The following is a 57671-nucleotide window of genomic DNA, read 5'->3' on the forward strand; positions in this document are numbered from 1 at the left end:
TTCCCGCCGAGCCCTCACGGAGGCGGTCACGGCCCGGCGCGCCAGTCCCGCTCGGAATCGCCTGCGTCGAATACGCTGCGGAAACGTCCGCCCCGGCCTCATCGGTGCCGGGCAGTCACGGGCGAAACGCCGCCCGGCGGCGGCATCGGACGAGGCCCGGACGACGGAGCCGCCGGAAGCGGGAAGGGGTGCGGCATGCGGTCCCCAGGTGTGCATCTGCGGGAGATCACCGACGACAACCGGGAAGCCGTTCGCGCCCTCCGCGTACGGCGTGACCAGAAACAGTTCGTCGCCTCGGTGTCCAAATCGCTCAAGGAGGCGGCGAAGACGCCCTCGGCCAATCCCTGGTACCGCGCCGTGTACCGGGACGACGAGCCGGTGGGCTTCGTGATGCTGGCGTGGAGACCGCCCTCCGGTCCTTTCAAGGGGCGGCACTTCCTCTGGCGCCTCCTCGTCGACAAGCGGTACCAGAAGCGGGGCATCGGCCGGGAGGCCCTGGCGCAGATCGCCGAACTGGTCCGTGCGGACGGCGGCACCGAGCTGCTGACCAGCTACGAGCCCGGCGAGGGCGAACCGTGGCCCTTCTACCGGAAGTTCGGCTTCGAGCCCACCGGGGCGATCGACGACGGCGAGATCGTCCTGCGGCTCGCCTTCCCCGCTCGGTGAGCCCGCACGGCGCGGCCGCCGACGACACCTCGGACGCCGCAGAGAGCCGACGGGGCCCCTCCGGACCCGCACGGCTGCCGCTTGCGCCGCGGGCCGGTCGTCTCCCCGTCCCGGCCCCGTGATGCTCCGTCGACAGGGCGGTCCGGCTGACAGTGCGAGGGCCGGCGGGAGGGAGCAGACGGGACGCGGCGTGCCCGCGCCGCCCGCGCGGAGGCACCGGGCACGTGCGGGGCGGTCCGTCCCGGTGTCCGGCCGGACGGGCCGCCCTGCCCCGTGGGGTCCGTCGTCGCGATTCGGCCGGACGCATTCATTCCGGAAAAAGGAAGTGCGCGGCACCCGGCGGGCAACACGGGGACGCACTGCCAGGTGAACTCACGGAAAGCGCTCGCCCCGTTCGCGGTGCGCCCCGACCCCGGGCGGTCACAATCGGCCATTGTTGATTTCCGAACCGCCGGAAAATCCCGACGATCACGTTGACACCGCATGAGCGACGCGTCAGTATGGCGGGCCGCGCCGCCGGAATCCCCCCCACCTCTTCCCCCTGCGCCTTCCGCTCCTTCCTCTTCTTGAATTTCCGTGGCGCCCTTGGGTCGCCGGCCTTCCGGCCTGTCGCCCCATTTCGCCATGCCCGCATTTCCCACCCCTTCTCACGACTGCGGTGACGGGCCGGTCAGCACCATTGACCGATGGTTGACCCTTGAGTAACTTGCCACTATCTTCAAGCCGCTGCGCGAATGACCCGAATTGATTTCCGCGGGCATTGCGAGACCCTGCACGCCCCGCGCCGCCGATCGACCGAAATTTAACCTCCGGGCAACACCAAAGCCTTTTCGGGGAATGATGAATTCGGTAGAGCACCACGTGGACCTGGTCATCGGAATCACCCCCTTCGGTGAACCGGACGCCCGTCTCGCCGCCGGGGTGAGCCGCGCCGGCGGACTCGGAGTGCTCGACCTGGGTTCGGGGGACCGGAGAGCGAGAGAGGCCCTGGCGGCTCTGCGCCGATGGCCCCCCGGGCGCTGGGGCGTACGGATCGGCCCGCGCTGCGGAGCGGACCCGCGTGACCTCGTTGGGGAGCACGGATCCCCCGGCGGGCCGGACACGGTGGTGCTCGCGCCCGACTCCGCCTGGGACCTGTCCGCGATCCCGCGGGACCCCCGGCTGCGGGTGCTCGTGGAGGTCACCGGGCCGGAGGCAGCGCGTCGGGCCGTGGAGTCGGGGGCCGGCGGGCTGATCGCCCGTGGCAGCGAGTGCGGAGGCCCCGTCGGGGAGCTCAGCACCTTCGTACTCCTCCAGCAGCTGCTCGCGGCGGAGTTGGGGGTTCCGGTGTGGGCCTGCGGGGGGATCGCGCCGCGGACCGCCGCCGCCGCCGTGGTGGGCGGCGCCGCCGGGGTGGTGCTCGACACCCAGCTCGCACTGCTGGCCGAGTCACAGCTGCCCGAGCCGGTCGCGGCCGTGCTGCGGACCTGCGACGGCACGGAGACCGTGGTGTCCGGCGGCCACCGCACGCTGCGCCGACGGGGGCCCGCGCCCCGGTCCTCCGCCGACGACGCTTCCCCCGCACACCGCCTGCCGGTCGGACAGGACGCCTTTCTGGCCTCTCGGTTCGCCGAGCGCTGGGGCGACACCGGCCGCGCGGTCCGGGCGGTGCTCGGTGCCGTACGGTGCGCCGTACGGGACGGCGAACGCGAGGCAACCGCAAGGGCGCTGGGTGCGCACTCGGCGATGAGCCGGGCCCTGGGAACCCGGCTGCCGGTCGCCCAGGGCCCGATGACCCGGGTGAGCGACGGGGCCGCGTTCGCCGCCGCCGTCGCCGACGACGGGGCCCTCCCCTTCATCGCCCTCGCGCTCGCCGGGGCCGAGCGGTCCCGGACGATGCTGGAGGAGGCACGGCAGGTCCTGGACGGCAGGCCGTGGGGGGTCGGGATCCTGGGCTTCGCCCCCGAGGAGACGAGGACCGCACAGCTGGCGGCGGTCCGGGCGGCCGGACCCACCCATGCGATCGTGGCCGGTGGCCGGCCCTCGCAGGCACGGGTGCTGGAGGAGGCCGGGATCAGGACGTTCCTCCACGTGCCCTCACCGGGCCTGCTGCGGCAGTTCCTGGACGCCGGGGCCCGCCGGTTCGTCTTCGAGGGCGCCGAGTGCGGCGGCCACGTCGGTCCCCGGAACAGCTTCCCGCTCTGGGAGGCCCAGACGGCGGTGCTGGAGGACTTCCTCGACGGTCTCGCCCGGCGGTCGGACGAGACCACGGCGCGGGCCACCGCCGAACGGATCGAGGTGTTCCTCGCGGGCGGCATCCACGACGAGCGCTCCGCCGCGATGGCCGCCGCACTCGCGGCGCCGCTGACGGCGCGCGGCTGCGCCGTGGGCACCCTGATGGGCACGGCGTACCTCTTCACCGAGGAGGCGGTCGCCCACGGTGCCGTCCGGCCGCTGTTCCAGCGCCGGGTGCTCGCGGCGGAGCGCACGGCGCTGCTGGAGACGGCGCCCGGTCACGCCACGCGCTGTGTGCCGAGCCCGTTCAGCGACGCCTTCGGCACGCTGGCCGCCGGCATGCGCGAGGAGGGACTGGCCGAACGGGAGGTCTGGGAACGGCTGGAGCGGCTGAACGTCGGAAGGCTGCGGATCGCCGCCAAGGGCGTGGAACGCACCGGCGGCGGGGCCCTCGGACCCGTCGACGAGGAACGCCAGCTGGCGGAGGGCATGTTCATGGCCGGCGAGGTGGCGGTGCTGCGAACGGCCACGACCACCGTCGCCCGGCTGCACTCCGCCGTGACCGAGGGCGCGGCGAGCTTGCTCACCGGGCGGGCCGCCGGGGCCCACCCCGGCACGCACGGCGGAGCGACGGGCGAACCGGAGCCGTCGCGGCCGCTGGACGTGGCGGTGATCGGCATGGCCTGCATGTTCCCCGGTGCTCCCGATCTGGCCTCCTTCTGGGCCAACGTCCTCGACGGGGTCGACTCGGTGGGGGAAGTCCCCCGTGACCGCTGGGATCCCGGTGTGCACGGCGTCGAGGCGGGCGGTGCGATCACCTCACGCTGGGGCGGGTTCCTGCCGCCGATTCCCTTCGACGCCCTGCGCTACGGCATCCCTCCCGCCTCGCTGGGCAGCATCGAGCCCGTGCAGCTCCTGGCCCTCGAAGCCGCACGGCGGGCGCTGGACGACGCGGGGCTCGGGGAGGGCGGCCGGGCCTTCGACCGGACGCGGACGGGTGTGGTGTTCGGTGCCGAACCGGGCAGCGACCTCTCGAACGCGACGACGCTGCGCGCGGTGCTCCCGTCGTACTTCGGCGAGGTGCCGAAGGGACTGCAGGAGCAGCTTCCGCCGCTGACCGAGGACTCCTTCCCCGGAATGCTCGCGAACGTGGTCTCCGGGCGGATCGCGAACCGGCTCGACCTGGGCGGTCCCAACTTCACCGTCGACGCGGCCTGTGCCTCCTCCCTCGCGGCGGTGGACGTCGCCTGCAAGGAACTGGTCGCCGGCACCAGCGACATCATGCTGTGCGGAGGTGCCGATCTGCACAACGGCGTCAATGACTACGTGCTGTTCTCCTCGGTGCACGCCCTCTCCCCCACCGGCCGCAGCCGGGCCTTCGACGGCTCGGCCGACGGGATCGCACTCGGCGAGGGCGTGGCGTGCGTGGTGCTGAAACGGCTGGCCGACGCCGAGCGGGACGGCGACCGCATCTACGGTGTCGTCAAGGGCATCGGCAGTTCCAGCGACGGCCGGTCCCTCGGGCTGACGGCACCGCGTCCGGAGGGCCAGCGCAGGGCATTGGAACGGGCGCACCGCAATGCCGGTACGTCGCCGGCGGACGTGGGGCTGGTGGAGGCGCACGGCACGGGCACGGTCGTCGGCGACAGGACCGAACTCGAGGTCCTCACCGAGGTGTTCGGGGCCGCCGGCGCGAGCCGGGGCGGCTGTGTCCTGGGATCGGTCAAGTCGCAGATCGGGCACACCAAGTGCGCCGCGGGCCTGGCCGGGCTGATCAAGACGGTGATGGCCCTGCACACCGGCGTCCGTCCGCCCACCCTGCATCTGGAACAGCCCAACGCGGCCTGGCACGAGGACCGCAGCCCGTTCGTCTTCCACCACCAGGCACTTCCGTGGGCCGCACCGGCCGAGCGGCGCGTGGCGGGCCTGAGCGCGTTCGGCTTCGGAGGCACCAACTTCCATGTGGTGCTGGGCGCGCACGCCGGGGGGCTGCCGCCCTCGCACGGGCGTGACGTGTGGCCCGCCGAACTGTTCCTGTTCCGCGGGGCGGACCCGGCGGCCGCGCGCCGGGCCGCGGAGGACCTGTTGGAGAAGGCGTCACCGGCCGCGGCGGGGACGAGTCCGTGGCGGCTGCGGGACCTCGCGCTCGCCGCCTCGCGGCGCGCCGCGACGGACCGGGGTCCGGTGCGGATCGCCGTCGTCGCGAAGGATCCCGACGAGCTGTGCCGGCGGCTGCGTCGAGCCCTCGACGGCGGGCACGATCCGGGTGCGGGGGTCCACCTCGCCGGCGACGAGGCTGCGGGCGCCACGGGTATCGGCGGGGGGCCCGGGGACGGGCCCCGGGGCGGGGGCGGAAAGGTCGCCTTCCTGTTCCCCGGGCAGGGGAGCCAGCGGACGGGCATGTTCGCCGGCCTCTTCGCGGCCTTCCCCGAACTGCAGCACCTCCTCGCGCTCGACCGCGGCACTGCCGCCGCGCTGCACCCCCCGGCCGCGTTCACGGACACCGCGCGCGGGCGCGCCGGCGCCGCGCTCACCGACACCCGGGCCGCCCAGCCCGCGCTCGGCATGGTGGACCTCGCCGCCCACGCGCTGCTGACACGGGCCGGGGTCGTGCCCGACATGGCGGCGGGCCACAGCTACGGCGAACTGGTCGCCCTCAGCGCCGCCGGCGCCCTCGATCCGGAGACGCTGCTGACGCTGAGCTCCGAGCGCGCCGCTGCGATCCTGGCGGCCGCCGGGGACGATCCCGGGGCCATGGCGGCGGTGAGCGCGTCCGCGGCGGACGTCGAGCGGGTCCTGGGCCCGACGAGGGGCGACGGCGGTCACCGCGACCGCGACCGCGGGAGCAACGGCGACCGCGCGGCGGGCGGGCTCCTGGGCGCCGGGCTCGTCGTGGCCAATCACAACACGCCGCGGCAGACGGTGGTCTCCGGTCCCACCGCCGCGGTGGAGGCCGCGCTGGGGCTGCTGCGCGACGCGGGTCTCGGAGCGAAGCGCCTGCCGGTGGCGTGCGCGTTCCACAGCCCACTGGTCGCGGGAGCCGGTGAGCGATTCGCGCGGGTGCTGGCCGAACACCCCGTACGACCGCCGGAGTTCCGGGTGTGGTCCAACCGCACCGCCCGGCCCTACGACGACCGCCCCGACGGAATCCGTGCGGAGCTGGCCGCGCAGATCGGCGCTCCGGTGCGTTTCGCCGAGCAGATCGAGGCGATGTACGAGGCGGGCGCGCGGGTCTTCGTCGAGTGCGGACCGGGCCGGGTGCTGACCGGGCTGGTGGCCGAGATCCTCGGTGATCGGCCGCACCGCACCGTCGCGTGCGCGCCACGGCCGGGAAGCGGACTGCCCGAACTCCTCGACGCCCTGGCCCGGCTCGCGGTGGCCGGGGTGCCGGTGACCACCGGCTGGATGTTCCGGGGACGTGACGCGGTGGACCCGGACCGGGCCGAGAACGGCCGCAAGCCCGGCTGGACGGTCGACGGGCATCTCGTCCGCACCGCGTCCGGCGAACTCCTGCCCGGTGCGCTGGCACCGGCCCGACGTGTCGTGGAGACGACTGTGACGGACCATCACGGGGGCTGGGCGGCCGAGGGCGCCGCGACCGGCCAGGACGCGCTGATAGCCGAATTCCTCCGAACGAGCCGGGAGATGGTGGCGGCCCAGCGCGACGTCCTGCTGACCTACTTCGGCGGGCGGGCACCCGGGGACCCCCTGCCCGCCCCGGCCGGCCTTCCGCTGGCTCCGGCACTGTCGGCGGGACGCCCGGAGACATGGGGGTCCGAGCCCACCGGCGCGGCCCCGGAGGCCGGAGCCGCTGCCCGACCCGGCCCCCACGAGGGCCAGGAGCGGACGGTCGCCCCCGGAAGCGGCGCGGATGCGGCCGGGCCGCCCTCCGGTGACGACGTCCTGCGCCTGATCGTGGACATCATCAGTGAGCGCACGGGCTATCCGGCCGACATGGTCGAGCCGGGCCTCGACCTGGAAGCGGATCTGAGCATCGACTCGATCAAGCGGACCGAGATCGTCGGCGAACTGGCCGGACGGCTGATCCGGGACGGCGCGGCGCCCGCCGGCGCAGGCGCGCTGGACGACGCCGCGATGGAGGAGCTCTCCCGGGCGAGAACCGCAGAGGCCCTGGCCGCGGGGATCTGCGCCCTCCTGCCCGGTGCCGGTGCCGAGCCGGACGGCGGTCCGGCGGCTCCCGTCGCCGTGCCGGGAACCCTGCCCGCCGCGGCGCCGGACGCTGCCCCGGAGCGGAACGGCAACGGCCCGTACGCCGTTGCGGCCGCGGGCACCGGCACGGGGTCGAGGTCGGCGAGGTCAACGGCGACGGTGCCGACGACGGCGCAGACGCCGCGGTTCCCTTCCGGGGACGGCGCCGGTGCCACGGCGCCCGGAGCGGACACCCTCCTCATCGCCGCGCCCAAACGCCTGGAACTGCGCAAGGTGCCCCTGATCGGCAGTCCGAGTACCGCGACGCCCGCGGCTCTGCGGGGGCGGAGGTTCGCAGTGCTCGGCGACGGGGACGGTGAGCTCGCGGGCACGGCACGGGCGCTCGCCGCGGCGCTGGAAAGGCACGGTGCCGCGTCCGTCGTCCTGGGCGCCGAACAGCCGCTGCCGCCGCAGAACGGCCACGGGCCGCTCGACGGTGTCGTCCTGCTCGACCCGCTGGCCGCCTCCGGGCCGCCGGTCCTGCCCTCGGCCTTCCCGGCCGTCAAGGCAGCGCTGGCCTGCCGCCCCGCACGGCTGCTCGCCGTACGGCTCACCGAGGAGGGCCGGGTGGCGGAGCGTTCGGCCGGGCTGCGCGGGCTCTTCCGCACCATCGCCCGGGAGTGCCCCGACACCGGTCCCACCGTGATCGACCTCGATCCGGGCGGGGCGCGCGGGCTGCATACGCCGGAGGGCGTCGCCGCCGCGGTGGTCGATGAGCTGTCCGCGGCCGGCGGAGCACCGGTCGTGGTGCGCGACGCGGACGGCCTTCACACCTGGGAGCCCGTCGAGGCGCCCTTCGGGACGACGGCCGCGACCGGTGCGGGACCCGCCGGGGACGGGGCGGCGGAGGCGGCGGCGCTCGGGCTCGACCAGGACTCGGTCGTCCTGCTCACCGGAGGGGCCCGGGGCATCACGGCGGCGTTCGCCGTCGCACTCGCCAGAGCTTCCCGCTGCCGCGTCGAACTGCTCGGCAGGACGCCCGCCCCCGCCGGGCCGGAGGATCCGGAGACGGCGGCGGCCGGCGACAGGGCGGCGCTGCGCCGCGTGCTCGCGGTGCGGGGCGGGTACGCCTCCCCCGCCGAGATCGACCGGGCGGCCGAGCTGCTCCTCGCCCAGCGGGAGATGGCCGCCACCCTGGCCGCGCTCGAAGCCGCCGGGAGCCGGGTCCGCTACCGCAGCGTCGACTGTCGCGACTCCGCCGCCGTGCTGCAGGCGGTGAAGGAGATCCACGCCGACCACGGGCGTCTCGACGGAGTCGTCCACGCCGCGGGGGTCATCGACGACAGGCTCATCGCGGAGAAGTCCCCGGAGTCCTTCGAGCGGGTGTACGGCACCAAGGTCGCGGGGGCGGGATCACTTCTCGCGGCACTCGGCGAACTGCCCGACGAGGGAGCGCGGTTCATCGTGCTGTTCGGCAGTGTCTCCGCGGTGTTCGGCAACCGGGGCCAGGCGGACTACGCGGCCGCCAACGACGCCCTGGAGACCTTGGGCGAGCAGTGGCGGGCCCGCACCGGTCAGCGGGTGCTGACGGTCCACTGGGGCCCCTGGGCTCCCGGCGGACTCCACACCGGAATGGTCGGCCCGGAGCTCGCCCGCGAGTACGCCCGGCGCGGAATCGCCCTGATCGACCCCGAAGAGGGGCCACTGGCGCTGCTGCGGGAACTCGCCTGGGGCGACCCGGCGGCCGGGGCGGTCGTCCACACCGCCTCGGAGTGGTGACATGACCGGTGCGGGGTCGAGCGCCGGACCGGACCGGACCGCCGGCGGCGAGCGGGGCGAGGGCGGCCGCGGCCGCCACGCCGTTCCCGTCGCCATCACGGGAATGGCCGTACTGCTGCCGGGGGCCCGGGACCTGGCGGCGTACTGGCGCAACCTCGTCGCCGGGCTCGACGCCGTCGGTGACGTGCCGGAGGGCCGCTGGGACGCCGCCTACTACCGGCCCTCGGCGGCGGACGGGCCGGCCGCCGCGGACCAGGTGTACTGCCGGCGCGGCGGCTTCGTGGACGCGCTGGCGGAGGTGGACGTGACCCGTTTCGGCATCATGCCGAGCTCGGTGCCGGGCGCGGAGCCCGACCAACTGATCGCGCTCCAGGTGGCGGCGTCCGCGATCGCGGACGCCGGCGGCGAGGACCGGCTTCCGGTCCGGGACCGGGTCGGCGTCGTGCTGGGCCGGGGCGGTTATCTGACGCCGGGGCTGGTCCGCCTCGACCAGCGGGTCCGTACCGCGGCCCAGCTGGTGCGCACGCTCGGGGAGTTGCTGCCGCACCTCGGCGCCGACCAGCTGGCCCGGGTGAGGGAGGCGTTCACCGAACGGCTCGGTCCCGATCGGCCGGAGAACGCCATCGGCCTCGTCCCCAATCTTGCGGCCTCCCGGCTGGCCAACCGGCTCGATCTGCGCGGTCCCGCCTACACCGTGGACGCCGCGTGCGCCTCCTCGCTCGTCGCCGTGGACCAGGCGGTGGGCGAGCTGGCGTCCGGCCGGTGCGACCTGATGCTCGCCGGAGGCGTGCACCACTGCCACGACATCACCCTGTGGAGCGTGTTCTCCCAGCTCCGCGCCCTGTCCCCGAGCCAGCGCATCCGCCCCTTCCACCGGGACGCGGACGGCATCCTCATCGGTGAGGGCACGGGCGTGGTCGTGCTGAAGCGGCTGGCGGACGCCGTACGGGACGGGGACCGGATCTACGCGGTGGTCCGGGGGACGGCGGTCGGCAGCGACGGGCGTACGGCCGGACTGGTCAGCCCCGATCCGGGCGGGCAGATCCGAGCCGTGCGACGTGCGTGGGAGGCGGCCGGGCTGGACCCCGCCCAGCCGGGGTCGATCGGACTGCTGGAGGCGCACGGTACGGCGACTCCCGCCGGGGACGCGGCCGAACTGCGCACGCTGACCGAGGTCTTCGGGCCGCCCGACGACCGCGCGGGCGTGCGGCCCGCGGTGATCGGGTCGGTGAAGTCGATGATCGGCCACGCGATGCCCGCCGCGGGGGTCGCGGGCCTGGTCAAGGCGGCTCTCGCCGTGCACCACGCGGTGCTGCTGCCGACCCTGCACTGCGACGATCCCCATCCCGCGCTCGCCGGCACCCGTTTCCGTCCCCTGGCCGGCGCGGCGCCCTGGGACGCCGGCCCCGGGGGGACGCCGCGCCGGGCGGCCGTGAACGCCTTCGGGTTCGGCGGGGTCAACGCCCATGTGGTCCTCGAACAGGCCCCGGACGTCGTGGCGTTCACCCCCGCGCGGAAGCCGCGGGCCACCGCGTCCCCGGCCGTCACCGACGCGGGGCGGGGCGGCTCCGGCCGGACGGCCGCGGCCACCACCGTGATCGAACGGGAGCGCGTGCTGCTGCTGACCGCCTACTCGCCGGAGGGCCTCGCGACCGGGCTGGACACCGACGACTCCACGCTGCTGGCCGCGGGGCTCGCCGACCCCGCGTGCCCGGGAGCGGGGCCGGCCCGTCTCGGCATCGTCGATCCGACACCGAAACGGCTGGCGCTCGCCCGCCGGGTCACCGCCAAGGGCCGGGCGTGGCACGGCCGCGGCGACGTGTGGTTCTCCCCCCGCCCGCTGCTCGGCGGCGACCGGCCGGGGAGGATCGCCTTCGTCTTCCCGGGACTTGAAAGCGAGTTCGAGCCGCGCGTCGACGACGTCGCCGCCCGGTTCGGGCCGGCGCGGCCGGGGCCGGCCGGCGGTGCGACGGCGGCCCGCGTCGGGGACATCGGCCGGCACGGGCTGGGCGTGGTGGCGGTGGGCAGGCTCCTGGACACCGCCCTGCGCCGGATGGGCGTGGTGCCGGAGGCAGTGGCCGGGCACAGCATCGGCGAGTGGACGGCGATGGCGGTCGCGGGTCTGTACTCCGAGCGCGCCGTGGACGACTTCATGGCCTCGCTCGACCCCGACTCGGTGACGGTGCCGGACCTCGCCTTCGCCGCCGTGGGGGCGTCCGCGGACCGCGTACGGGCGGAGCTGGGAGCCCTCGGTCTGCCGGTGACCCTGTCCCACGACAACGCGCCGAGCCAGTCGATGGTGTGCGGGCCGCCGGACGCGGTCGAGGAGTTCGTCCGCGTCCTCCGCGCGGAAGGCGTGCTGTGCAGGGTGCTGCCGTTCCGTTCGGGGTTCCACACACCCATGCTGGAGCCGTCCCTGGGCCCGTTCCGCGCCGCGGCCGAACGTTTCGCGCTGCACACGCCCACCGTGCCGGTCTGGTCCGGCACGACGGCGGCCCCGTTCCCCCGTGACGAGGCCGCCGTACGGGAACTGTTCGTCCGCCATCTGCTGGAGCCCGTGCGCTTCCGCCAGTTGACCGAGTCGATGTACGCGGCGGGGTTCCGGGCGTTCGTCCAGGTCGGTACGGGAGCACTCGGGTCGCTCATCGGCGACACGCTGTCGGGGCGGGAGCATCTCGTCGTCGCCGCCAACACACCGCACCGTGCGGGCCTTTCGCAGCTGCGACGCGTGGCCGTGGCGCTGTGGGCGGAGGGCGCGGCGGTCGACCCGGACGTGATCGACCGCCATGGCGCCGCTCCGGCCGGGGCGCCCGGGCGCCGGACCTCCTCGTCGCGTGCCGATGCCGACGCCACGACGTCCCGGCCCCCCTCCCCGGCGGCCGGCGGCGCCGGCGTCATTGCTCGGCCTCCGGTGCGTCTCGACCTGGGCGGCGGGCTGGTCTCCCTGGAGCCGGGAACGCTCGCCGCGCTGCGGCTGTCGCTGCCGGCCGGACGGGAGGGTTCCGCGGCCGGCCCGGTCACCTCGACGGCCGCGGCGTCGGCGTCCACCGCGCGCGGCCCGGCGGGTACGGGTACGACCGGCGCCGCTACGGTACGGGGAGGCACGGCGGAGCTTGCCGGGGCCGAAGGCTCGTCGGGGAGTCCCGCGGCCCGCGGCGCTCCGCACCGGCCCGGGGAGTCCGTCCCCAGGCCCGGAGGCGCGGAACGGTTCCCGGCTCTCGCGGAGCTCGACGCGCTGATGCGGGAGACCGCGGCCACCGCGGCCGAGCTCATCGAGGCGGCCGGCCGCCGGCCCTCACCGGCGCGCCGGCCGGGCGCCACGCCGCACGTCCCGGCCCGCCGCACGCCCCCCGTGGCCGGCCCGGTCGCGCCCCGCACGGGGCGGGTCCCCGGCGGGGCGCCGTCCGGCCGCTCGGAGTACACGGTCCGGGTGGGCACCGACGCGATGCCGTACCTGCTCGACCACTGCTTCTTCCGGCAGCGGGCGGACTGGCCCGAAGTGGCCGACCGCTGGCCCGTCGTGCCGGCCACGACGATCGTCCACCATGTGATGGAGGCGGCCGAGCGCTGCGCTCCCGGTATGCGCGCCGTCGCCGTGCACGACGCCCGGTTCGACCGGTGGCTGACAGCCGCCGATCCGGCGGACGTGAAGGTCACCACGGCCCCCGCGGGCCCCGGGCGGGTCGCGGTGTCGTTCGGACCGCACGCACGCGCCGTGGTCGAGGTCGCCGCGCACCACCCCCCGCCGCCGGCTCCCTGGGATCCGGCGGCGTTCCGGGACGAACGCGCCCCCGGCCACACCGCGGCCCAGTTGTACGACGAGCGCTGGATGTTCCACGGCCCCGCGTACCAGGGGGTCACGGCGCTTCGGGGCATCGGCGAGCGGCACGTCCGAGCGGTGCTGACCACGCCACCGGCGCCGGGTGCGCTGCTGGACAACGTGGGGCAGGTCCTCGGCTACTGGATCATGGCGACCGCCGCCGAACGGACGGTCGTGTTCCCCGTCCGGATGCGGCACATGCGGTTCTTCGGCCCGGCCCCGCGGCCCGGCAGCGAGATGGAGTGCCTGGTCCGCGTCACCTCGCTCACCCCCGACCTCCTGGAGGCGGACGCCCTGCTGACATCCGGCGGCCGGGTCTGGGCGGAGCTCGGCGGCTGGCAGGACCGCCGGTTCGACAACGATCCGCACACACGCCCCGTCGAGCGCTTTCCGGAGCGCCACACGCTGTCGACGTCCCGGCCCGGCGGCTGGGCCCTGGTCCACGAGCGCTGGCCGGACCTGGCGTCACGCGATCTGATCATGCGAAACATGCTCGGCAGCGCCGAACGCGCCCAGTACGAACGGCACTCGCCGCTCGGGCGCCGGCAGTGGCTGCTGGGCCGCATCGCCGCCAAGGACGCCGTACGGCAGTGGCTGTGGCAGCGGGGCGAGGGACCGGTCTTCCCCGCGGAACTGCGCGTCGACAACGACGCCCGGGGACGGCCCCGGGTGACCGGGACGCACGGGCGTACGCTCCCCCCGCTGGCCGTCTCGCTCGCCCACCGGGCCGAGGCCGCGGTCGCGATCGTGCGCCCGTGCCCCCCGGTCCCGGGCGGCGGCGCGGTGACCGGACCCGGCATCGACATCGAGGAGATCGCCGAGCCGTCCGGGGCGACGCTGTCCGCCGCCCTGGCTCCGGCCGAACGCGAACTGCTGGCGGCCCGCAGCACCGGAGCGGGGGCGGCGGCCGGGGCCTCCGGAGCGCTGTGGTTCACCCGCTTCTGGGCGGCGAAGGAGGCCGCGGCGAAGGCGGAGGGAACCGGATTCGGCGGCCGCCCCAAGGACTTCGCCGTGGTGGCGGCGGCCGAGGACCGGCTGACGGTCGAGGTGCGCGGTGCTCCGGGCACCCCGGTACGCGTGTACCGGGTCCGGTGCGAAGAGGTGGCCAATCCGCCGGGTCTTCCCCCGCGCTCGTACGTCGTGGCGTGGGCCGAAGGACCGGAACGGGACGGGGAAAGGCACGAGGAGGAGGACAGGACGTGACCACGACCCAGGCGACCGTTCCGTCGGGGGCGGACGAGGACGCGATACTCGCCGACATCACGGCCATGATCGCGCTCGTCCTCGAGGACGACGGTCTCGACGACACGGAGGTCGGTATGGAGACCCGGTTCAGCAGGGACCTGGAGTTCGAGAGCATCGACCTGGTGACCCTGGCCGGTCATCTGGAGGCCCGGTACGGGCGTGACGTCAACTTCGCCGAGTTCGTGGCCTCGATGGAGCTCGACGACATCATCGAGCTCACCGTCGGCCGGCTCGTCGAACACGTGGCGAGGTGCCTGAAGAGCGCGGGAGCGGCCTGACCGATGGCGCTCATCGATGTCGCCGGTGTCCGTCTCCACGTCCAGCGCCTCGGCCCCGGCGACGGACGGCCGGGCCGGGAGACCGTCGTCCTGCTGCACGGGCTGCTCACCGACAGTCTGGCCAGCTACTACTTCACCGTCGCGCCCGCGTTCGCGGCGGCCGGGCTGGACGTCGTCATGTACGACCACAGGGGGCACGGCCGCAGTGGAAGACCCGCCGGCGGCTACGGACTCGGGAGGTTCGTGGACGATCTCGGCGCGCTGCTGGACCGGTTGGAGGTACCCGGCCCGGTCCACCTGGTCGGCAACTCCTTCGGCGGCACGGTGTCGTTCGGCTACGCCCTGCGCCGCCCGGACCGGGTCGCGAGCGTCTCCGTCGTCGAGTCCGAACCGGCCACGGCCTCCTGGGCGCGCAAGATCACCAGGCTGCTGGAGCGGGTACGGCACGAGATGACCGTCAACGAGAGCGAGGCGATCGACTGGATCGCGAGCCACCGCGGCCACCACACGGCCCGGCTGGCGAGGGCCGCGGGCCGCCTGGTGCGCGACACCTCGATCGCCGCGGAGGTCACCGACTGCGACCTCGTGTCCGAGGACGCCCTCCGCTCCCTGGACCGCCCGGTGCTCGCCGTCTACGGGGGCGACTCCGATCTCTGCGAACAGGCCCCGTGGCTGGAGTCGTTGCTGCCCCGCAGCCGGACGGTGCTGGTCCCCGGCCATGAGCACTCGGTGCTGGTCGAGGCGCCGCGCCGGGTGCGCGACCTCGTCCTCGGCTGGATCGCGGAGCACGGGTCCGGCGAACGCCGCGACGAGGGCGGCCGGGCGGCTGCCGCGCCCCTGGAGGTGAACGTCCCGTGAGCCGCTGCCTGTTCGTCGTCCCACCGCTCGTGGGGCACATCAATCCGCTGGTGGGGGTGGCCGCGGAGTTGGTCTCCCGGGGCCATCGGGTGGCCTGGGCGGGGGTGCCCGCGATCGTCCGCCGCCTCGCCGGGCCGGACGTGCACGTCTTCCCGTCGCCGGTGTCCTGGGCCGAAGCGGACCGTCCCGTCCGACCGCCGGACATCCGGGGGCCCGAGGCCCTGCGTTTCCTGTGGGAACGGTTCCTGGTGCCGCTCGCGGACGCCATGGCCGACGGCGTACGGGACGCGGTGCTGACGTTCCGGCCCGATGTGGTCGTGGCGGACCAGCAGGCACCGGCGGGTGCGCTGGTCGCGGAGCGGCTCGGGGTGCCGTGGGCGACGTCGGCGACGACCCCGGCCGAGTTCACGGACGCGCTGGCGGCCATGCCGAAGGTCGCCGCGTGGAACGACGCGCTGCTGCGGGACCTGCGGCTGCGCATCGGGGACCCGGAGGGCACGGCGGACCCCCGGTTCTCCCCGCGTCTGGTGCTGGCCTTCTCCACCCCGGAGCTGGCCGGGCGGCCCGCCCGGGGTGGCGGAGGGATCCGCTGGGTGGGCCCTTCGCTGGCCGCCCGTCCCTCGGCGGCCGACTTCCCGTGGGAGTGGCTGGACCCCGGGCGGGCGACGGTCCTGGTCACGCTCGGCACGGCGAACACCGACACCGGAGGGCGCTTCCTCACCGCATGCGCCGAGGCCCTGCGGGCGCGGGCGGACCGGCTGCAGGCCGTCGTCGTGGACCCGGAGGGCGTCCTCGGCGGCCCCGGCACCACCGTCCCGGGCGGCGCGCCCCCGGGGACGGGCGGGGGGACGGCCGCCGTCCGGCCGGACGGCGATCTGCTCGCCCTCCCCGTCGTACCGCAACTCGCGCTGCTCGGGCACGTGGACGCCGTCGTGTGCCATGCCGGTCACAACACGGTGGTCGAGGCGCTGTGGCACGGCGTTCCCCTCGTCGTGGCGCCGATCCGCGACGACCAGCCGGTCGTCGCCGCGCAGGTGTGCGACGCGGGGGCCGGGGTCCGGGTCCGGTTCGGCCGGGCCGGCGCCGACCGCATCGGAGCGGCCGTGGATGCCGTGCTGGACGGCCACGGCCACCGGGCCGCCGCGCGTGCCGTCGGATCGGCACTCCGCGCGGCGGGTGGCGCCGCGGCCGCGGCGGACCATCTCGAAGAACTGCTCGGGGAAGAGCTCCGGGACAAGGAGGAGGGATGACGTCGCGTGAGGTGCGCTCCCGCAGACGCCGTGCCCGGCAGGAGACGGTGAACCTGCTCCGGCCGGAGTACGAGGCCGAGCTGGCCGAGGGGCCCGAGGCGTTCTTCGAACCGCTGCGCCACGGCTGTCCGTGGTGCGGATCGGTCCGGATCGGCGGGCATCTGTGGACGTCGGACCTGCTCCAGCACAAGCCCGGCCGGTTCCGGATGGACCGCTGCCACTCCTGCGGCCACCTCTTCCAGAACCCCCGGCTGAACGCCCGCGGACTCGCCTTCTACTACCGCGACTTCTACGACGGCCTCGGCGAGCAGCAGCTGGACGGGATGTTCGGCGGGCGCACCGCGTCCTACCGGCGCCGAGCGGAGTCCGTGCGGCCCTGTGCCGGCGACGCGAAGCGGTGGCTGGACGTGGGCACCGGGCACGGGCACTTCTGCGAGGTGGCCCGGACGGTCCTGCCGGAGGTGGTGTTCGACGGACTCGACCGCTCCGAGGGGGCGGAACTGGCCGAGCGGCGGGGACGGGTCGAGCGGGGATTCCGGGGCGGCTTCACCGAACTGGCGCCGGACCTCGCCGGCGAGTACGACGTCGTCAGCCTGTTCCACTACCTCGAGCACAGCACGGAACCGCTGCACGAACTGGAGGCGGCCCGGACGTCGCTGCGCCCGGGCGGGCACCTGGTGGTGGAGGTGCCGGACCCGGAGAGCCGGTACGCGCGCCTGCTCGGCCGCTGGTGGCTTCCCTGGCTCCAGCCCCAGCACCTCCATCTCGTTCCGGTGGGCAATCTCCGCGTGGCGCTGGCGGAGCTGGGGTTCACGGTGGTGGACGAGCAGCACCGGTCGGCGCACGAGCCGGTCGACCTCGTGGCGGCGGTGTGGCTGGCGCTGGAAGGAGCCGCGCCGCGGGACGACCTCCCGTGGCTTCCGCCCGTCGGCCCGGTGCACCGGGCGCTGCGCGCCGCGGCGCTGCTGGCGGGCGTCCCGGCGCTGGTGGCGGCGGCGCTCCTCGATCAGGCGGTCGCGCCCTTCGCCGGACGTCTCGGGCTGTGCAACGCGTACCGCCTGGTGGCCCGCAAGGACTGACGGTGATGATCTCTGTGGCTCCGCCCGAGGTCTGACTCGAGGACTGACAGTGCCGCGCCGCCGGCGCGGACCCCGTCGGCCCTGCGGGTCACCGGAGTGTTGTGGGGTCGGCGCCGTCAGCGGTACGGCCCCGCCGCACACCTCGCCCGGTCAGCCGAGCGGACGCTCGTAGACGAGGAATCCCTCGTGCCGGGCCACACGGTCGTAGAGGGCCCGTGCGGTGGCGTTGTCCCGGTGCGTCTGCCAGTGGAGCCTCTCCGCGCCGTCCTCGCGCGCCGCCGCTGCCGTGGCCTCGATGAGGGTCCGGCCCACGCCCCGGCCGCGCGCGGTGGGGGCGGTGAACAGGTCCTCCAGACAGCAGTACGTGCCGGCGGCCCAGGTGGAGCGGTGCAGCACGTAGTGGCAGATGCCCACCAGTCCGCCGCCGGCCCACGCCCCGAGTCCCCGCACCGGCTCGGCCGGGTCGGCGAACCGGGCCCACGTCAGATCGGTGACCTCCGGCGGGAGGGTGTGCTCGTAGAATTCCAGGTACGCCTGCCACAGCGGCTCCCAGGCCTCCCGGTCACCGGGAGCGAGGGGGCGTACGTCGAGACCCGGGTCGGACGTCACGGTGGGTTTCCTCGCACTCGCATCGGTCTGCAGGTGAGCACAGGATGCCATGCGGGCCGTGGGGCTGTTCCACACCGCCGCACCTGCACGGATTCATGAGCATGCCAGGGCCGGCGGATCAGGCCCGACCGGCCGGACGGACGCTTCGGGCCGGGTGGTTCCCCCTCGGGTCGACATCGGCGCGCCGCGACCACATTTCGGCGAGTCTTATGCCCGGATATGATGCATTTTGTGATCATGTCCGGGCGGCTGCGGCGCCCTCGTCGCTTCTACGGAGCCCGGTGGACGGCTGTCCTGCTGTCGCCGGCCGTTCTCACGATCCTCATCTCCTCCCTGGCCTTCTCCACCCCGAGGGAGATCGCCTTCAGCCGTCTCCTGCCCGCCGCACCCGCTCTCGCCGCAGCGCTGTGGCCCGTGCTCGCCACGGTCCTGCTGGGGACGTTCTGCCTGCTGGTCATGATCAGCCTCAGCTTCTTCTACACCGATCTGGGGACGCCGTACACGGCCGCCGCGATCATCCTGGTGACGCTGGCGGCCGCGTACGCCAGCCACGTCAGGATCCAGCGCGAGGAGGCGCTGTTCCACGTACGGCTCGTCGCCGACGCCGCCCAGAAGGTGCTGCTGCGCCCGCTGCCGAGCCGTATCGACGACGTCGAGATCGAGTCGCTGTACCTGGCGGCCCAGGAGCAGGCCCGGATCGGCGGCGACTTCTACGAGGTGGCCGACACCCCGTACGGCGTGCGCCTGCTCATCGGGGATGTGCGGGGCAAGGGCCTGTCGGCGGTGGGCGCGGCGTCCGCCGTGATCAACTGCTTTCGGGAGAACGCGTACGACCAGCCCGATCTCCGTGGCATCACCCGGCGTCTCGAGACCAGCATCACCCGCTACAGCGCCGCGTTCCCCACCCAGGAACTGCCCGAGCGCTTCGCCACCGCCGTACTCGTCGAGATCCCCCACGACGGCGGCGCCATCCGGATCCTGAACTGCGGGCATCCCCCGCCGATGCTCGTGCACCGCGGTGAGATCCGCGTCCTGGAGCCGTCCACCCCCTCACCGCCCCTGAACCTGGCGGCGCTCATCGGGGACCACTACTACGTGGACACCGTCCCCTTCGACCCGGGCGACCATCTCCTGCTGTACACGGACGGTGTGACGGAGACCCGGGACCGCGCCGGGGAGTTCTTCCCGCTCCCGGACTGGATCCGGCGGAACGGCCCCGCCGCGCCGAGGGAGCTGCTCGACCGGCTCCACCAGGACCTGCTCCGCTACAGCGGCGGGCGGCTCGACGACGACATCGCCGCCCTCGCCGTGAGGTGCCCCAACAGCCGAGGGCCGGGGACGGCCGCACAGGCACCGGGAACCGTGGCGCCGTAACAGAGGGGACGGTGGGGACGGTCCGTGGACGACACGGCCGCCACAGGACCCCGCACCGGTGATCCGTGCGGCCCGGGACGTACCGGGCCGTCCGCGTTGGTGTTCCGCGCCGCCCAGGATCATGCTGGTGACGAGAGCCGCCGTGAGCTCCCCCTGGCGGGCAGCGGGAGCCGCGCAACGAGCAAAGGGCGAGATGAGCGGCGATGGAACGACTTCCCACCTCACCGGGCGAGCCTCCCGGCACCGCGCAGCCACCCCCCGCCCCGGCCGGCGACCGGCCCGACCCGGTCCAGCCGCCCCCCACGATCCCCGGCGACCGGCCCGACCCGGCCGGGCCGGTTCCCGGGCGTCCCCTTCCCACCGCCACCGCGGTCATCAGCGAGCAGGGCGTCGTGACGGGATGGAGCGAAGGAGCCCGCCGGCTGCTGGGGTATGCGCCCGCCGAGATCATGGGACGGCCCGCCGCCCGTCTCCTCGCCCACGGCGCCGCGCCGGTCGGGCCGCCCGGCACCCCGTGGCCGGTGGACCTCGGTGGCACCCTGACCCTGCGCCATCGGGACGGCCGCGACCTCGCACTCCCGCTGAACGCCACCCGCCGGACCACCACCAGCGGCGTCACCGAGTGGCTCGTGACCAGCACCGCCACGGCGGAGGACGGCACCACCGCCCCGGCCCCGCAGGAACCGGCACCCGGTCCTGCGGGACGGCCGGACGCGGGAGCCCCGGCCGTCGAGGCCACGGGCTCCGTGGCCGGCGAGGCGCCGGACCGCGAGACGCCCGCCGCCGACGGGCCCGCTCCCGGGCCACCGGCCGTCGACGCGCCGGCCGCGGCGGCACGGGCCCCGGAGGACCCGGCGGGTGTGCCCCCACCCGATGCGGCGGCGTCGTACGCAGGCCCCCCGGCCGGTGCACCGCACCCCGGCACCGACACCGGCGGGACACCGTACGCCCACGCACCCGCCCCCGCACCGCACCCCGGCACCGACACCGGCGGGACACCGCTCCCCGGCCCGGTCACCGACGAGGCTCTGGGGGCGTGGGCGTTCGCCCAGTCCCCGTGCATGCTCGCGGTCTTCGACACCGACCTGCGGCTGCTGCGCGCCAATTCCGCCATGGAACGCGCGCTGTCACTCCCCGAGACCCGGATCCGCGGTCTGCGGCTCACGGACATCGTTCCCGACCCGGTGAGCGAGGAGACCGAGCACGCCATGGGCCTGGCACTCCGGACCGGCAGGCCGCAGCACACACCCACGGCGCTGCGCCCCTCGGGCAACAGCTCCGAGGCGGGCCGCCCGGCCACCGTCACCCCGCTCACGGACGACGGCGGCGTCCGGGCCGTGTGTCTGGCCGCCCACGCCCGTACCGAGGAGCCCGAACACCACCTCACCCGGCAGCGGATGCTGCTGGAGGACCCGGGCGCAGGGATCGGCACCACCCTCGACCTGGAGCGCACCGCGCAGGAACTCACCGACGCCGCCGTGCCCCGGCTCGCGGACACCGCTGCCGTCGAGTTGTGCGAAACCCCTCGTCACAGCCGTCCGACCGGCCCTCTCCCGCTGCGCCGGACCGCCTACCGCTCGCATCCGCCGGGCACTCCGCCGTCGGCAGGCCCGGAACCCGTCACCCACCCCGCCCACTCCCCGCTGACCCGGTGCCTGACGACGGGCCGCAGCGCCGTGTACCGGTTGGACGACCCGTCCCTCGTCCAGTGGAGGGCCACCGATCCCGAGGCCGCACGGCTGGACGAGGCCGGCACGCACACACTGATGGCCGTACCCATGCTCACGGCGGGATCCACGCTCGGGGTGGCGCTGTTCACCCGCAACCGCACCCCTCAGCCGTTCACACCGGACGACCTTCAGCTGGCCGAGCAACTGACCCACCGCGCCGCCACCGGCATCCACAACGCCCGCCGCTTCACCCGCGAACGCACCACCACCATGACGCTGCAGCGCAGCCTGCTCCCGCACGCACTGCCCGACCAGCCCGCCCTCGACATCGCCACCCGCTATCTGCCCGCCGGTACCGAAGCAGGCGTGGGAGGCGACTGGTTCGACGTCATCCCGCTGTCCGGCGCGCGCGTCGCCCTCGTCGTCGGCGACGTCGTCGGCCACGGCATCCGGGCCTCCGCCACCATGGGCCGACTGCGCACCGCGGTCCGCACTCTCGCCGATGTGGACCTCCCGCCCGACGAGCTGCTCACCCGGCTCGACGACCTCGTACTCCATCTGTCCACCGACGAGTCCTCGCCCACCGACGACACCACGACGGGCATCGGCACCACCTGCCTGTACGCGATCTACGATCCGATCTCCCGGGATCTGACCCACGCCCGCGCCGGTCACCCACCACCGGCCGCCGCCACCCCCGACGGTGACGTGTACTTCCTCGACACCCCCGCGGGTCCGCCCCTGGGGCTCGGCGGCCTCCCCTTCGAGACCACCACCACCACGCTCGACGAGGGCACGTTGCTCGCCTTCTACACCAACGGCCTGCTCAACCCGCGCGAGACCGACATCGACCAGACCCTGGACACGCTGTTCACGGCACTCGCCCGCCCGTCGTCCGGCCTCGAGACCACGTGCGACCGCATTCTGACGACCCTGCTGACCCACCCGCCCACCGACGACATCGCCCTCCTCATCGCCCGCACCAAGACGCTCCACCCCCAGCACGTCGCCACCTGGACGCTCCCGCACGACCCCGCGGTCGTCATCGAGGCCCGTCACCGCACGACCGAGCAACTCGCCGCCTGGGGACTCGTGGACGCCACCTTCATCACGGAACTGATCGTCAGCGAACTCGTCACCAACGCCATCCGCTACGGAAAGCCACCGATCCAGCTGCGCCTGATCCACACCGACACCACACTCACCACCGAAGTCACCGACTACAGCAGCACCAGTCCGCATCTGCGGCACGCCCACACCTACGACGAGAACGGCCGCGGGCTCTACCTCATCGCCCAGCTCACCCAGCGCTGGGGCACCCGGCACACCCCGACCAGCAAGACCATCTGGACCGAGCAGACGCTGATGTGAGTCCGGCGGGGTGGGGAGCCGCCGGAAACCCCGTTGCGGTGCGGGCCCGGGGCGGCCGCCCGTCGGCGTCATGACCACGCACCCCATCCCGCCGCCCGGTACCGCCGTGCGCCCGGCGACGCTCGCCCTCCCGGTCCCGGCCCGAGGCACCGCCCGCGCCGCCTCCGTCGGTTGACGCGCCGGCTGGGGCGGGCAGCACCCCTGCCCGCGGCGACCCGCCGCGTCACGGGCCCGCGGCGGCCGCGGACCTGGCATGGTGGGGCGCCCGCGCCGGGACCGCCCTGTGTGCCTCGTCCGGAGTGCGGAACGCGTCCCGCCGGGCGGAACCTCCGCGACCCGCTCGCCATCCTCCCCACCGGACGGCGAACGACGGCAAGGGCGAGGGGCGCGGCGTGGTGCGGTGGAGCGACGGGGAGCGGACGGGCTCGGACGGCGAGGGGATGCGGGCGCTGGGCCGGCGCGGCGTCCTGGGGGCGGGGATCGCCGCCGGGATGGGGCTGGCGGTGGGCAGTCGGTCGGCGGGGGCGTCCGCCGCGCCCCCGCGCGCGGTCCCTGCTCCCCGGGCGGCCGGGGCGCCTCGCGCCGGGGACTGGACGGCGCTGGCCCGTGGGCTCGACGGGTCTCTCGTACGGCCCGGCGACCGTGACTACGACGCCGCCCGCAAGCTGTTCAACCCCCGCTTCGACGGGCTGCGGCCGGCCGCGGTCGCGTACTGCGCCCGGCCGGAGGACGTCCGCGGCTGCCTGGAGTTCGCGCAGCGTCACCGGGTGCCGGTCGCGGTGCGCAGCGGCGGCCACTCCTACGCGGGATGGTCCTCGGGGCCGGGCCTCGTCGTGGACGTCCAGCGCATGGCCGGCGTCTCGCTGTCGGGGACGACCGCGACGATCGGCGCGGGGGCCAAACTCATCGACGTGTACGCCCGGTTGACGGCTCGCGGGCGGACCGTGCCCGCGGGGTCCTGTCCCACCGTGGGGGTGTCGGGGCTGGCGCTGGGCGGCGGTATCGGTGTGGTCAGCCGTGCGTACGGCCTGACCAGCGACAGTGTCGTCGGCGTCCGGATCGTCACCGCCGACGGGCGGATACGCACGGTGGACGCCGCGCACGACCCGGACCTGTTCTGGGCCCTGCGCGGGGGTGGCAACGCCCGCTTCGGCGTGGTCACCGAGCTGCGGATGCGCACCCACGCGGCGCCGCAGTGCACCACGTTCTTCCTGAGCTGGCCGTGGTCGCGGGCCGCCGCCGTGGTGCGCGAGTGGCAGAAGTGGGCGCCCACGGCGCCGGAGGGTATCTGGGCGAATCTGCATCTCTCCGCTCCGGTGGGCGGCAGGCCCGGGTCGGTGCGGGTCGGGGGCCTGGCGCTCACGGGCCGCGGCGACCTGGAGAACCGGCTCGACCGGCTGGCCGACGCCGTCGGCGCGCCGGCGCCGTCGGTGTCGGTGCGCACCCGCCCCTTCATGGACGCCATGAAGGTGATGGGCGGCGTGTCGGGCTTCACCATCGCCCAGTCACATCAGAAGGGCACACTGCCCGGCCGCAACCCGCAGGGACGCGTGGCGCGGGAATCGTACGCCGCACGCTCGGACTTCTACACCAGGCGCATCCCGGCGGACGGGGTCAGGGCGCTGCTCGGCCGGGTGGAGCGGCTGGCCGCTCTCACCGGGGGCGGCGCGGGCAGTGTCGCGCTCGACGCGCTGGGCGGCGCGGTGGGACGGGTCGGGCCGGCCGCCACGGCCTTCGTCCATCGCGACGCGCTGTTCCTGGCGCAGTACATCGTGTCCTGGCCGGACGACGCGGCCGCCGCCACGGTCGACCGCCATCAGGCATGGCTCGACGGCACGCACGCGGCGATGCGGCCGTGGGCGAGCGGCCGGGCGTACCAGAACTACACCGACCCCAAACTGCGCGACTGGCGCCGCGCGTACTTCGGCGCCAACGCCGAACGGCTGGCCCGGGTGAAGGCGGCGTACGACCCGGGCCGGCTGTTCCGTCACCCGCAGTCGTTCTGAGCCGGGGCGCGCCGCCGGGCGGGAAGCCGTCCGGGGCCGCGTCGGCGGAGTGGGCCGCACATTCGGGGCGGTTCCGGCGGATGCCCGCCGGCGACGGTACGCCGGCGGGCAGCGGTGCCGGGGCCCGCCGTCGTGGCGTCCTGGGGCGACGCGTCACCGTGGCGTCCGGTCGGGAGGATCAGTGCGCGTCGTCGCGGACCGCCGAGAGCAGGCGCGCGCAGCGGGCGCTCATGTCCCGCGCGGACTGTTCCGGGTGGGAGATCCACCAGCCGACCAGGGCGCTGACCGTGCCCGTCCAGACGTGCTTGAGGGCGTCCGCGTCCAGCGGATCCGTGTTGCCCCCGCGTCCCAGCAGCGCGGCCGTGCCCTCGGCCGCGAGGTCGTCGACGGCCGCCCGGTGCCGCTGCGCGGCCGAGCGGAGTTCCGATCCGGGCGGCAGCGTCCGGTCGTAGAGCACGAACCACGCGTGGCGTTCGCCCTCCAGGGCGGTGAAGAGCGACGTGAGGACCGCGTGTGCCAGTGCCGTGGCCGAGGGCGGCCGGGCGGCGGTCATCGTGTCCTCGATGGCCGCGAGCAGCCGGGCGGCGACGCGTTCCAGGCACGCCAGGTAGAGGCCGTCCTTGGAGCCGAAGTAGGTGTAGAGCATCGGTTTGGTGACGCCCACCTGCCGGGCGATCGCCGCCATGGACGCGCCGGCGTGCCCGCCGCGGCCGAACTCCTCCATCGCCGCGGCGATGATCTGTTCCTCCCGGCGGGCGCGCGGTACGCCCTTGGTGCCGGCGCCGCGCCCGTCGCGCCCCGTGCCGGAACCGGCGGCCGCCGGACCTCTTGCAGTACCCATGCCAGGACTATACGTTGCGGTAAATTACCTAGCGGTAAATTACTGAGAGGGAAGATCGATGGATCTCCTCAGCCCCGCCTCCTCGTCCGCCGGCCCCCGCCCCCGTCGCTCATGGTGGGGCTGGGGCACCGAGGAAGCGGCCCTGTCGGACAGCGAGTGCACGGCTCTCGGAGCCCTGGTGCCCGGCGCGGCGGACACCCCGCTGCCGGTGCCCGGCGTCGCCGACCTCGACCTGCCCGCGTCCCGTGTCGCCGCTCCGCCCGCGCTCGGGCACCTCATGTCGGACGCGCCGGAGGAACGGGCGGGCCACACCTACGGCAAGGCGTACCGCGACGTCGTCCGTGCCCTGTACCGCGACCTGCGGCCCGCGCCGGACCTGGTGGCCCGTCCCCGTTCGGAGCAGGAGGTGGCGGACGTCCTGGACTGGGCGTCGGGTGCGGACGTGGCCGTCGTGCCCTACGGGGCGGGGAGTTCGGTCGTCGGCGGCGTCGAGTACCGCGCCGGCCTGCACCGGGGCGTCGTGTCGATGGACCTGACCGGGCTGGACCGGGTGCTGGAGATCGACCGGGTGAGCCGTGCGGCACGGATCCAGGCCGGGGTCCTCGGCCCCGCCCTGGAGGACCGGCTCCGGCCCCACGGACTGACGTTGCGCCACTTCCCGCAGAGCTTCGAGTTCTCCACGCTCGGCGGCTGGCTGGCGACCCGAGCGGGCGGCCACTACGCCACGCTCCACACCCATATCGACGATCTCGTGGAGTCGATGCGGGTGATGACCCCGGCGGGTGTCAACGAGTCGCTGAGAGTGCCCGGTTCGGGCGCCGGTCCGTCGCCGGACCGCCTGTTCCTGGGTTCCGAGGGAACCCTGGGAGTGATCACCGAGGCGTGGATGCGCCTGCAGGACCGCCCCCGGCACAAGGCCTCTGCCACGGTGTTCTTCGACGGCTTCGACGCGGCACTGCGCGCGGTGCGCGCGATCTCCCAGTCCGGGCTGCATCCCGCCAACTGCCGGCTGCTCGACCCGGGGGAGGCTGCCCTGGCCCAGGTCGCCGACGGTGGCCGGAGCGCGCTCGTCCTCGGCGTCGAGGCGGCCGATCGTCCCGTGGGCGGACGACTCGCGGAGCTCGTCGAGCTCGCCCGGGACCACGGCGGCCTACCGGCTCCCGCCGGCGGGGAGGGCGGCGACTCGGCGGCTGGAACCTGGCGGTCCGCGTTCCTGCGCATGCCGTACCTGCGCGACGCGCTCGCCCGGATGAGCGTGATCAGCGAGACGTTCGAGACCGCGTGCACCTGGGACCGGCTCCCGCTGCTCGTCGACACCGTACGTCGCGAACTCGGCGCCACCGCGCGGAAGGCGACGGGCACCGAGGCCATGGTCAACTGCCGTCTGACGCACGTCTATCCGGACGGCGCCGCACCGTACTTCACCGTCATCGCCGCGGCGCGGCGCGGCAGCGAGGTCGCCGTGTGGGACGACATCAAGACGGCCGCGATCGCGGTGCTCGGCGATCTCGGCGCGACCGTCACCCACCACCACGCCGTGGGACGCGACCATCGGCCCGGCTACGACCGCCAGCGTCCGGAGCCGTTCGCGCTCGCCCTGCGCGCCGCGAAGCAGGTCCTGGACCCGGCGGGGATCCTCAACCCCGGCGTTCTGCTCGACCCAGCCGATCGGACCGGCACGGTGCGGGAAGGAAACACGCCGGTCTGACGGCCCCTCGGCCGATGCGGCATCGGCACGCCCTGCGGGGACGGTCCGGTCCGCGCCGGACCGGGCCGAGCGGGCGGGCGGGCGGCCAGGTCCGACGACGGCTGCGCGGACGAAGCCGCCGCGCGAGCCGCGCACGATGCCGCGGCGGGGGCGGCGGAGGGCTTCGCCGCCCGCCCCGCGGGCTACCGCCGGCGCGGGTAGTCGGGGTCCTCCTCGGCGCTCGGCAGATCGCGGTGCCCGTCGTTCCACGGGTTCGTCCATCCGCACACCCCGCACGCGTAGCGGCCGTTGAGGCCGGACAGACGCGTGCCGCAGCGTTCGCAGTCGGTCTCGGTGATCTGCAGCGCTCCGTGATGCGTCAGGTCGGCGGGGGGCGGTAGTTCCTCGACCTGCGGGGGCCATTCACGACCACGGGGACGCTTGCTCATGCGGGGGAGGTTACCTCCGGGGCCACCGGGGGCCGCGGGTCGGGGCCTGGGACGTGCCGGCGGTCCCGGAGGGCCGGCGGTCCCGGAGGGCCGGCGGTCCCGGAGGGCCGGCGGTCCCGGAGGGCCGGCGGTCCCGGAGGGCCGGCGGTGCCCAAGCGGAATCGTGCCCGGAACGGCATGGTGCCCGGAACGGCATGGTGCCCGGAACGGGATGGTGTCGGCCTCCCCGGGGAGGCCGACACGGCCATGACGGGGTCCCGGACGCGGCCGTACGGCCGCCTACACCCCGGTGCCGGTGGGCGCTCAGCCCGCCAGGCTGTGCTCACCGCCGGCCGCGATGAGGCCGATCTCGCTCGTCGTGGTGGTCACCACGACGGGAACTCTGCTGTCGGCGGTACTCCCGTTGCCGAGCCGGCCCTCTCCGTTCTCGCCCCAGGCGTGGACGACGTTCCCGAGGCCGGTCGCGTCGCCGGGGTCGTCCTCACCGCGGCCCAGGAGCCCGCCGTGCCGGTCGGCGCATCGGCAGGACGACGGGCTGGGCGCACCGGCGTCGCCGCAGCCGCAGGAGGGCGTCAGGGCGAGGTTGTGGTCCTCCGCGGTGGAGATGCCCGTCACCCCGCGCAGGCCCCGCACCCGGACGGGGATGGTGCTGTCGGTCGTGGTCCCGTTGCCCAGCTGCCCCGAGGCGTTGGCGCCCCAGGCCCACACGGTGCCGTCGCCCGTCAGTGCGAGACTGTGGCCGAGACCGGCCGCGACGGCCCTGACCCCGGTGAGTGCCCGGACCTCCACCGGGGTCGTGCTGTCGATGTTGGTGCCGTTGCCCAGCTGACCGGAGAAGTTGTCGCCCCAGGACAGCACCCGGCCGTCCCTGACCACCGCAAGGCTGTGGTCGCCGCCCGCGGCCACGGCCCTGGCGCGAGTGATGCCCTGCACCTGGACGGGGATGGTGCTGTCGTCGAGTGTGCCGTTGCCCAGCTGGCCGTTGTCGTTGTCACCCCACGCCCGGACCGTGCCGTCCCGCAGCAGGGCGGCGGCGTGGTTGTCGCCGCCGGAGAGTGCCTTCACCCCGGCGAGGTTCTGCACCTCGACGGGGAGGGAACGGTCGGCGAGCGTGCCATTGCCCAGCTGGCCGTTGTCGTTGTCACCCCACGCCCGGACCGTGCCGTCCCGCAGCAGAGCGAGGCTGAAGTCGTCACCCGCCGCGACGGCCTTCACGCCGGTGAGGCCCAGGACCCGGACGGGGACGTTGCTGTCGGTCTCGGTGCCGTCGCCCAGCTGGCCGTTGTCGTTGTCACCCCACGCCCACACCGTGCCGTCCCGCAGCAGTGCCAGGCTGTGCGCGAAGCCGGCGACGAGACTCCTGATGCCGGTCGGTTCCGGAACGGCGACGGGCACGGTGCTGCCGGCGTTGTCACCGGTGCCGAGCTGGCCGTCCTCGTTGTCGCCCCACGCCTGCGCGAACGGCGCGGAGCCGCTGCCGAACGGATCGGCGGCCAAGGCGCCGGGCGTCCAGACAAGCGTCGCCACCAGTGCGACGGCCAGCACCGTACCGGTACGTCCTGCGGCACCGCGGCCCGGCGGATGCGCTTCACCCATGACACTTCCCCTCTCGTCCGGTCCCGCCCCACCGCCTCCCCCGCGGTACGAAATCCGAAGAAACCAGTCACAGGCATACCAGTCGCCCCCGTACCGTCGGGCACGACACGTGCGGGCCCCGACTGCCGGTGCCCGGGCGGGGCGCACCCGTCGGACCGGGCGTGCGGCGTGTGCCCCGCGACTCGCGGGCACGCGCGCTCGTGGCGGTGGGCACGGACCGCTCGCGCCGGGTGGGGCCGGGCGGGTGGTGCGTGTAGGCCCGTCGGCCGTGCGTTCGTCCGTGTCGGCGGGGTCCGGTACGGGCCGCTCGCTACGTTCCAGGCACGTACACCCCAGAGCTCGAAGGGCACAGCCATGGCCAAGTGCGAAGTCTGCGGCAACGACTACGAGATGTCGTTCGAGGTGCACGCCGCGGGAGCGGTGCACACGTTCGACAGCATCGAGTGCGCGGCCCAGCGGATGGCACCGATCTGCGAGAACTGCCAGTGCCGGATCCTCGGCCACGGGCTGCAGGCCGACGGGCAGTTCTACTGCTGTGCGCACTGCGCCCGCCAGAAGGGGGTCGCGGAGCTCGCCGACCACGCCTGAGCCGCGCCGCGCGGCTGCGGTCGACGTTCCGCCGGGGGCGCAAGGCCCCGTGCGCCTCGCTCCACGCGTCCACTGTGCTCCATGTCACTCCCGTGCGCCGAGGGCGCGCGATGACTTTCCGCGTCGCGCACCGTCTTCATCGAAGTAGTCCTTCGGAGCAGGAAGAGGAGCCACTCCCATGCGCATCGTGATCACCGAGTTCATCAGCCTGGACGGCGTCGTGCAGGCACCGGGCGGCCCCGAGGAGGACACCGACGGCGGCTTCGCACACGGCGGCTGGTCGCACCCGTTCTTCGACCCGGAGACGGTGGGCGGCGCGTTCGACGAGGCGCTCAGGAGCGCCGAGGGGCTGCTGTTCGGGCGCCGCACCTGGCAGACGATGGCCGGAGCGTGGCCGGAGCGGGCCGGGGACCCGTTCGCCGACCGGATGAACGCGCTCCCGAAGTACGTCGTGTCGCAGACGCTCGGCGAGGACGAACTGACGTGGCACAACACCCGGCGCATCCCGGGTGACGAGGCCGTCGCCCGGATCCGGGATCTGCGGGACGCCGAGGGCGGCGATCTGGTCGTGATGGGCAGCCCGACCCTGGCCCGGACCCTCATCTCCGAGGGACTGGTCGACGAACTCCGACTGATGATCATGCCGGTGCTCCTCGGCGGCGGAAAGACGATCTTCCCGGGCGACGGGGGCAAGCGGTCTCTGGAGCTGGTCTCCACGATCGCCAGCGGCACCGGTGTGCACGTGTGCGTCTACCGGCCGGGCGCCGGGGGGTAGCGTCCCGGCCGTGCATCGTCCGGGCGGACCGTTCGCCCCGGCCTCCCGGTGGGCGAGCGGGGCCTGGTCACGGCGCGAGGTAGGTGTGGAACAGACCTTCCGGGTCGTGGCGGGCCCGGAGGTTGTGCAGCCGCTCCCAGTCGTTCGCCCTGAACGAGCGCTCGGCCCGCGCCGGATGGGCGGTGAGGTCGGCCTCGGCGATGTAGTGGCCGGTGGCCAGGGGTGCCACGGAGGCCGCCGCGTCGCGCAGCCACCTGATGTTGGCTTCGTCGCCGGACGGGTCGTCCCAGATGGCGTAGGGGACCGCGTAGGTCTCGCCGAGCACCGAGAAGGCCATGTCGCGCAGCAGGTCGCCGTCGTGGGAGGCCGGGGCGAACGGAGCGAGGACGAGGGACCGTTCGGAGGGGGCCTCTCGCATCGCGTCGCCGAGCCGGGAGAGGAGGGCGGCGAAGTCGGCGTCGGACCAGAGGGTGTCGGCGGCGTAGCGCAGCCCGGACGGCCAGAGGCCGTCGGCGGTGCCGTGGAGGGCGGCCAAGGACGTGGTTTCGGGTGCCCGGTGGTGGACGGCACCGTCCGCGAAGGGGCAGCTCCCGAGCGGGCGCAGGGCCTCGTCGGCGTGTGTGCCGTCGGAGGCGAAGGCGGTCGCCGTGACCGTGACGACCTTCGGGCGAGGTGTCGCGTCCGCCATGAACGGGGCGGCCGTGGCCAGGGTGAGAGCGAGTTCCACGGACGGTTCGAGTTCGTGCGAGATCTCGGTGGCCCACTGGCAGACCGGCTCGACGTCCGCCAGGGGGAAGGCGTACATGGTCGTCTCGATGGCCCCGGGCGCCGGGTGGAGGCGCAGCCGGAAGCGGGTGACGGCGGCGAAGAAGCCCGGGCCGGCACCTCGCGCGGCCCAGAACAGATCGGCGTTCTCCCGCTCGTTGCACCGTACGGTCTCGCCGTCCGCGGTCACGGCCTCGATCTCCTCGACGCTGTGGCAGGCCGGGCCGAGCGCGCCGGAGTTCCAGCCGAGCCCGCCGCTGAGCAGATATCCGCCGAGGGCGACCGTCCCGCAGTGCCCCGTCGGAAACGCCAGGCCCGCCTCGGCGAGCGCCGGGCCCAGTTCGCGGCCGGTGACGGCCGGCTGGACGGACGCGGTCGCGGACCCCGGATCGATCGCGTAGCGGCGGAGGCCGGAGAGGTCGAGCAGCATGCCGTCGTTGCGCACGGGCGACCCGCACCAACTGTGCCCCGCGGACCGTACGGCGATCCGCAGACCGAGGGAACGGGCGAGGCGCACTGCGGCGGGGACGTCCCGCTCGGACGCGGCCCGGACGATGAGTTCGGGGAAGCGGTCGGGTTTCAATCCGTTCCACACCATCGCGGCGCGAACTGCTTCGTAACCGTCGTCGCCCCGCCGGAGGACGGTCCCCTCGACGGCTCCGGCCTGCCTCTGTTCACGCATCGCGGGCTCCAGGACTTGCGCCGGGTGCGGCTGCGGTCGAAGCCGGGGCCGAGGTGCGGGCCGCGAGGAACCGGCGTGCTCCGTAAGGCCGGTGAGAACGCTGCCCGTGGCGGCGGGTACGTCTCCCATTTTACCCCGCCCCCGCGGAATCAGGCGGTCCTGAACCGGCCGGGGGGCGGTCACCGGCCATGGAGGCGTTCGTCAGTCCCCGCGCCACCCGGGCCGGCCCCGCCCGTGCGAGGATCCCCTGGACGGATGCCCGGTTCCGGCCGTGGAAGGTGACCATGTACGCGATATCCCTGGGTGACGACGGCGCGGAGCTCGGGCCGCTGGAGCCGTGGCAGGCCGAGGAGTTCCTGGCCCACATCGACCGGGGGCGGGACTTCATCGGCCGGTTCAACGGGCTGCCGGACATGGTCACGGATCCGGACTCGAGCCGGGCGTTCCTGCGGGCGTACGCCGAGAAGACCGCGGCCGACACGGGCCGGATCTGCGGCATCCGCCGGGACGGCGTTCTGGTGGGCGCCGTCATCCTCCGGACCATGGACGTCGCGGAAGGCACCGCCGAGGCGGGCTGCTGGCTGGAGCCCTCGGCCGCGGGCCGGGGGCTCGTCACCCGGGCCGCCCGTGTGCTCATCGACTGGGCCGTCGGGGAACGGGGCATCCACCGCGTCGAATGGTGGGTCTCGTCCGGCAACGAGCCCAGTATCGCGGTGGCCCGGCGGCTGGGGATGACGAAGGACGCGGTACTGCGCGAGCGTTACCCGTACCGGGGCAAGCGCCACGACATGGAGATCTGGTCCGTGCTCGCCCCGGAATGGCGGGCCGTGAACGGGGATCGGCCGGTCTCCCGGACACTGACGGGATGACATAATCCGAGCGGTGGAGACCGAGCAAGGGCGGCGCTACGGCCGAGAAGGCGGGGAAAGGGCAACGGTGGCCTTGTCGACATCATGGCCGCAATGGCGTCCGGATTCCCCGGAGTCGTCCTCCGGCGGGCACCCCTTCCTGCTCGTCACGCTGCGCATGACCGTCCCCGGTGGCAGGCAGTGGCAGCAGTACCGCTTCGTCGAGAACCAGCATCTGCGTACCCGGCTCGTTCCCCTTCTCGGCACGCTGCCCCTGAGCCATTCGCTGCTGCAGGAGCCGCACGGCGGCCAGCCCTGCCGGTTCAGCGACCCGGCCGTACGGCTCTGGCGGGACGACGACGCCGACCGCTGGCCCAACACCCTGTACCGGTCGTTCGCCGAGGCGGACGGGCCGCGCCGGGGGCTCGGCGAGGTGACGGTGACGCTGCGGCTGCACAGCCGGAGCGGCTTCGTCCGGGAGGTCTCCCGCACGATCAACGAGTGCAATGTCCGCGCGGACGGGCAGCTCCTGCGCACCCAGGTGCCGGACGTCCTGCCGCTCGACGGCTGACGCCCCGCGGCAGGAGCGGCGCTGCCCCCCGGGCGGCGCCGCAGCGGCGCCGCCGCCCGGTGGCGGGCGGACTCACCACGGCCGGCAGGGGAACGGCCCCGAGAGCCGGAACCCTTCCGGGCCGTGTCCCAGACGCCGGGAGACCAGCAGCACGGAGGTGACCCACACGGCCACCGCGGCCAGCCCGATGCCGGACGACCGTGTGGTGGCCGCCCACAGGAAGAGCACGCCCGCCACCGTCGCAGTCGCCACCGCCCCCACGAGGAGCCCCTCGCTCCGGCCGCCTCCCCGCCGGGCGGGCCGCCCCGCGCGCAGTCCGGCCTCGATCTGGTCCAGCATCGCGATCTCGCGCGCCGACAGTCGCCTCTCCTTCGGCACTCCGCCCCCAGCCTCTGTGGTGTCCCCGACCCGGCTCATCCCCACCTCGCGTCCGCCCCGGCACGGGGGCGTCCGAGGTGCGGGTGCCCGCTCATCGCTCCCGTACGCCGGGAATCCGCGTTCCCGGCCGGCAAGCGTCGCGTCCGTGCGGCCCCGCCCTACCGCACGGGTCCGGACGAGGGCCGTCACACTCCTCGCCCGGACACTTTCGAGCGTACGGCGGACGAGCGCGTACGGCGGGTACCGCCGATCGCCGGGGCGCCACCGGTGGCACGCCGATCCGGCGACAGCCGGCCGACGGATACCGGGGAGCGGGTGGGCGGATTCCGGGTCGGCGGCGGCGCGGCCGGATCAGTTCCGCGGCGGGGACGGGACGCGGTCATCGCCGGGCCTTCGTCCATCGGGCGGACGCGTCCGGCGCCTCCTCCGCGCCACGGCGGCCGACCCCGACGCGGAACCGGGGCGTCGAGGCCCGCTCCTCCCCCGCCACTGCTCGCGGCGACGCGGGCGGGCGCCGGGACATCGTCGACGGCCCGGCCACCCGCGCGCACTATGGTGTGAACTGACGGCCCGCCAGACGACTCCCGTGACGTGGCCCACGACCGGGGCGCGGCTGCGCGCCGCGGCCGACGGCCGTCCGCGTGGCGGGGACGGGTGCCGGGAGGGCATGGATGCCGGAACTGTTCGCGCTGGGCGCCGCGCTCATGTTCGGGCTCGTGCACTTCTTCAGCGGACTGCTGGCCAGACGGGCGGACAGTTACGCGGTCGCGGCGTTCGGGCAGGTCGGCGGCATCGTCCTGATGCTCGCCGTGGCGGTCGTGACGCCGGTGGCGGGTGCGGACGCGCCGATCCTGACGGCCTCGCACGTCACGTCCGGCGCGCTGGGGTGGGGCGCGCTGTCCGGGGTGGGCACCGGCATCGGTGTCGCGTACCTGTACCGGGGGCTGGCGGTCGGCCGGATGAGCGTGGTGGCCCCGCTCAGCAGCGTCGCCGGAGTCACGCTGCCCGTACTCGTCGGCGTCCTCGTCCTCGGCGACCGGCCGAGTCCGCTCGCCTGGCTGGGCGTCGCGGCGGCGGTTCCCGCGCTGTGGCTGGTCTCCCGCAGCGACCGCCCCGAGGACGGGGGAACCGCGGCGGGCGCACGGTTCGGACTGCTGGCGGGGATCGGCTTCGCGGTGCAGTTCCTCGCCATCTCCCGGATCGACCCGGCCGCGGGCCTCTGGCCGATCCTGGCCGCCCGCACCGCGGCCACGCTCACGATCGTCCTCATGGCCCGGGCGGCCCGGGCGACCCTCCGCCTGCCCCGCGGGCTCGTCCTTCCGGCACTGGCGGTCGGCTCGATGGGAGCGGTGGCCCTGGTGCTCTACCAGGCCGCCACCCTCCACCAGCTGCTGGCCCTGGCGACGGTCCTGGCCTCGCTGTACCCCGCGGTCCCGGTCGTCCTGGCCGTCGCCTTCCTCCGCGAACGCCCCACCTCCGTGCAGATCGCGGGCCTGATGTGCACGGGCGTGGCGGTCGTCCTGATCGCTCTGGGCTGAGCGGATGTCCGCGTCCGGGACGCGGCGGCGAGGACGCGAGCCGGTCACCGGTGCCGAGTGCGCTTTCGACCACGGCACGGACCAGATCGGGCGGCAGTGGCGGAGGGGCGGAGGGGGGACCGTACGTCCGGACCGTCACGGACCGTCCTCGGTCACCGGGTGCTGGCCGGCGACCTCCTTCCAGAAGGCGTCCACCCGGGCGTTGAACTTCTCGGGCGACTCCTGGAAGGGCTGGTGCGCCTCGCCGAACAGCATCTCGAAGTCCGCACCCGGGATGGCGTCGGCGACGGCCCGCCCGAACCGCGGGGGCGCGGCGAGGTCGCACTCCCCCGACAGCACGAGCGTCGGCGCGGTGATCCCCGGCAGGCGGTCGAGGGTCTCGTGTGCCGCGAAGGCCTCGAGCTGGCGCTGGAACGCCCCGGAGGACTGCGGATGGGGGAAGGCCAGCGTCTCGTCGATGATCCGGTCCACCATGCCGCTCGCGTGGGCGCGCGGGGTGTAGGCCCACAGCAGGAACGCCTCGAGCATGGCGCGTTCACCCGGAGCCTCGGCGGCGAGCCAGTGCCAGAACCGGGTCATCGACCGGAAGTAGGCGTCCGGCCGCGCCCAGGCGGACACGAGCACGAGGCTGCGCACCCGGTCCGGGTGGCGCAGTGCCAGTTCCTGGGCGATCAGGCTGCCGCCCGAGAATCCCGCGACGTGCGCGCGCTCCACACCGAGGGACGACAGCAGCGCCGCCGCGTCGTCGGCCATCAGCGGGACCGACAGCGGCCCGTCGGGGAGCGGTGTCCGACCGGCGCCGCGGTTGTCGAAGGCGGTGACCCGGTATCGGTCGGAGAGTCCGTCGAGCTGGGCCTGCCAGGCCTCGGCGGGATCGCTCAGGCCCGCGACCAGCAGGACGTCCGGACCCTCGCCCCGGCGCTCCACCCAGAACCGCGCCCCGTTGGCCTCGACGTGTTCGCCCATGAGCGCCACCTCCCCCTCCATGGTCGGCGCGTCCGGTGCCCGGTGCCAGGGCACCGGCCGGGCCCGGGGCGCGGCAGGCACCCGTCCGGGTGCGTGCGGATGCGTCCCGACCGGTCCGGATGGACCCTGGGATCATGGGCACGAACCCGCCTGTGATCGTCCATCCGATCGAGCCGAGCGGTGGCAGACCGGTGACGATCCGAGGAGAGCCGGTCGGTACCGCGCACGACCTGTTCGACGTGCTGGAGTTCCTCCGCCGCGCGAACCTGCCGGAAACCGACACGGCGGTCGACGACCCGGAACTGATCGAGTGGCGGGGCGGCGGCCCGCAGTCGTGGGCCGAGTCACCACCGTGACGGGAGCCGGGCGCCCGACCCGCATCGCGCGCCTGCCGGCTTCACGCGGTCTCCCTCGAACTGGGGCGGGGGCACGCCCAGCGCCACGACGCAGACGCCGGAGGACGGGCGGCGGGGCGGGGCGGCGACCGACGTGCGGCGCACCGGTCGTCAGGGGCGAAGGGTGAGTTCGGCGCGACCGAAGAGCAGCGCGTATCCGGAAGGCAGCGCCGCCAGAACACGGTCCAGCAGCCGGGGGCCGGCGAGACCGGCGACGACGTGGAGGACGGAGCCTGCGTCCCAGCGTGCGGTGGCGGGGGTGCCGCCCGTTCGGGCCGCGAGGTCCTTGACGAATTCCCAGGCGCTGAGCGGTTCGGCGCAGGGAGGCCGGGAGGCGAACTCGAGAGCGGCCTCGACGGGGAGCCTGGCGGCGAGTTCGACGCGCTCGTTCCCGACGAGTTGCCGGCCGAGCGCGGCCAGGACGGCCCGTACGGCCTGCTCGGCTCGTTCGCGGGTCGGGAAGGCGCCCTCGTAGCGAACCTTTTCCAGCAGGTGATGGAACGTCGTACCCGGTGCGGTCGGGACCGTTTCAGGCTGGGGAACCATCGGCGGAGTGCATGCCTTTCTCATGGGTCGGGGCCCCGCTCATCGCCTCACGGGAACGGGGAGGTGCGGGGAAGCTGCGGCGTTGGTCGGTGCGGCGCCGACGGATGTGGAGGACGGGGGCGCGGAAACCGCTCCCCCGTCCTCCACGACCCGCGCGCGGGCGGGGCTCAGCCGGTGATCTGCTTGCGGCCCGGGCGGTCGCCGATGGCGATCTTGCGGGGCTTCGCCCGCTCGGCGATGGGAATGCGCAGGGTCAGCACGCCCGCTTCGTAGTCGGCGCTGATGTGCTCGGTGTCGAGCGTGTCGGCCAGCACGAGCTGACGGGAGAAGACACCGAGAGGGCGCTCCGACAGTTCCATCTGCACGTCGTCCGCCTTCGCCGGCGGTCGCCGCTCGGCCTTGACCGTCAGCATGTTCCGCTCGACATCGATGTCGATCGCGTCCGGTGAGACTCCGGGGAGGTCGAGGGCGATCACGTACTCGTCACCCTGGCGATAGGCGTCCATCGGCACTGCGGAGGGCCGGGACCAGGTGCCCGTCGTGCCCAGGAGCTGCTGCGTCAGCCGGTCGAACTCCCGGAAGGGGTCAGTGCGCATCAACATCGTGAAACACCTCCAGTTGGTTCAGGCAGTACCTGCCAATGCGCTGCAACCTGCATCCGTTGTAGCATGTCGTCCGAACGATGACAACCATGGATGTCGCCGAAAGGATGACACTCTGGCGGAGAAGGGAATCCCATGAGCGCCGTCGAACAGCCCGGGAACACCGGAGTACCGCTCTCGTCCTTCCATGCCGCGGCCGCGGCTCTTGACGCCATCCGGGAAGCGGTGCGCACCGCCCGGGGGGAGCCGTACGGGCATGCGCCCGACACGCCCCCGGCCGGCGCCGAGGAGGCGCTGGCCGCCCTGCTCCTGCTGCGCCAACTGCGCGACGAACTCGCCGAATGGGAGCCGGGGCTGATCGAGACGGCGCGCGACGCGGGAGCCAGTTGGGCCGACCTCGCCCATCCGCTCGGCGTCGCGAGTCGCCAGGCCGCCGAGCGCCGGTATCTGCGCGTACGCCCCGGGGCGCCCGGCTCCACCGGCGAGCAGCGCGTCCAGGCCACCCGCGACCACCGGGCGGCGGACCGCACCGTCAGCGCATGGGCCCGTGGCCACGCGGGCGATCTGCGCCGCCTCGCCGGCCAGATCACCTCTCTCACCGACCTCCCGGCCGACGCGGCCGTCCCGGTGGCGCGCCTCGCCGGTGCTCTCGCCGACGACGACGCGGCCGCGCTCATCGCCCCACTGGCCGGTACGCGGTCACACCTGCAGGGCGACCACCCCGGCCTGGCGGCCCGCGTCGAAACGATCACACGGCACACGGAGCGCCTGCGCGAGGACAGCGGCGAGCAGCGCCGGGGCGGCTGACGCCGGCCGGCACCCGTCCGGGCGGGACCCGGACCGATCGGCCGCCCCGTGCCGCGTCACCTGCCCGGCCGCTGTCCACCGGGCGGGGCGAACACCGGGCGGGCCCAAGCGGGTGGGTCGGGTGGCGGGCCCGGATCCTCCGGGACCTCGGCGAGGCCGGGGACGACCTGCGTCGGCGTGGGAACGGCCCTGACCGCGGCCGGCGCGGCAGCCGGGGCCGTCGCGGCGTCACGGAGGGCCGCGACGAACTCCAGGCAGGAGTCGTAGCGGTCGTCGGGCACCTTGGCCAGGGCCTTCGCCAGGACCTCGTCCGCGGCCTGGGGGATGTCCGGCCGGTGCTCGGTGAGGGGAGGGGGCTGGTCGTACTGGTGCGCCCAGAGCAGCGCGATGTCCTCGTCCCGCTGGAAGGGCGGCCCGCCGGCCAGCGTCTCGTAGACGACGCAGGCGAGGCTGTAGAGATCGCACCTGCCGTCGACCGGTCGCCCGGAGATCTGCTCCGGTGCCACGTAGTCGAGCGTGCCGACGAACTCGCCCACGGTGGTGAAACCGGTGAGGGAGAGCGACTTCTTCGTCAGCCCGAAGTCCGTGAGGTAGACGTGCTCGGGATGGTCGATGTCGGTGCCCTTGGCTACGAGGACGTTGCCCGGCTTGACGTCCCGGTGCACCAGATCGTGCTCGTGGGCCGCGTCGAGCGCCGAGGCCACCTGGGCGGCGATCCGGACGGCGGTCGCGACGGGCAGCGGGCCGTCGCGGTCCAGCAGCGCCCGCAGGTCCAGCCCGGCGACGAAGCGCATGGCGATGTACAGCACGCCGTCGGTCTCGCCGGCCTCGAAGATCGGCACGATGTGCGGATGGTCGATGGCCGCGGCCACCCGTGACTCGTGGGTGAAACGGCGACGGAAGGTGTCGTTGCGGGCGAGCTCCGGCGCGAGCAGTTTGAGCGCCACCGTGCGGTCCAGCCGCAGGTCCTTGGCGCAGTAGACGACCGCCATACCGCCCCGCCCGACCTCCCGCTCCACCCGGTAGCCGGCGATCTGGGCACCGATCAGACCGGACGGACGGCCCGAGTACAGGCTCATGTCGTCCGACGCCGGTGTCATGGGGAGCCACCGCCGTACGGCCTGCCAGGCGGGGGCTTCCGGTCGGTCGGCCAGAGCACCATGCCTGAATTCTATCGATCGGTCCCCTGCCACGCCCGGGCCCGTCGCGGCGGCGGTACCGGGCGGAAGCCCTGGCGCAGGGGTTCCGGCGGGGCCCGCCCCCTCGGACCGTCCGCGAGCAGCGTCCGGGCAACCGCCGCTCGCCGAACCCCGGTCGACGCCCGTGGCGGCCTCGCCCGCTTCGCATCGCGCGACCGCTGTCCCCTCCCCCGGGAGCGGCGCTCGCGGCCCCGGCCCGCGGGGGGCCGCCCTTCCGGGACGGGTTCCCGCTGCGGAACCGGTCCCGGCGCGGCCCGGCCGCGGCCCGGCACACGACGGGGTCGGCGGCCCGCACGTGGCGGACCGCCGGCCTGGTGCCGTACCCGGTGCGCCGCCGGGAACCAGCGCGCCTTCCGGCGAGCCCTGTCCGGCGTCGGGACTAGAAGACGCTCACCCCGTACGCGCTCAGCGCCTCGGTGACCGGCTGGAAGAACGTGGTGCCGCCGGAGGAGCAGTTGCCGCTACCGCCGGACGTCAGGCCGAGGGCCGTGGTGCCCGAGAACAACGGGCCGCCGCTGTCGCCGGGCTCGGCGCAGACGTTCGTCTGGATCAGGCCGTGGACGATGTCGCCGCCGCCGTAGTTCACGGTGGCGTTGAGCCCGGTGACGGTGCCGCCGTGCAGGCCGGTGGTGCTGCCGCTGCGCTGGACGGACTGGCCGACGTACGCGTTGCCGGCGCCCGTGATGTCACGGTAGGAGCCGTTGTACAGATACACCCGGCCGTCCGCCGCCGAGGCGTTGGAGTGGCGGATGATGCCGTAGTCGTTGCCGGGGAAGCTCGAACCGGTGCGGGTGCCGAGCAGTGCGGTCTGCGCGGAGTTGGTGTACCAGGTGCTGCCGATGTCGGTGCAGTGACCGGCCGTCAGGGCGGAGTAGGTGCTGCCGCTGCGGACGTTGAAGCCGAGGGAGCAGCGGCCGCCGCCGGCGTAGATGGCCTGGCCGCCGGCGATGAGCTTGTTGAACGTGCCGGGGGTGCGCTTGATCTCGAGGGCCGAGGCGCGGCTGCCGGCGGACTTCCTGATCTCGGCCAGCTCCGCGGCGGAGACGGTGGAGTCGGCGGTGACGACGAGCCTTCCGGACCTGGTGTCCGTGTACCAGGCCGTGCCGGGGACGTCGGCGTTCAGCACGGCCTCGCCGACCTGGGCGAGGGTGGCGGCGGTGGCCCGCGGGGCGGGGGTGGAGTCGGCTGCCGCGCTCGGGGTCGCAAGCGCGACTGCCGCCAGCAGGGCGGAGGCAACGGCGGTCAACCGTGCGCCTCTTGCGAAGCGGCCGTGGGGGGTGAAGCGCTTGATGTTCACTGCATCCTCCAGTGGGGGTTGCCAACGGCCCGTTGGGTGGACGGGCCCCCGGCACTGCGCAGAGGTGACGGACCGGGATCTCCGCCATGCCCCTGTCAATGCCGTGGCTACGGATCCTGTCTTCCGGTTGCACCCGGGACAAGATCGCCTTTCGGTCGCTCTACGCGCGTCCAAAGCGCCAGTCACCAACGGAGCCGTTTGCCGGACTTGACCTCGACGAGGTTCCGTTCACCGACACGGCCGGTTCTCGCAGACCATCCGAGGAGGAGCGGAATCACCGATTCATTTGCTCTCCGGCAACAGGACGGGAGAGGGATGACGCAGCACGGCCGGCGCGGCCCGACCCGGACGCCGGGACCGAACGGAACCCCCGGCGCCATTGCGGCAGTTCAGAGTTCAACAGGGTGTACGCCCGGAGGCGCCCGCGGACGCCGGGGAAGGCTGCGGGGACCGCACCCGAAGCCGGTTCGCCGCGCACCGGCCGCCGTGGCTTCCGCAATGCACACCACGGCGCAGTGACCGGCCGCCGACCGCCCACGGGTGGATCATGGCTTGATTCCAGCCATGCACAGATGACCTGGCCACGAGTACGACACACCCGCCCGGCGCCCCTTGCGCCCGGCTCACCCCCGTTCGCCCGGCGCCGGCGGCTGGCCGGATTCCATCGCCACGGCGGCTCCACGGTGAACTTCGGCGCGAGGCCCGGCCGTCATGCTCCGGCACCCGGCGGGCCGGTACCGGATGATCGGGACACCGCGGTTCGCGAACCGCTCCGCGCCGCGCACAGGAGAAGACGTTGCCCGCACCGTCCAGGTTGCCCTTCCCCCGGGAACTGCCCGCGCTGACCGCCGGGTTGTCCCACCAGACCTACGTCCACTGGCCGTACCCGCCCGACGCGGTGCGCCCGCTGCTACCGCCCGGACTGCGGCCGGACGAGTCGGACGGACGCGCGTGGGTCAGCCTCGTCGCCCTGGTGATGGGATCGGTGCACCCCCTGGGACTGGTGCCGCTGCCCGGGGGAACGTTCGCGCAGACCAATCTGCGGACGTACGTCAGAACGCGGGACGGACGCAGTGGGGTGTGGTTCCTCTCCCTCGACGCCGCCCACCCCCTCATGCCGGTGGCGCGGGTATTCGGGATCCCGTACCACTGGGCGGACCTGGCCGTGCGGCGCAGTCCGGACGGGCGCACCCTCACCTACACCGGCCGGCGCCGGGCCGGACGCGGACGGAACCGCGCGGCCGTGCCCCCCGGCTACCGGCTGACGGTCCGTGCGGGGGCACCGGCCCCGGCACCACCGGACCTGGATCGCTGGCTCACCGCCCGGTGGTCGTCCTTCTCACAACGGGCCGGCGTGCTCTGGGAGGCGCGCGTCGAGCACCCGCCGTGGCGGCTGCGCGGTGCGGAGGTCCTGGAGCTGCGCGAGACGCTGACCGCGTACGCCGGACTCCCCGCACCCGGGGCCCCCGCGCTGGCGCACATGGTGGAACCCATGGACCGCGTACGCCTGGGCGTGGCCCGGCCGGTCGGCCGTGCCTGAAGAGGACGCACGGGCGCGGGCCTCGGACGACGGCGGTGGGTCTCAGACGACCGGGGTGGGTCTCAGACGACGGCGGCGGTCAGCAGCACCAGATGTGCCGCGTCGGCCGCGGCGATGCCCATGGTGGCGAGGAAGGGGAGACGGGCGTCGGCCTCACGGACGGGCCGCAGCAGGGCCAGCGCGCAGAGCAGCACGGTCACCGTGAGGACGGCCCAGCCCTGCCGGGTGACCGGTCCGTCGGGACCGATCAGCAGGACCAGCGACGAGGCGAGCACCAGCAGCGCCGCGACACACACCGACCGCCGCCGGCCGAGGCGCTGCGGCAGCCCGTGGACGCCGGTGCGCAGGTCGTGGTCGATGTCCGGCAGGACGTTGGCGAAGTGCGCGCCCGTGCCGAGAAGCCCGGCGGCCGCCATGAGCCACAGGGGCGGCCAGGGCCCACCGGGCAGCGCGAGGGTGACGAACGCCGGGAGCAGCGCGAACGACAGCGCGTACGGCAGCCACGACAGAGCGGTGCGCTTGAGGTGGAGGTTGTACGACCAGGCCGCCGCCACCGCCACCGCATGGACGCACCCCGCCACCGGCCCGCACGCCGCCGACAGGACGACGCACACGGCCAGGGCCGCGACCGCCGCTCCGGCCACGACGCCCGGCAGGGCCTCTCCCGTGACCAGCGGTTTGTCCCGTCGGCCGGACGCACGGTCCCGGCCCATGTCGGCCCGGTCGTTGCACCAACCGATCGACAGCTGACCGGCGGCGACCGCGCCCACGGTGAGCGCTCCGCCGGCCGGACCGCGCCCTCCCACCGCGGTGGCGAGTGCGGCCGCGAGACCGGTGACGACCGCCGCCGGCAGCAGGTGGCACGCCTTCAGCAGACCGGCGGCCGACGGGCGGGCGGAGTCGAACGGCGCCGCGTGGGATCCGTCGGAGACGGTGGTGGCACTGAACTTCACATGCCCACGCTAGGTCACGACGCGCCCGATGCGGTCGTTTCATGACGTTGTGTCAGCGGACTTCTATGTTGGGGCGATGACCCGCGTCCTGGCCGTGAGCGCCGTGTTCCCGCCCCATCGCCACCCGCAGGCGGAGATCGCGGAGGAGCTGGCCCGCCGGCTGCCGCCCGCGGCGGATCGCGGACTGCTGCGGCGCGTGCACGCCTCCGTCGGGGTCGAGGCCCGGCATCTCGCGCTGCCGCTGGACCGCTACGGCCGCCTCGACGGCTTCGGCCAGTGCAACGACACCTATCTGGAGCTGGCGCGGGACCTCGGGACGCGGGCGGTGCGAGCCGCCCTCGACGAGGCCGGAGTGGCCCCCGAGGAGGTCGACGTGATCGTGTCGACCTCCGTCACGGGCATCGCGACACCGTCCCTGGACGCCCGCCTGGCCGCCGCGGCCGGGCTGCGCCCCGACGTACGGCGCGTGCCCCTCTTCGGACTCGGCTGCGCCGGGGGCGCGGCGGGCACGGCGCGCCTCCACGACCAGCTCGCCGGCCGGCCCGGGGACGTGGGGCTGCTGCTGTCCGTGGAACTCTGCTCGCTCACCCTGCAGTCCTCGGACACGTCGATGGCCAATCTGGTCTCAGGGGCTCTCTTCGGCGACGGGGCAGCGGCGCTGGTGGCGGTCGGCACCGAACACCCCCGGCACGCGGGCCCCGGTCAAGGCCCCGGCGGGCACACGTACGCCGGCCGCCCGGGCCCGGTGGTCGTCGACTGCCGCAGCCGTCTCCACCCGGGCACGGAACACCTCCTCGGCTGGCACGTCGGCGAGTGGGGTCTCCGGCCGGTACTCGGCAGCGAACTGCCCGACGTGGTCAGGCTCCACGTGGGCGAGGAGATCGCGTCCTTCCTCGCCGAGCACGACCTCAAACCGCGGGACGTGGCTGCCTGGGTCTGCCACCCGGGTGGGCCGAAGGTCCTCGACGTGCTCGCGGACGTGCTCGGGCTGCCCGAGGACGCGCTGTCGCCGAGCCGCCGGTCACTCGCCCGGGCCGGGAACCTGTCCTCCGCCTCCGTGCTGCACGTCCTGCGGGACACCCTCGTCGACGGCCCGCCCGAACCGGGTGCCCGCGGCCTGATGCTGGCCTTCGGCCCCGGCTTCTCCTCCGAACTCGTCCTGCTGCGCTGGTGATGCCCCGATGAGCACCCACACCCCCACCGTGTTCCTCGCCCTCGTCCTGCTGGTCGCCGCGGAACGACTCGCCGAACTCGTCGTGGCCCGCCGCAACACGGTCTGGAGCCGGACGCACGGCGGCGTCGAGCACGGCCGCGGCCACTACCCCGTCATGGTCGTCCTGCACACCGCGCTGCTGGCCGGCTGCGCCGTCGAACCCTGGGCCGCGGACCGTCCCTTCGTACCCGCGCTCGGCTGGACCATGCTGGCGCTGACCGCCGCGGCCCAGGCGCTGCGCTGGTGGTGCATCGTCACACTGGGCCCACGGTGGAACACTCGCGTCGTCGTCGTGCCGGGGCTGCCGCTCGTCGCCTCCGGACCGTACCGATGGCTCCGACATCCCAACTACGCCGCCGTCGTGCTGGAGGGGCTCGCCCTGCCCCTGGTGCACACGGCATGGGTGACGGCCCTGGCGTTCACCCTGCTCAACCTGGCGCTGCTCGGGGTCCGCATCCGCTGCGAGGAGTCCGCCCTGACGGGGGCGCCGGGGACCGCCGGCCGGACCGCGGACGCGGTCCGGTGATCGATCTGCTGGTCGCAGGCGGCGGCCCGGCGGGGCTGGCCACCGCCATCCACGGTGCAATGGCCGGGTTCGAGGTCGTCGTCGCGGAGCCGCGGCCCACTCCGGTCGACAAGGCGTGCGGTGAGGGGCTGATGCCGGGTGCCGTACGGGCGCTCGCGGGTCTCGGGGTCGCCGTCGAAGGGGCACGGTTCACCGGCATCCGGTACACCGACGGACTCGGCGCCCGCACGGCGGAGGCCCGCTTCCGGGCCGGACCCGGCCTCGGTGTGCGGCGCACGGACCTGCAGCCGGCGCTCGCGGCGCGCGCAGCGGAGCTGGGTGTGCGGTTCGTGGCACGCCGACTCGGCGAAGTGCGCCAGGACGGCCGGCAGGTGACGGCGGACGGGCTGACGGCGCGGTACCTCGTCGCCGCCGACGGGCTGCACTCCCCCGTCCGCCGCGCCCTCGGACTGCGCGCGCGACCCGCTCCCCACCGGGCGGCGCGCTACGGGCTGCGCCGGCACTACGCCCTCGCCCCGTGGAGCGACCTGGTCGAGGTCCACTGGGCGGAACGCTCCGAGGCGTATGTGACGCCCCTCGCCCCCGGACTCGTCGGTGTCGCCGTGCTCACCGCCGACCGCGCCCCGTTCGACGCCCAGCTGGCGCGCTTCCCGGCCCTGGGCGAGCGCCTGCGCTCCGCCGTCGCGACCCCGGTGCGCGGTGCCGGACCGCTGCGCCAGGACGTGCGTACGCGGGTGGCCGGCCGGGTGCTGCTCGTGGGGGACGCCGCGGGATACGTCGACGCGCTCACCGGCGAGGGGCTGACGCTCGCGCTGACCGCGGCCGGTGAACTGGTCCGCTGTGTACGGTCGGGCCGGCCCGGGGAGTACGAGCGCGCCTGGCGACGGCTGTCCCGCCCGTACCGGCTGCTGACCGGGTGTCTGCTGCGGGCCCGTGAGAATCCGTATCTCGCTCCTCGGGTCGTGCCGCTCGCGGCCCGGCTGCCTCGCGTGTTCCGGGAGGGCGTCAACCTCCTGGCCTGACGCGGCCCGGCGCTCCCCGGCATCCGACCCGACGACCCGCCGACCCGGCAACGTCTCGCAGCGGCCACTCACCCGGTGGGCGCGGTGTGCACGACCGCCACCGGGCAGGCCGCGGTGTGGAGGACCTCGGAACTCACCGAGCCCAGCAGCAGCCTGCGCAGCCCGGAACGGCCGTGGGAGCCGACGACCAGGAGGACGGCCCCATGCGAGGACTCCGCCAGGAGGGTCGCCGCACGGAGGCGTTCCGCGTGCAGTCTCACCGGCACCCCGGGGTAACGGTCGCGGCGCCTGTCCGCCTCCTCCTGCAGGGCCGCCCGGACCGCCTCGTCGAGGACGTCGAAGTCGGGTGCGGCCATCCCCGGCCCCGTCGGGGTCTCACCGAGGTGGAAGCTGCCGTGCACGAGTTCGAGGCTCGCCCCGCGCAGCGCGGCCTCGGCGAAGGCGGCGTCCAGGGCGTGCGAGGAGATGCCGGAGGTGTCGGCGACGTCCACCCCTGCCACGACGCGCTTCTCCGGGTCGGGTGGTGTGTCACCGGGCCGGACGACGATGACGGGTCCTCCGGCGTGGGTGGCGACCTGCCAGCTCACGGAGCCGAGCGGAAGTCGGGCGAAGCCGCCGCTGCCCCGGTGGCCGACGACCGTCCAGGAGGCCCGCGCGGACCGCTCCACCAGTACGGCGGAGGCATGGCCGGTGACCGCCTCCGCCGTCACGGTCACACCGGGGAACTCGGTGCGGACCAGCCTCTCCAGGGGCGCCACGACCTCGGCGCCCGGGACCGGGGCTCCGTGGCGCTCGGCGACGTGCAGGAGGTGGAGCGGCACCCCGTGCAGATCGGCCTGCTCGGCGGCGCAGCGCGCCACGTACTCCTGACCGCCCTCGTCGACGCCGGCCAGTACCGGCCCCGTCGGCGACGTGCCGTCCACCATGAGTGCTCCCTGCTCCGGACTCCGCGGTCTCGCTCCAGGGTGCGTCCGAGCGGGCGGCGGCGCAGCAGGAGCATGGACCACCCGGCCCAGTCCGGGGCGGGCACCCCGAGGGACGACGGCGTCAGGAGTGGGAGCGGACAGCCGTGCCGCAGGGGGTACCGGGCGGCCCGGGGGTACGGGGCGCCGCGCAAGACCGCGTCCGGTCGTCGCTCCACCGCACGGCCGGGCCGCCGCCGGCGACTTCGCCGCTCCGTCGAGGAGCCACGCCGTCAGTTCGAGGGTGCGGCCCGCCGCGGGTAGTCCTGCTGGTGGGCCGACGGCCGCCGCCGGGCTCCCCGGGGCCGGCAGCGCCGGCGGCCACGGTCTCGCCCGGGTGGGCCTCGGCAACCTCGGCCAAACGATGGACGCGCGGCGCTCCTACGCCGAGCAACGCCGGCGAAAGGCGGGGCGTCGGTCGCCTGCCATGTGGCGATGGGGACGCCGGCCCCCTGGGCGATGTCGGCTCATTGATCACAGGCCGGTCGCGGGGGATCACAGTGGTGTCTCTTGAACGGCTGTCGGTTCACCGGCGGGGCCTTGCAGCCTGCTGGTGCTTCCTGCGCCGGCGTTCCGCCGGCACGGATGTTGGTCAAGGGCCGGCGGTGTGCCGGGTCGCTCCGTGTGAGTGGCTCTCCGTCGGCCCTTTCATCAGTTCCGTCTTCCATCCACGGACTTCGCGCGGGTTGCGGAGCCTGACTACCTCGACGCCGCGATCGGCTGTCTCGGATACCTGCTGGGCGTAGCGAGGCCGGTTGTTCCGGTACTTGCGGACGGCGGTGCGTAGCAGCGACCGGCGGTGGAAGAAGGCCTTGCTCCAGGTCAGTCGCCTGGCCTGTGGGCTGTCTTCGTGTCCGGTGAGCTGGTGGAGGCTGCGGCGCACGATGCGGTACACGATCAGGTACAGCGGGAAGTCGAGCCACACGAGTACGTCGGCGCGGTGCCAGACCACATCGGCCAGCTTGGAGAAGTTCCCTTCGACGATCCATGCGTCGTGCCGGGTGATCTCTCCTGCCTTGTGGCGGAACTCCGGCAGCGGCAGGGGATCGTCAGGGGTGAAGAGAAGGTCATCGAGGTCTGTGTGTGGGTGGCCGAGCTCTGCTGAGAGCCACTTGGCCAGGGTGGACTTCCCTGTGGCGGGTGGTCCGAAGAGCGCGATCTTCCGCATGAGTTCCTTGCCTTCGTGGGGAGCGGCGGACCGCGATGGCGAACCCGATCAGCAGGGCGGCGACGTCGCGGCCGCGTGGCGGGGCCGGTGGCGCAGATCATCGAGTGTGCGCTCGGTCTCGTTGGCAAGCCATTCCCCACCCCGCCAAAGCGGGGCCTTCCCCTGTCCAGATCCTGATGGAGGAAACGCAACGGCCCCGCCGGCAGCTCCGGCCCCGCCCGTCCGCGGGGATGTCGGCGGCTCCGCCCTCGTGGGGCGGAGCCGCCGCTACCGTCGTCGCCTATCGCGGCAGGATCCCCTCGGCCACCGCCGGCGGGACGGGCGCGTAGCCCGCGGCCCGGGTGGTGAACGTGCCGCGGCCCTGGGTGCGGCCGCGCAACCGCGAGGCGTAGCCGAACAGTTCGGCCAGCGGCACGGTCGCGGTGACGACCGCCCCGGCCGCGCCCGCGGTCGAGCCCGACACCCGGCCGCGCCGTGCTGCGAGATCACCGAGCACGCCGCCGACGGCGTCGTCGGGCACGGTGACCGCGACCTCCACGACCGGTTCCAGGAGGACCATCTCCGCCGCGCGCAACGCCTCGCGGAGGGCGAACCTGCCCGCCGCGCGGAACGCGGTCTCGGTGGAGTCCTTGGGGTGGGTGGCCCCGTCGGTCAGGGTGACGCGCAGCCCCGTCACCGGATGGCCGCCGAGCGGTCCCTCGGCGAGGGCGTCCCGGCAGCCGGCCTCCACGGCGCGGACGTACTCCTTCGGCACTCGTCCGCCGGTGACGGTCGTCCGGAACGCGAAGCCACCCGTGCCGGCCCTTCCGCCCGTGCCGGCCTCGTCGGCGGTCCCCAGCGCCTCCACGTCGAGCACGACATGGGCGAACTGCCCGGCGCCGCCGTCCTGTTTGACGTGCCGGTACAGCAGCCCGGTGACCCCTCGGGCCACCGTCTCGCGATACGCCACCCGCGGCCGGCCGACGCCGACCCGGATCCCGTGGGCGCGCCTGATCTTCTCCACCGCCACCTCCAGGTGCAGTTCGCCCATGCCGGACAGCACTGTCTGGCCGGTCTCCGGGTCGGTGCCGACCGTGAGCGACGGGTCCTCCTCGGCCAGCCTCGCCAGTGCGGACGCCAGCCGCTCGGCGTCCGGGCCGCTGCGCGCCTCGACCGCCACCGAGACGACGGGGTCGGTCACGGGGGGCGGTTCGAGGACGAGCGGGGCTGCGGGTGAGCACAGTGTGGCCCCGGTACGGGAGGACTTGACGCCGACGAGGGCGACGATGTCCCCGGCGACCGCGCGGTCGGCCTCGGCGTGCCGGTCCGCCTGTACGCGCAGGATGCGCCCGACGCGCTCGGTCCGGCCCGCGCCCGCGTCGAGGACCGTGTCCCCCTTCCGGATCGTGCCCGAGTACACACGGACGAACGTCAGCCGCCCCGTGGGCGTCGAGTGCACCTTGAAGACCAGGGCGGCCAGGGGCGCGGCCGGGTCGGCGGGCCGCTCCTGGGACACACCGTCCAGGGCGCCCCGTACGGCGGGCACGTCCGGCGGCGCGGGCAGCAGTTCCACGACGGCCCGCAGCAGCGGTTCGACGCCGCGGTTGCGGTAGGCGGAGCCGCACAGCACCACCAGGCCCTCGCCGCTGCGGGTCACCTCGCGCAGTGCGCCCGCCAGCGTCCCGTCGGAGACCCGCGACCGCTCGCAGAACTCCGCCAGGGCGGCGGGGTGGAGTTCGGCGACCGCCTCCTCGAGCAGTCCGCGCCGCCGCAGTGCCTCCTCGGCCAGGACATCGGGCACCGGTCCCTCCTCGAACGCGTCGCGGCCGGTGTGCCAGACCAGCGCACGCATGCGCAGCAGGTCCACGACTCCGGTGAACCCGTCCTCCCGCCCGATCGGCATCTGCACGACGAGGGGCACGGTGTGCAGGCGTTCGCGGATCGACGCGACGGCCGAGTCGAGGTCGGCGCCCGCGCGGTCCATCTTGTTGACGAAGGCGATCCGCGGAACGCCGTGCCGGTCCGCCTGCCGCCACACCGACTCGCTCTGCGGCTCCACTCCCGCGACGGCGTCGAAAACGGCGACGGCGCCGTCGAGGACGCGCAGCGAGCGCTCCACCTCGTCGGAGAAGTCGACGTGACCGGGGGTGTCGATGAGGTTGATGCGGTGCCCGTCCCAGTCGCAGCTGACCGCTGCGGCGAAGATGGTGATGCCGCGGTCGCGCTCCTGGGGGTCGAAGTCGGTGACGGTCGTGCCCTCGTGGACCTCGCCGCGCTTGTGGGTGGCACCGGTGAGGTACAGGATCCGTTCGGTGACGGTGGTCTTGCCGGCGTCGACGTGGGCGAGGATGCCCAGGTTGCGGACGGTGGTCAGTGGGTCGACGGCGTGGGGTCGGAGGTCGTTGCGCACGGCCCGGAGCCTTTCGGTGATCGGGAGACGGGTGGTTCGGGGCTGCGCGATTCCCGGACGGAACGGTCCTGTCGGAGGCCGGGTTCACCGTTCCTGACGCAACGTCAGTGGTCGGTGCGAGGCGCCCTCGGGGCGGCGCGACCGTGCCCCGGTCCCCGCGAAGAGCGGGCGACGCGGGCGGGCACCGGTCGGTGGGTGGTCGTCGCGGGCTCCGGTGGCGGCCGCGCAGCCGTCACCGGCGGGCCGGAGACACCAGGATCACGTCGTACCGTGACCGGGGAACGAAGGCGGTGGTGCGGCAGCACACGTCCGGTCCCCCCTCACTCGGTCCAACTCCTGGCGATGCGCACCGCGTTGACGTGTCGGCGCGTGAGCCGAGTGTAGAGAGCCACGGGAGGCGGACGCCCGGGATTTTCCGCGCCCCGGCTCCGGGGACCGCGTCCGCGCCGCGGGAAGGCCGCTGGGCGCACCGGGCTCCGCTCCGCCGCCGGAGCGGGGCGGAACGCGCATCCGAAGCCCGGGGTGGAGCCCGCTCCACCCGGGTCTCGGACGTGCCGTCCGTCCCCGGCGCTCATCGTGGGTCGCCCCTCCCCGGCGCCGACCGCCGAACCCCGGGCCCGCCGCGGGTCCACCGACGCGCCGACCGCCGAACCCCGGTGCCGCCGCAGGTCCACCGACGCGCCGACCGCCGAACCCCGGGCCCGCCGCGGGTCCACCGACGCGCCGACCGCCGAACCCCGGTGCCGCCGCAGGTCCACCGACGCGCCGACCGCCGAACCCCGGGCCCGCCGCAGGTCCACCGACGCGCCGACCGCCGAACCCCGGGCCCGCCGCAGGTCCACCGACGCGCCGACCGCCGAACCCCGGGCCCGCCGCAGGTCCACCGACGCGCCGACCGCCGAACCCCGGGCCCGCCGCAGGTCCACCGACGCGCCGACCGCCGAACCCCGGGCCCGCCGCAGGTCCGCCGACGCGCCGACCGCCGAACCCCGGTGCCGCCGCAGGTCCGCCGACGCGGCGGCACACCGCGCCCCTGTCGCTGCGGCGGCCGTGCGCCGACCGCCGGTAGGCCGGGGCACCACCGGGGTCCCGGTAGCGTGGAGGGATGAAGCGACCGCGAGGCCGAGGCGCCGGTCCCGATGCCGACGACCCGGCGTTCCCGGCCCGCCACGCGCCTCGCTGCACTCGTCTGGGCGAGCTGGACGAGCTCGTCGCGCGGTGCCGGGCGTGCCCCCGGCTCGTCGCCTGGCGCGAGGAGGCGGCACGGGTCAAGCGGGCCTCGTTCCAGGACTGGGAGTACTGGGGGCGCCCGGTCCCCGGATTCGGCCCCGCGGACGCGTCCCTCGCCGTGGTCGGCCTCGCCCCGGCCGCGCACGGGGCGAACCGCACCGGACGGATGTTCACCGGCGACGCGACCGGTGACTTCCTCTTCGCCGCACTGCACGAGATCGGCCTCGCGTCGCAGCCCACCTCACGGCACACCGGCGACGGGCTCGCCCTCCACGGCGTACGCCTGACCGCCCCCGTGCACTGCGCCCCGCCGGGGAACCGGCCGACGGCGGACGAGCGCGACGCGTGCCGTCCCTGGCTGTCGGCCGAGCTGGGCCTGCTGGCGCCCCGGCTCCGCGCGGTGGTCGCACTCGGCGGCTTCGGCTGGGGGGCCCTGCTCGCGGCGATCCGCGAAACCGGACGGCCGCTGCCGCGGCCGCGTCCCGTCTTCGGCCACGGAGTGCACGTCGTCCTGCCCGCGGGCGACGGGCTTCCGCATCCCCTGCACCTGCTGGGCAGCTACCACCCGAGTCAGCGCAACACCTTCACCGGTCGCCTCACCTTCCCGATGCTCGTGGAGGTGCTGCGCAGGGCCGCCGAACTCGCGCAGCTGCCGGCCGTGCGCTGAGGCCGGTGGCGGGTCACGCCCGGCGCCCGGGGCATGACCGTCGGCGATGTCCCCAGGTCGGGGGGGTGCGGCCGTCGGGCGGGGTGCGGTCTGCGCGTACGGGCGAAGGACTGACGTGGGCAGCGCAGCTCCCACATCCGCACAATGGGTGCGAGGAAGGCCCCGGCTGCCGTCCGCCGGGTCACGGCGGCCCGGCCGGCGGCCTCAGACGGAAAGGAACGTCCGGTGACAGCTGGTCGGCCGCGGGCCGGCACCGATCCCGGTCCGCTCCGCTCGGAACCCGGAGCGCTGCTGGAGCACGTGTCGGTCGCGGTCTTCGGCGTGGGCGGCGACGAGCGGATCTGCTTCTGGGGCCCCGGGGCGGAGGACCTCTTCGGGTACGACGCGGCCGGTGCCCTGTCCGAACCCGCCGGCATCCTGTTCCCCGAGCCCCCGCCCGGCGCGCCCGGCGCCGCCGAAGGCCTCACGGAGCGGGCCAGGACGCTCGGGTACTGGCGCGGCCGGCTGCCCGCACGGCGGCGTGACGGCACGGTCTTCGGGTGCGGCTTCCGCGTTTTCCCCGTCACCGGGCCCACGGGCTCCTCGGTCGTCGTGGGGCTGGCCGCCCGGGGTGAGGAACTCGACCGGGTGAAGACCAATCTGGCCTTTCTGGACGCCCTTTTCGAGACCTGCCCCATCGGACTGCTGATGCTCGACGAGGACCTGCGCTACGTCCACATCAACCAGGCGCTCGCCGACATGGACGGGCTGCCCGTCGAGGCCCACCTCGGGCGGTCCATGGAGGAGGTCATGATCACCTCCGACGGCGGGGAGTACGAGCGGATGGTCCGCGCCGTCGCCTCGGACGGCCGTCCCGTGGTCGGCGCCCTCGTGGGCCTGCGCACACCGGGCCGGCCCGACCGGGACCAGGTGCGGTCGGTGAGCCTCTTCCCGCTCAGCCAGGCGGGCGGGACCCGGCCGGGGCTGGGCGGGCTCATGGTGGACGTGACGGAGCGGGAGCAGGCCATCCTCGCGGCGACGGCGGCACGGCAGCGCCTGGCCCTGCTCGACCGGGCCGCGGCACGCATCGGCACGTCACTGGACGTCGACGTCACCGCGCGGGAACTGGTCGACGCGGCCGTGCCGGACTTCGCCGACGCCTCGGTCGTGGAACTCGTGGACTGGATGGACGAGCCCGAGGTGTTCGACCTCGAACTGCCCCTGGTCACCCATCGGATCGCGGCCGGCACGGTGCTTCCGCCTCCCGCACCCGAGCTGGTGGGCGGGCTGGAGACGGTCACATATCCCCCGAGGTCCAGGATCCACCAGGTGCTGCGGACGGGGCGGCCGGTCTGCTTCCCCGTGGACGAGCACTTCGCCGCGACCACCGTCCTCCACCAGGCGCGCGCACGGATGCTCCTCGAGAGCGGACTGGCCTGCATCGTCATCACCCCGCTCATCGCCCGGGGGACGGTCCAGGGGCTCACCATGTTCGGCCGCTCCTCCGGCCGCCCCGCCTTCGACGAGCAGGATCTGAGCCTGGCCTCCGAGCTGTCCTCCCGCGCGGCGCTCTGCCTGGACAACGCCCGCCTCTACAGCCGGGTGCAGACCATCGCCCTCACGCTCCAGCGCGCGCTGCTCCCCACCAGCCTGGCGGCCAGTCCCCATGTCCGCGTGGCCCACCGCTACGTGCCGGGCAGCCACGCCACCGAGGTGGGGGGCGACTGGTACGACGTGATCGATCTGCCCGGGGGCCGCGTCGCGCTCGTCGTCGGCGACGTGATGGGGCACGGGGTGCGCGCCGCCGCGGACATGGGACGGCTGCGCATCACCACGAAGACACTGGCCCGGCACATCGAGGAACCGGACGTGCTCCTCGCCGAACTGGACGCCTGTGCCCAGGAGGCGGGCATCGAACTGGCCACCTGCCTGTATCTGCTGTACGACCCCGCGAGCGGCCGCGCCCGGGTCGGCAACGCGGGCCATCCGCCGCCGCTGGTGCTGCTGCCCGGCGGACGGGTCGAGACGGTGGACGAGGTGCTGGGTGTGCCGCTCGGGGTCGGCGGTCATCCCTTCGCGACGACCGAGATCGACCTGCCCGCGGGTTCCACCCTGGCCCTCTACACCGATGGCCTGATCGAGGCGCGCGGCAGGGACATCGACGAGGGCTCCGCGCGGCTCCGCGCCGAACTGGCCCGCGCCTCGGGCCCGTTGGAGGAGGCGGCGGACCGGATCCTGGCCCGGCTGCTGCCCGGACCGCCGCACGACGACACGGTGCTGGTCCTCGCCCGCGTCGGACGGGCCGGCTGACCGGGCGGCCCACCGGCGCCCTCACCACGACGACTTACCCGCGGAAACACCTTTCCCGGCCCGTCCCGCTGATCCACCATGGGCACTTGTTACCGGCAGGTGAACCGGCGCGCCCCCGCACGGGGCGGGTTCGCCATGCCTCGGGGGACGAGGAGAAGCAAGGGTGCCAGAGCTCCACGACGCCGGTCCGCTGCGCACACCGGGGCAGCCGGAGGACTCCGCCCTGTCGGACGCGGAGCTGGGGGAACGGATCCGGTCCGGTGCCCCGCGCGCCCATCCGGCGATCGAGGAGCTGAAGCGCCGGCACCTGCCCGCGGTCCTGGCCTACGCCCGGCTCTGCGGCCGGAACCAGACCGCCGGCAACCAGCTGGCCGTCCAGGCACTGCGACTGGCCTCGGAGGAGGCCGGGCGGGGCATCGAGCCCCGCGGGCAGTGGCGCCACCATCTGCTGGTGCTCGTCCGGCGCGTGGGCGCGGACTGGGCCCGCAACGGCCGCCGGGACAGACTCTCGGCCGACTTCGCCGCCTGGATCGACGGGACGGAGCACGCCGGGACCGGCGCGGTCCCGGCCGCGGGGACGTCCACGGCCACCGCGTCCGGCCGGTCGGCGGCCGGTGCCGCGCCCGAGGTCTCCGCCGCCGTGCTCACCGCCTTCTGCCGGCTGCCCGCCCCGACCCGGGGAGCGCTCTGGTACGCGGTGGTGGACCAGGAACCGGACTCCACGACCGCCGGGTATCTGGGCGTCCGCGCCGACCTCGTCCCCGATCTGCGGCTCCGGGCGCCGGAGTCCATGCGCCGCGCCTTTCTCCAGGCATACCTGGAACGGGGGGACAAGCGGTGCCTGGGCTACCGCAGGATCATCGAGGCGGCGGCGCGGACGGTGGACCGGAGGCGGAGCGAGGATCTGACGCTGCATCTGGCCGAGTGCCCGCGCTGCACCCGGGTGGTCGCCGAGCTGACCCGGATGACCGACAACCCCCGGATGGTCTTCGCCGAGCATCTGCTGGGCTGGGGCGGCGCCGAGTACACCGCGCGTCTGCCGGTGTCCGGGATACGGGGGACGATGCCCGGGACGCCCGGGAAGGTGCCCGGCGCCGGGACGCCCGGGCCCGCGCCCGACCAGGGCGCCTCGCCCGTGCCGGCACCGGTGAGCGGGCCGGCGTTCGCGGTCGGCGAGGCAGCGGCAGCGGCCGGGTGTCCACCGCAGCCGCCCGCCGGCCCGGCGCCGGGGTGGAGCAGGCGCCTGCCCTCGCGGTCCGTCATGCTGATCGCCGCCGCCGTCGTGGTCGTGGGCTCCGCCGCCACGGGGACCGCCCTGGTGGCCTCGTCCGGGGACGCCGGCGGGGCGCGCGAGCCGGCGGCGTCGGCGCCCACGGCGGAGGGCGCGTTCCCCACGCCTGAGGCTCCGTCGCCGGTCCCGACCCTGTCGACGAGCCCCAGCGCCCCGCCCTCGGCACGGCCCACTCCCTCACCGACGCGCACACCGCCCCCGGCCGCGGCCGAACCCCCGGTACCCTCGCCGACGAGGAGCGCGGTGCCGATTCCGGCGCCGATCGTCCCCGGAACGGGCTACCACCCGGTGGTCAACGCGGCCACGGGTCTGTGTCTCGACGTCGAGGACGGGGTGATGGCCAACCGGACCGACGTCATCACGACCGAGTGCAACGGCGCCACCACCCAGCAGTGGCGGCTCGAGCCGAACGGCCTGCTGCGCAACAGCGCGGATCCCGACTACTGCCTCGACTCGCGCGGGGACACCGACCGCGGCGCCGGGATCTGGTCGTGCTCCTCCGTCGACGGCCGCAACGGCCTCAACCTGCAGTTCGGCGTCGACGGCGCGGGAGTCGTCCGCCCGCGGATCGACCTGGACTTCGCCCTCGAGCCCCGGGGCGGATCCCTGGGGTTCGACCGGCTGGACGGCGACGCCGACCAGCGGTGGAACGCCGGCACGTCGCGGTAGGCGGGCCGGTGAGCATCCCGCTCGGGCCGTGCGGGCCCTCGGGGTGCACATGGTTCCGCGGCTGTCGCCGGCATCCCCGAAGGCGGCGGTGGAGTCGTCGCACGGCTCCGCCGAGGCCGCGGGCCCGCTGACTGACCCACGCCTCTCGTTCCTCCTCGGCGGCCGAGGTGGCGGTTCTTCAGGGTGTCCGCCCCGCCCGACGGGTGACGGCCATTCGGCCGCGTGCGGGTTGCAGGCCCGGCGGGGCCGACGTCGTATCGGGACGAACGCTCCTGACGCAGACGACGCCGGTGCCGCGGCGGCAAAGGATGACCATGCACATACCCCGATCACCCGTCGGTCGCGGGCGCTTCGCCGCGATGGCCGTCGCCGCCACCATCTGCGCCTGCGTGCTGAGTGCCCCCGCCCCCGCCCCGGTTCGCGCCCCGGCCCCCACCCGTCCCCCCGTCCCGGGGCCGGCCGACGGACCGGCCCCGGTGGACGCGGCTCCGCCCCTCGACTGGAGCCCCTGCCCCGAGACCCCCGGCTTCGACTGCGCCACCGCGAAGGCACCGCTGGACTACCGCCGGCCCACGGGGCGCGCGGTGGATCTCGCCGTCATCAGACACCGGGCGACGGGCCCCGGGCCGCGTCTCGGCACCCTCTTCTTCAACCCCGGCGGCCCCGGCGGAGCGGGCACCCAGGCGCTGCCCCAGTGGTACGAACTGTTCCCCGAGGAACTCCGGCAGCGCTTCGACATCGCCAGCTGGGACCCGCGCGGGGTCGGCGGGAGCACCGCGGTCCGCTGCTTCCCCACCACCGACGAGGCCTACGAGTGGCTGGAGCGCATACCCTTCGGGTTCCCCGTCGGCCAG

Annotated in this window: 41 protein-coding genes (1 of these 41 cut by a window edge); 26 read left to right on the forward strand and 15 right to left on the reverse strand. The window is 74.6% G+C overall.

What is annotated here, in order from left to right; genetic code table 11:
* Positions 1-195: 195 nt before the first annotated feature.
* The 7 genes from O7595_RS01385 to O7595_RS01415 all read left to right on the forward strand — a co-directional run bounded on the left by O7595_RS01385 (position 196) and on the right by O7595_RS01415 (position 17338).
* Positions 196-666 carry a GNAT family N-acetyltransferase gene (locus tag O7595_RS01385; protein WP_269726871.1) on the forward strand — a complete coding sequence of 157 codons (471 nt, stop codon included), beginning with the start codon at positions 196-198 and terminating at the stop codon, positions 664-666.
* Between the two features lie 840 nt (positions 667-1506).
* Positions 1507-8808: a type I polyketide synthase gene (locus O7595_RS01390; protein WP_269732329.1), complete on the forward strand. Its 7302-nt coding sequence runs from the start codon at positions 1507-1509 to the stop codon at positions 8806-8808.
* Position 8809: 1 nt separating this feature from the next.
* Positions 8810-13831, forward strand: a complete 5022-nt coding sequence (locus tag O7595_RS01395) for a type I polyketide synthase (protein ID WP_269726872.1) — start codon at positions 8810-8812, stop codon at positions 13829-13831.
* A gap of 65 nt (positions 13832-13896) precedes the next feature.
* The gene (locus O7595_RS01400) at positions 13897-14151 is read left to right on the forward strand and encodes an acyl carrier protein (RefSeq protein WP_443071803.1); all 255 of its coding nucleotides are present in this window, start codon (positions 13897-13899) and stop codon (positions 14149-14151) included.
* A 3-nt stretch (positions 14152-14154) separates the two neighbouring features.
* Positions 14155-15009 carry an alpha/beta fold hydrolase gene (locus O7595_RS01405; protein ID WP_269726874.1) on the forward strand — a complete coding sequence of 285 codons (855 nt, stop codon included), beginning with the start codon at positions 14155-14157 and terminating at the stop codon, positions 15007-15009.
* Positions 15006-16259 (forward strand): glycosyltransferase, encoded by a 1254-nt coding sequence (locus tag O7595_RS01410; protein ID WP_269726875.1) that lies wholly within the window; start codon positions 15006-15008, stop codon positions 16257-16259. Before O7595_RS01405 ends, O7595_RS01410 begins: the two co-directional genes overlap by 4 nt.
* Positions 16256-17338, forward strand: a complete 1083-nt coding sequence (locus O7595_RS01415) for a class I SAM-dependent methyltransferase (RefSeq protein ID WP_269726876.1) — start codon at positions 16256-16258, stop codon at positions 17336-17338. Before O7595_RS01410 ends, O7595_RS01415 begins: the two co-directional genes overlap by 4 nt.
* A gap of 150 nt (positions 17339-17488) precedes the next feature.
* Here the strand turns inward: O7595_RS01415 and O7595_RS01420 are convergent, their stop codons facing one another.
* Complete coding sequence (locus O7595_RS01420) at positions 17489-17947, reverse strand: GNAT family N-acetyltransferase (RefSeq protein WP_269726877.1); 459 nt, start codon at positions 17945-17947, stop codon at positions 17489-17491.
* A 231-nt stretch (positions 17948-18178) separates the two neighbouring features.
* On the opposite strand from O7595_RS01420, the gene O7595_RS01425 reads away from it, so the two are divergent.
* The 3 genes from O7595_RS01425 to O7595_RS01435 all read left to right on the forward strand — a co-directional run bounded on the left by O7595_RS01425 (position 18179) and on the right by O7595_RS01435 (position 24368).
* Entirely contained in the window at positions 18179-19321 is a 1143-nt protein-coding gene (locus O7595_RS01425; protein WP_443071548.1) for a PP2C family protein-serine/threonine phosphatase, read from the forward strand.
* Positions 19322-19524: 203 nt separating this feature from the next.
* Positions 19525-22362 (forward strand): SpoIIE family protein phosphatase, encoded by a 2838-nt coding sequence (locus tag O7595_RS01430; protein WP_269726878.1) that lies wholly within the window; start codon positions 19525-19527, stop codon positions 22360-22362.
* A 392-nt stretch (positions 22363-22754) separates the two neighbouring features.
* Positions 22755-24368, forward strand: a complete 1614-nt coding sequence (locus O7595_RS01435; protein WP_269726879.1) for an FAD-binding oxidoreductase — start codon at positions 22755-22757, stop codon at positions 24366-24368.
* 178 nt (positions 24369-24546) lie between these two features.
* Here the strand turns inward: O7595_RS01435 and O7595_RS01440 are convergent, their stop codons facing one another.
* On the reverse strand, positions 24547-25209 hold the full coding sequence (locus O7595_RS01440) for a TetR/AcrR family transcriptional regulator (protein WP_269726880.1): 663 nt from the start codon (positions 25207-25209) through the stop codon (positions 24547-24549).
* A gap of 58 nt (positions 25210-25267) precedes the next feature.
* On the opposite strand from O7595_RS01440, the gene O7595_RS01445 reads away from it, so the two are divergent.
* Complete coding sequence (locus O7595_RS01445) at positions 25268-26917, forward strand: FAD-binding oxidoreductase (protein WP_269726881.1); 1650 nt, start codon at positions 25268-25270, stop codon at positions 26915-26917.
* A 182-nt stretch (positions 26918-27099) separates the two neighbouring features.
* On the opposite strand, the gene O7595_RS01450 is transcribed toward O7595_RS01445, so the two are convergent.
* Together O7595_RS01450 and O7595_RS01455 are read right to left on the reverse strand one after the other, a co-directional pair.
* Positions 27100-27345 carry a hypothetical protein gene (locus tag O7595_RS01450; RefSeq protein WP_269726882.1) on the reverse strand — a complete coding sequence of 82 codons (246 nt, stop codon included), beginning with the start codon at positions 27343-27345 and terminating at the stop codon, positions 27100-27102.
* A gap of 303 nt (positions 27346-27648) precedes the next feature.
* On the reverse strand, positions 27649-28941 hold the full coding sequence (locus tag O7595_RS01455; RefSeq protein ID WP_269726883.1) for an RCC1 domain-containing protein: 1293 nt from the start codon (positions 28939-28941) through the stop codon (positions 27649-27651).
* Positions 28942-29295: 354 nt separating this feature from the next.
* Between O7595_RS01455 and O7595_RS01460 the strand changes: the two genes are divergently transcribed.
* Both O7595_RS01460 and O7595_RS01465 read left to right on the forward strand, forming a co-directional pair.
* The gene (locus O7595_RS01460) at positions 29296-29529 is read left to right on the forward strand and encodes a hypothetical protein (protein ID WP_093660046.1); all 234 of its coding nucleotides are present in this window, start codon (positions 29296-29298) and stop codon (positions 29527-29529) included.
* Between the two features lie 178 nt (positions 29530-29707).
* Positions 29708-30304: a dihydrofolate reductase family protein gene (locus O7595_RS01465; protein ID WP_269726884.1), complete on the forward strand. Its 597-nt coding sequence runs from the start codon at positions 29708-29710 to the stop codon at positions 30302-30304.
* Between the two features lie 67 nt (positions 30305-30371).
* Here the strand turns inward: O7595_RS01465 and O7595_RS01470 are convergent, their stop codons facing one another.
* Positions 30372-31751, reverse strand: a complete 1380-nt coding sequence (locus O7595_RS01470) for an FAD-binding oxidoreductase (protein WP_269726885.1) — start codon at positions 31749-31751, stop codon at positions 30372-30374.
* A 284-nt stretch (positions 31752-32035) separates the two neighbouring features.
* On the opposite strand from O7595_RS01470, the gene O7595_RS01475 reads away from it, so the two are divergent.
* Together O7595_RS01475 and O7595_RS01480 are read left to right on the forward strand one after the other, a co-directional pair.
* Complete coding sequence (locus O7595_RS01475; RefSeq protein ID WP_269726886.1) at positions 32036-32620, forward strand: GNAT family N-acetyltransferase; 585 nt, start codon at positions 32036-32038, stop codon at positions 32618-32620.
* A 13-nt stretch (positions 32621-32633) separates the two neighbouring features.
* A complete protein-coding gene (locus O7595_RS01480) occupies positions 32634-33170 on the forward strand; it encodes a hypothetical protein (protein WP_269726887.1) in 537 nt (178 codons plus the stop codon).
* A gap of 72 nt (positions 33171-33242) precedes the next feature.
* Here the strand turns inward: O7595_RS01480 and O7595_RS01485 are convergent, their stop codons facing one another.
* Positions 33243-33587 carry a hypothetical protein gene (locus O7595_RS01485; RefSeq protein WP_269726888.1) on the reverse strand — a complete coding sequence of 115 codons (345 nt, stop codon included), beginning with the start codon at positions 33585-33587 and terminating at the stop codon, positions 33243-33245.
* Between the two features lie 632 nt (positions 33588-34219).
* Here O7595_RS01485 and O7595_RS01490 point away from each other — a divergent pair.
* The gene (locus O7595_RS01490) at positions 34220-35086 is read left to right on the forward strand and encodes a DMT family transporter (RefSeq protein ID WP_269726889.1); all 867 of its coding nucleotides are present in this window, start codon (positions 34220-34222) and stop codon (positions 35084-35086) included.
* A 135-nt stretch (positions 35087-35221) separates the two neighbouring features.
* On the opposite strand, the gene O7595_RS01495 is transcribed toward O7595_RS01490, so the two are convergent.
* A complete protein-coding gene (locus tag O7595_RS01495) occupies positions 35222-36052 on the reverse strand; it encodes an alpha/beta fold hydrolase (protein WP_269726890.1) in 831 nt (276 codons plus the stop codon).
* Positions 36053-36186: 134 nt separating this feature from the next.
* On the opposite strand from O7595_RS01495, the gene O7595_RS01500 reads away from it, so the two are divergent.
* Complete coding sequence (locus O7595_RS01500) at positions 36187-36408, forward strand: hypothetical protein (protein ID WP_093659038.1); 222 nt, start codon at positions 36187-36189, stop codon at positions 36406-36408.
* Between the two features lie 150 nt (positions 36409-36558).
* Here the strand turns inward: O7595_RS01500 and O7595_RS01505 are convergent, their stop codons facing one another.
* Positions 36559-36993 carry a DUF2267 domain-containing protein gene (locus tag O7595_RS01505; protein ID WP_269726891.1) on the reverse strand — a complete coding sequence of 145 codons (435 nt, stop codon included), beginning with the start codon at positions 36991-36993 and terminating at the stop codon, positions 36559-36561.
* A 167-nt stretch (positions 36994-37160) separates the two neighbouring features.
* Positions 37161-37595, reverse strand: coding sequence for an Hsp20/alpha crystallin family protein (locus O7595_RS01510; RefSeq protein ID WP_269726892.1), 435 nt, complete (start codon positions 37593-37595; stop codon positions 37161-37163).
* A 135-nt stretch (positions 37596-37730) separates the two neighbouring features.
* On the opposite strand from O7595_RS01510, the gene O7595_RS01515 reads away from it, so the two are divergent.
* Complete coding sequence (locus O7595_RS01515; RefSeq protein ID WP_269726893.1) at positions 37731-38402, forward strand: type III effector protein; 672 nt, start codon at positions 37731-37733, stop codon at positions 38400-38402.
* 56 nt (positions 38403-38458) lie between these two features.
* On the opposite strand, the gene O7595_RS01520 is transcribed toward O7595_RS01515, so the two are convergent.
* Both O7595_RS01520 and O7595_RS01525 read right to left on the reverse strand, forming a co-directional pair.
* Positions 38459-39502: a serine/threonine-protein kinase gene (locus tag O7595_RS01520; protein ID WP_269726894.1), complete on the reverse strand. Its 1044-nt coding sequence runs from the start codon at positions 39500-39502 to the stop codon at positions 38459-38461.
* 478 nt (positions 39503-39980) lie between these two features.
* Positions 39981-40898: a S1 family peptidase gene (locus tag O7595_RS01525; RefSeq protein ID WP_269726895.1), complete on the reverse strand. Its 918-nt coding sequence runs from the start codon at positions 40896-40898 to the stop codon at positions 39981-39983.
* 796 nt (positions 40899-41694) lie between these two features.
* Here O7595_RS01525 and O7595_RS01530 point away from each other — a divergent pair.
* Positions 41695-42438 carry a YqjF family protein gene (locus O7595_RS01530; RefSeq protein WP_269726896.1) on the forward strand — a complete coding sequence of 248 codons (744 nt, stop codon included), beginning with the start codon at positions 41695-41697 and terminating at the stop codon, positions 42436-42438.
* Positions 42439-42500: 62 nt separating this feature from the next.
* Here the strand turns inward: O7595_RS01530 and O7595_RS01535 are convergent, their stop codons facing one another.
* The gene (locus O7595_RS01535) at positions 42501-43391 is read right to left on the reverse strand and encodes a UbiA family prenyltransferase (protein WP_269726897.1); all 891 of its coding nucleotides are present in this window, start codon (positions 43389-43391) and stop codon (positions 42501-42503) included.
* A gap of 76 nt (positions 43392-43467) precedes the next feature.
* Between O7595_RS01535 and O7595_RS01540 the strand changes: the two genes are divergently transcribed.
* The 3 genes from O7595_RS01540 to O7595_RS01550 are packed head-to-tail and all read left to right on the forward strand — an operon-like array spanning position 43468 to position 46152.
* Positions 43468-44565, forward strand: a complete 1098-nt coding sequence (locus tag O7595_RS01540; protein ID WP_269726898.1) for a type III polyketide synthase — start codon at positions 43468-43470, stop codon at positions 44563-44565.
* A gap of 7 nt (positions 44566-44572) precedes the next feature.
* Positions 44573-45130, forward strand: a complete 558-nt coding sequence (locus O7595_RS01545; RefSeq protein WP_269726899.1) for an isoprenylcysteine carboxyl methyltransferase family protein — start codon at positions 44573-44575, stop codon at positions 45128-45130.
* Entirely contained in the window at positions 45127-46152 is a 1026-nt protein-coding gene (locus O7595_RS01550; protein WP_269726900.1) for an NAD(P)/FAD-dependent oxidoreductase, read from the forward strand. The genes O7595_RS01545 and O7595_RS01550 overlap by 4 nt, the downstream gene beginning before the upstream one ends.
* Before the next feature lie 68 nt (positions 46153-46220).
* Here O7595_RS01550 and O7595_RS01555 read toward each other — a convergent pair whose 3' ends face one another.
* The 3 genes from O7595_RS01555 to fusA form a co-directional block, all read right to left on the reverse strand.
* Positions 46221-47078 (reverse strand): universal stress protein, encoded by an 858-nt coding sequence (locus tag O7595_RS01555; protein ID WP_269726901.1) that lies wholly within the window; start codon positions 47076-47078, stop codon positions 46221-46223.
* Between the two features lie 628 nt (positions 47079-47706).
* The gene (locus O7595_RS01560; RefSeq protein ID WP_269726902.1) at positions 47707-48282 is read right to left on the reverse strand and encodes an adenylate kinase; all 576 of its coding nucleotides are present in this window, start codon (positions 48280-48282) and stop codon (positions 47707-47709) included.
* 280 nt (positions 48283-48562) lie between these two features.
* Complete coding sequence (fusA, locus tag O7595_RS01565; protein ID WP_269726903.1) at positions 48563-50671, reverse strand: elongation factor G; 2109 nt, start codon at positions 50669-50671, stop codon at positions 48563-48565.
* 1105 nt (positions 50672-51776) lie between these two features.
* Here fusA and O7595_RS01570 point away from each other — a divergent pair.
* The 4 genes from O7595_RS01570 to O7595_RS01585 form a co-directional block, all read left to right on the forward strand.
* Positions 51777-52568, forward strand: coding sequence for a uracil-DNA glycosylase (locus O7595_RS01570; RefSeq protein WP_269726904.1), 792 nt, complete (start codon positions 51777-51779; stop codon positions 52566-52568).
* Positions 52569-52793: 225 nt separating this feature from the next.
* A complete protein-coding gene (locus tag O7595_RS01575; RefSeq protein WP_269726905.1) occupies positions 52794-54857 on the forward strand; it encodes a SpoIIE family protein phosphatase in 2064 nt (687 codons plus the stop codon).
* 163 nt (positions 54858-55020) lie between these two features.
* Complete coding sequence (locus O7595_RS01580; RefSeq protein WP_269726906.1) at positions 55021-56817, forward strand: RICIN domain-containing protein; 1797 nt, start codon at positions 55021-55023, stop codon at positions 56815-56817.
* Between the two features lie 314 nt (positions 56818-57131).
* Positions 57132-57671 carry the 5' end (the start) of an alpha/beta hydrolase gene (locus O7595_RS01585; RefSeq protein WP_269726907.1) on the forward strand. The gene runs 1296 nt beyond the window's last position, so only the first 540 of its 1836 coding nucleotides appear in the window; its start codon is at positions 57132-57134; the stop codon falls past the right edge of the window.

It is taken from the genome of Streptomyces sp. WMMC940 (assembly GCF_027460265.1).
Lineage (GTDB): Bacteria > Actinomycetota > Actinomycetes > Streptomycetales > Streptomycetaceae > Streptomyces.

Coding starts and splice junctions, on each gene's coding strand:
- O7595_RS01385 (WP_269726871.1), top strand. CDS start 196: ATGCGGTCCCCAGGTGTGCATCTGCGGGAGATCACCGACGACAACCGG.
- O7595_RS01390 (WP_269732329.1), top strand. CDS start 1,507: ATGAATTCGGTAGAGCACCACGTGGACCTGGTCATCGGAATCACCCCC.
- O7595_RS01395 (WP_269726872.1), top strand. CDS start 8,810: ATGACCGGTGCGGGGTCGAGCGCCGGACCGGACCGGACCGCCGGCGGC.
- O7595_RS01400 (WP_443071803.1), top strand. CDS start 13,897: ATGATCGCGCTCGTCCTCGAGGACGACGGTCTCGACGACACGGAGGTC.
- O7595_RS01405 (WP_269726874.1), top strand. CDS start 14,155: ATGGCGCTCATCGATGTCGCCGGTGTCCGTCTCCACGTCCAGCGCCTC.
- O7595_RS01415 (WP_269726876.1), top strand. CDS start 16,256: ATGACGTCGCGTGAGGTGCGCTCCCGCAGACGCCGTGCCCGGCAGGAG.
- O7595_RS01430 (WP_269726878.1), top strand. CDS start 19,525: ATGGAACGACTTCCCACCTCACCGGGCGAGCCTCCCGGCACCGCGCAG.
- O7595_RS01440 (WP_269726880.1), bottom strand. CDS start 25,209: ATGGGTACTGCAAGAGGTCCGGCGGCCGCCGGTTCCGGCACGGGGCGC.
- O7595_RS01445 (WP_269726881.1), top strand. CDS start 25,268: ATGGATCTCCTCAGCCCCGCCTCCTCGTCCGCCGGCCCCCGCCCCCGT.
- O7595_RS01450 (WP_269726882.1), bottom strand. CDS start 27,345: ATGAGCAAGCGTCCCCGTGGTCGTGAATGGCCCCCGCAGGTCGAGGAA.
- O7595_RS01455 (WP_269726883.1), bottom strand. CDS start 28,941: ATGGGTGAAGCGCATCCGCCGGGCCGCGGTGCCGCAGGACGTACCGGT.
- O7595_RS01460 (WP_093660046.1), top strand. CDS start 29,296: ATGGCCAAGTGCGAAGTCTGCGGCAACGACTACGAGATGTCGTTCGAG.
- O7595_RS01465 (WP_269726884.1), top strand. CDS start 29,708: ATGCGCATCGTGATCACCGAGTTCATCAGCCTGGACGGCGTCGTGCAG.
- O7595_RS01470 (WP_269726885.1), bottom strand. CDS start 31,751: ATGCGTGAACAGAGGCAGGCCGGAGCCGTCGAGGGGACCGTCCTCCGG.
- O7595_RS01475 (WP_269726886.1), top strand. CDS start 32,036: ATGTACGCGATATCCCTGGGTGACGACGGCGCGGAGCTCGGGCCGCTG.
- O7595_RS01485 (WP_269726888.1), bottom strand. CDS start 33,587: ATGAGCCGGGTCGGGGACACCACAGAGGCTGGGGGCGGAGTGCCGAAG.
- O7595_RS01490 (WP_269726889.1), top strand. CDS start 34,220: ATGCCGGAACTGTTCGCGCTGGGCGCCGCGCTCATGTTCGGGCTCGTG.
- O7595_RS01495 (WP_269726890.1), bottom strand. CDS start 36,052: ATGGGCGAACACGTCGAGGCCAACGGGGCGCGGTTCTGGGTGGAGCGC.
- O7595_RS01500 (WP_093659038.1), top strand. CDS start 36,187: ATGGGCACGAACCCGCCTGTGATCGTCCATCCGATCGAGCCGAGCGGT.
- O7595_RS01505 (WP_269726891.1), bottom strand. CDS start 36,993: ATGGTTCCCCAGCCTGAAACGGTCCCGACCGCACCGGGTACGACGTTC.
- O7595_RS01510 (WP_269726892.1), bottom strand. CDS start 37,595: ATGTTGATGCGCACTGACCCCTTCCGGGAGTTCGACCGGCTGACGCAG.
- O7595_RS01515 (WP_269726893.1), top strand. CDS start 37,731: ATGAGCGCCGTCGAACAGCCCGGGAACACCGGAGTACCGCTCTCGTCC.
- O7595_RS01520 (WP_269726894.1), bottom strand. CDS start 39,502: ATGACACCGGCGTCGGACGACATGAGCCTGTACTCGGGCCGTCCGTCC.
- O7595_RS01540 (WP_269726898.1), top strand. CDS start 43,468: ATGACCCGCGTCCTGGCCGTGAGCGCCGTGTTCCCGCCCCATCGCCAC.
- O7595_RS01545 (WP_269726899.1), top strand. CDS start 44,573: ATGAGCACCCACACCCCCACCGTGTTCCTCGCCCTCGTCCTGCTGGTC.
- O7595_RS01555 (WP_269726901.1), bottom strand. CDS start 47,078: ATGGTGGACGGCACGTCGCCGACGGGGCCGGTACTGGCCGGCGTCGAC.
- O7595_RS01560 (WP_269726902.1), bottom strand. CDS start 48,282: ATGCGGAAGATCGCGCTCTTCGGACCACCCGCCACAGGGAAGTCCACC.
- O7595_RS01570 (WP_269726904.1), top strand. CDS start 51,777: ATGAAGCGACCGCGAGGCCGAGGCGCCGGTCCCGATGCCGACGACCCG.